At 72.2% G+C, this 57,671-nt stretch carries 51 protein-coding genes (1 of these 51 running past the window's edge); 39 read left to right on the top strand and 12 right to left on the bottom strand.

The genetic code is table 11. The features are described 5' to 3' along the window. The 7 genes from Ato02nite_RS34805 to Ato02nite_RS34775 all read left to right on the top strand — a co-directional run. Window positions 1-41: the final stretch of a lysophospholipid acyltransferase family protein gene (locus tag Ato02nite_RS34805; protein ID WP_213010928.1), read on the top strand. 688 nt of this gene lie to the left of the window's left edge; 41 of the gene's 729 nt are visible here — the last part of the coding sequence; its start codon lies beyond the left edge, outside the window; the stop codon is at window positions 39-41. Next, entirely contained in the window at window positions 38-1,036 is a 999-nt protein-coding gene (locus tag Ato02nite_RS34800) for an NAD(P)H-dependent glycerol-3-phosphate dehydrogenase (RefSeq protein WP_438873093.1), read from the top strand. The genes Ato02nite_RS34805 and Ato02nite_RS34800 overlap by 4 nt, the downstream gene beginning before the upstream one ends. Next, window positions 1,033-2,133, top strand: a complete 1,101-nt coding sequence (locus Ato02nite_RS34795) for a cystathionine gamma-lyase (protein WP_213010926.1) — start codon at window positions 1,033-1,035, stop codon at window positions 2,131-2,133. Before Ato02nite_RS34800 ends, Ato02nite_RS34795 begins: the two co-directional genes overlap by 4 nt. Window positions 2,134-2,142: 9 nt before the next feature. Next, window positions 2,143-2,499, top strand: a complete 357-nt coding sequence (locus Ato02nite_RS34790) for a hypothetical protein (RefSeq protein ID WP_213010925.1) — start codon at window positions 2,143-2,145, stop codon at window positions 2,497-2,499. Window positions 2,500-2,583: 84 nt separating this feature from the next. Continuing rightward, window positions 2,584-2,937 carry a GntR family transcriptional regulator gene (locus tag Ato02nite_RS34785; RefSeq protein ID WP_213010924.1) on the top strand — a complete coding sequence of 118 codons (354 nt, stop codon included), beginning with the start codon at window positions 2,584-2,586 and terminating at the stop codon, window positions 2,935-2,937. Next, entirely contained in the window at window positions 2,934-3,815 is an 882-nt protein-coding gene (locus tag Ato02nite_RS34780; protein WP_213010923.1) for an ABC transporter ATP-binding protein, read from the top strand. Before Ato02nite_RS34785 ends, Ato02nite_RS34780 begins: the two co-directional genes overlap by 4 nt. Beyond that, complete coding sequence (locus Ato02nite_RS34775; RefSeq protein WP_213010922.1) at window positions 3,812-4,495, top strand: hypothetical protein; 684 nt, start codon at window positions 3,812-3,814, stop codon at window positions 4,493-4,495. The genes Ato02nite_RS34780 and Ato02nite_RS34775 overlap by 4 nt, the downstream gene beginning before the upstream one ends. Window positions 4,496-4,498: 3 nt before the next feature. Here the strand turns inward: Ato02nite_RS34775 and Ato02nite_RS34770 are convergent, their stop codons facing one another. After that, on the bottom strand, window positions 4,499-4,990 hold the full coding sequence (locus Ato02nite_RS34770; protein ID WP_213010921.1) for a protein-tyrosine phosphatase family protein: 492 nt from the start codon (window positions 4,988-4,990) through the stop codon (window positions 4,499-4,501). Between the two features lie 108 nt (window positions 4,991-5,098). Here Ato02nite_RS34770 and Ato02nite_RS34765 point away from each other — a divergent pair, with 108 nt between their 5' ends. Beyond that, on the top strand, window positions 5,099-6,193 hold the full coding sequence (locus Ato02nite_RS34765; RefSeq protein ID WP_213010920.1) for a D-alanine--D-alanine ligase family protein: 1,095 nt from the start codon (window positions 5,099-5,101) through the stop codon (window positions 6,191-6,193). Here the strand turns inward: Ato02nite_RS34765 and Ato02nite_RS34760 are convergent. Beyond that, a complete protein-coding gene (locus Ato02nite_RS34760) occupies window positions 6,187-6,831 on the bottom strand; it encodes a DUF3515 family protein (protein WP_213010919.1) in 645 nt (214 codons plus the stop codon). The two genes, Ato02nite_RS34765 and Ato02nite_RS34760, sit on opposite strands and share 7 nt — an antisense overlap. Window positions 6,832-6,833: 2 nt before the next feature. Continuing rightward, the gene (locus tag Ato02nite_RS34755) at window positions 6,834-7,067 is read right to left on the bottom strand and encodes an Lrp/AsnC ligand binding domain-containing protein (RefSeq protein WP_213010918.1); all 234 of its coding nucleotides are present in this window, start codon (window positions 7,065-7,067) and stop codon (window positions 6,834-6,836) included. 99 nt (window positions 7,068-7,166) lie between these two features. Between Ato02nite_RS34755 and Ato02nite_RS34750 the strand changes: the two genes are divergently transcribed. Both Ato02nite_RS34750 and Ato02nite_RS34745 read left to right on the top strand, forming a co-directional pair. Next, a complete protein-coding gene (locus tag Ato02nite_RS34750) occupies window positions 7,167-8,105 on the top strand; it encodes a thiamine-phosphate kinase (protein WP_213010917.1) in 939 nt (312 codons plus the stop codon). A 14-nt stretch (window positions 8,106-8,119) separates the two neighbouring features. Then, complete coding sequence (locus Ato02nite_RS34745) at window positions 8,120-8,578, top strand: GNAT family N-acetyltransferase (protein ID WP_213010916.1); 459 nt, start codon at window positions 8,120-8,122, stop codon at window positions 8,576-8,578. Window positions 8,579-8,636: 58 nt separating this feature from the next. On the opposite strand, the gene rpmB is transcribed toward Ato02nite_RS34745, so the two are convergent. Continuing rightward, window positions 8,637-8,828 (bottom strand): 50S ribosomal protein L28, encoded by a 192-nt coding sequence (gene rpmB / locus Ato02nite_RS34740; protein WP_111654257.1) that lies wholly within the window; start codon window positions 8,826-8,828, stop codon window positions 8,637-8,639. Between the two features lie 156 nt (window positions 8,829-8,984). Between rpmB and Ato02nite_RS34730 the strand changes: the two genes are divergently transcribed. From Ato02nite_RS34730 to Ato02nite_RS34720, 3 genes are read left to right on the top strand one after another with little or no spacing between them, the layout of a single operon-like run. Further along, entirely contained in the window at window positions 8,985-11,054 is a 2,070-nt protein-coding gene (locus Ato02nite_RS34730) for a DAK2 domain-containing protein (RefSeq protein WP_246607825.1), read from the top strand. An 8-nt stretch (window positions 11,055-11,062) separates the two neighbouring features. After that, the gene (gene recG / locus Ato02nite_RS34725) at window positions 11,063-13,276 is read left to right on the top strand and encodes an ATP-dependent DNA helicase RecG (protein WP_213010915.1); all 2,214 of its coding nucleotides are present in this window, start codon (window positions 11,063-11,065) and stop codon (window positions 13,274-13,276) included. Then, entirely contained in the window at window positions 13,273-13,617 is a 345-nt protein-coding gene (locus Ato02nite_RS34720) for a DUF952 domain-containing protein (RefSeq protein WP_213010914.1), read from the top strand. The genes recG and Ato02nite_RS34720 overlap by 4 nt, the downstream gene beginning before the upstream one ends. 69 nt (window positions 13,618-13,686) lie before the next feature. Here Ato02nite_RS34720 and Ato02nite_RS34715 read toward each other — a convergent pair whose 3' ends face one another. Beyond that, entirely contained in the window at window positions 13,687-14,715 is a 1,029-nt protein-coding gene (locus tag Ato02nite_RS34715; protein WP_213010913.1) for a hypothetical protein, read from the bottom strand. A 336-nt stretch (window positions 14,716-15,051) separates the two neighbouring features. Here Ato02nite_RS34715 and rsmD point away from each other — a divergent pair, with 336 nt between their 5' ends. From rsmD to mutM, 9 genes are all read left to right on the top strand, one after another. Further along, window positions 15,052-15,615 carry a 16S rRNA (guanine(966)-N(2))-methyltransferase RsmD gene (rsmD, locus tag Ato02nite_RS34710; RefSeq protein ID WP_213010912.1) on the top strand — a complete coding sequence of 188 codons (564 nt, stop codon included), beginning with the start codon at window positions 15,052-15,054 and terminating at the stop codon, window positions 15,613-15,615. Beyond that, window positions 15,612-16,091 (top strand): pantetheine-phosphate adenylyltransferase, encoded by a 480-nt coding sequence (gene coaD, locus Ato02nite_RS34705; RefSeq protein WP_203800580.1) that lies wholly within the window; start codon window positions 15,612-15,614, stop codon window positions 16,089-16,091. Before rsmD ends, coaD begins: the two co-directional genes overlap by 4 nt. A 94-nt stretch (window positions 16,092-16,185) precedes the next feature. Beyond that, window positions 16,186-16,683: an ATP synthase subunit B family protein gene (locus tag Ato02nite_RS34700; protein ID WP_203800578.1), complete on the top strand. Its 498-nt coding sequence runs from the start codon at window positions 16,186-16,188 to the stop codon at window positions 16,681-16,683. A 74-nt stretch (window positions 16,684-16,757) separates the two neighbouring features. After that, entirely contained in the window at window positions 16,758-17,321 is a 564-nt protein-coding gene (locus Ato02nite_RS34695) for a YceD family protein (RefSeq protein WP_213010911.1), read from the top strand. A gap of 5 nt (window positions 17,322-17,326) precedes the next feature. Further along, window positions 17,327-17,500, top strand: a complete 174-nt coding sequence (rpmF, locus tag Ato02nite_RS34690) for a 50S ribosomal protein L32 (protein WP_203724382.1) — start codon at window positions 17,327-17,329, stop codon at window positions 17,498-17,500. A 27-nt stretch (window positions 17,501-17,527) separates the two neighbouring features. Beyond that, window positions 17,528-18,529, top strand: a complete 1,002-nt coding sequence (locus Ato02nite_RS34685; RefSeq protein ID WP_438873094.1) for a phosphate acyltransferase PlsX — start codon at window positions 17,528-17,530, stop codon at window positions 18,527-18,529. Further along, entirely contained in the window at window positions 18,519-19,274 is a 756-nt protein-coding gene (gene rnc / locus Ato02nite_RS34680; protein WP_213010909.1) for a ribonuclease III, read from the top strand. Before Ato02nite_RS34685 ends, rnc begins: the two co-directional genes overlap by 11 nt. Then, complete coding sequence (locus tag Ato02nite_RS34675) at window positions 19,271-20,455, top strand: mannosyltransferase family protein (RefSeq protein ID WP_213010908.1); 1,185 nt, start codon at window positions 19,271-19,273, stop codon at window positions 20,453-20,455. Before rnc ends, Ato02nite_RS34675 begins: the two co-directional genes overlap by 4 nt. Window positions 20,456-20,464: 9 nt before the next feature. After that, window positions 20,465-21,313 (top strand): bifunctional DNA-formamidopyrimidine glycosylase/DNA-(apurinic or apyrimidinic site) lyase, encoded by an 849-nt coding sequence (gene mutM, locus Ato02nite_RS34670; protein WP_213010907.1) that lies wholly within the window; start codon window positions 20,465-20,467, stop codon window positions 21,311-21,313. Here the strand turns inward: mutM and Ato02nite_RS34665 are convergent. The 3 genes from Ato02nite_RS34665 to Ato02nite_RS34655 are packed head-to-tail and all read right to left on the bottom strand — an operon-like array spanning window position 21,273 to window position 24,615. Further along, window positions 21,273-21,836, bottom strand: coding sequence for a spherulation-specific family 4 protein (locus Ato02nite_RS34665; RefSeq protein ID WP_213010906.1), 564 nt, complete (start codon window positions 21,834-21,836; stop codon window positions 21,273-21,275). The genes mutM and Ato02nite_RS34665 overlap by 41 nt on opposite strands. Beyond that, the gene (locus tag Ato02nite_RS34660) at window positions 21,833-23,113 is read right to left on the bottom strand and encodes a hypothetical protein (RefSeq protein ID WP_246607822.1); all 1,281 of its coding nucleotides are present in this window, start codon (window positions 23,111-23,113) and stop codon (window positions 21,833-21,835) included. Before Ato02nite_RS34660 ends, Ato02nite_RS34665 begins: the two co-directional genes overlap by 4 nt. Beyond that, window positions 23,110-24,615: a DUF3492 domain-containing protein gene (locus tag Ato02nite_RS34655; protein WP_213010905.1), complete on the bottom strand. Its 1,506-nt coding sequence runs from the start codon at window positions 24,613-24,615 to the stop codon at window positions 23,110-23,112. Before Ato02nite_RS34655 ends, Ato02nite_RS34660 begins: the two co-directional genes overlap by 4 nt. Window positions 24,616-25,233: 618 nt before the next feature. On the opposite strand from Ato02nite_RS34655, the gene Ato02nite_RS34650 reads away from it, so the two are divergent. From Ato02nite_RS34650 to Ato02nite_RS34635, 4 genes are all read left to right on the top strand, one after another. Then, entirely contained in the window at window positions 25,234-25,428 is a 195-nt protein-coding gene (locus tag Ato02nite_RS34650; RefSeq protein ID WP_213010904.1) for a hypothetical protein, read from the top strand. A gap of 220 nt (window positions 25,429-25,648) precedes the next feature. Then, a complete protein-coding gene (gene smc / locus Ato02nite_RS34645) occupies window positions 25,649-29,227 on the top strand; it encodes a chromosome segregation protein SMC (RefSeq protein ID WP_213010903.1) in 3,579 nt (1,192 codons plus the stop codon). 5 nt (window positions 29,228-29,232) lie between these two features. Next, entirely contained in the window at window positions 29,233-29,847 is a 615-nt protein-coding gene (locus Ato02nite_RS34640; protein WP_213010902.1) for an HAD family hydrolase, read from the top strand. Between the two features lie 7 nt (window positions 29,848-29,854). Then, entirely contained in the window at window positions 29,855-33,826 is a 3,972-nt protein-coding gene (locus Ato02nite_RS34635; RefSeq protein WP_213010901.1) for an NACHT and WD40 repeat domain-containing protein, read from the top strand. A 1-nt stretch (window position 33,827) separates the two neighbouring features. Here Ato02nite_RS34635 and Ato02nite_RS34630 read toward each other — a convergent pair whose 3' ends face one another. After that, window positions 33,828-34,352: a DinB family protein gene (locus tag Ato02nite_RS34630; protein ID WP_213010900.1), complete on the bottom strand. Its 525-nt coding sequence runs from the start codon at window positions 34,350-34,352 to the stop codon at window positions 33,828-33,830. 40 nt (window positions 34,353-34,392) lie between these two features. Next, window positions 34,393-36,069 carry an alkaline phosphatase D family protein gene (locus Ato02nite_RS34625; protein ID WP_213010899.1) on the bottom strand — a complete coding sequence of 559 codons (1,677 nt, stop codon included), beginning with the start codon at window positions 36,067-36,069 and terminating at the stop codon, window positions 34,393-34,395. A gap of 123 nt (window positions 36,070-36,192) precedes the next feature. On the opposite strand from Ato02nite_RS34625, the gene ftsY reads away from it, so the two are divergent. From ftsY to Ato02nite_RS34590, 7 genes are all read left to right on the top strand, one after another. Next, window positions 36,193-37,380, top strand: a complete 1,188-nt coding sequence (gene ftsY / locus Ato02nite_RS34620) for a signal recognition particle-docking protein FtsY (RefSeq protein ID WP_213010898.1) — start codon at window positions 36,193-36,195, stop codon at window positions 37,378-37,380. Between the two features lie 14 nt (window positions 37,381-37,394). Continuing rightward, on the top strand, window positions 37,395-38,216 hold the full coding sequence (locus Ato02nite_RS34615; RefSeq protein ID WP_246607820.1) for a phosphotransferase: 822 nt from the start codon (window positions 37,395-37,397) through the stop codon (window positions 38,214-38,216). A gap of 249 nt (window positions 38,217-38,465) precedes the next feature. Continuing rightward, the gene (locus Ato02nite_RS34610; RefSeq protein ID WP_281419872.1) at window positions 38,466-39,830 is read left to right on the top strand and encodes an ammonium transporter; all 1,365 of its coding nucleotides are present in this window, start codon (window positions 38,466-38,468) and stop codon (window positions 39,828-39,830) included. Between the two features lie 35 nt (window positions 39,831-39,865). Next, window positions 39,866-40,204: a P-II family nitrogen regulator gene (locus tag Ato02nite_RS34605; RefSeq protein ID WP_213010896.1), complete on the top strand. Its 339-nt coding sequence runs from the start codon at window positions 39,866-39,868 to the stop codon at window positions 40,202-40,204. Window positions 40,205-40,225: 21 nt separating this feature from the next. Next, a complete protein-coding gene (locus Ato02nite_RS34600; protein ID WP_213010895.1) occupies window positions 40,226-42,490 on the top strand; it encodes a [protein-PII] uridylyltransferase in 2,265 nt (754 codons plus the stop codon). Window positions 42,491-42,533: 43 nt separating this feature from the next. Beyond that, complete coding sequence (locus tag Ato02nite_RS34595; RefSeq protein ID WP_213010894.1) at window positions 42,534-45,011, top strand: glycosyltransferase; 2,478 nt, start codon at window positions 42,534-42,536, stop codon at window positions 45,009-45,011. Further along, window positions 45,008-46,006, top strand: a complete 999-nt coding sequence (locus Ato02nite_RS34590; protein ID WP_213010893.1) for a class I SAM-dependent methyltransferase — start codon at window positions 45,008-45,010, stop codon at window positions 46,004-46,006. The genes Ato02nite_RS34595 and Ato02nite_RS34590 overlap by 4 nt, the downstream gene beginning before the upstream one ends. A gap of 132 nt (window positions 46,007-46,138) precedes the next feature. Here Ato02nite_RS34590 and Ato02nite_RS34585 read toward each other — a convergent pair whose 3' ends face one another. Then, window positions 46,139-48,475, bottom strand: coding sequence for a glycosyltransferase family A protein (locus Ato02nite_RS34585; RefSeq protein ID WP_213010892.1), 2,337 nt, complete (start codon window positions 48,473-48,475; stop codon window positions 46,139-46,141). Between the two features lie 92 nt (window positions 48,476-48,567). On the opposite strand from Ato02nite_RS34585, the gene Ato02nite_RS34580 reads away from it, so the two are divergent. The 4 genes from Ato02nite_RS34580 to Ato02nite_RS34565 are packed head-to-tail and all read left to right on the top strand — an operon-like array spanning window position 48,568 to window position 53,850. Then, window positions 48,568-50,577: a glycosyltransferase gene (locus Ato02nite_RS34580; protein WP_213010891.1), complete on the top strand. Its 2,010-nt coding sequence runs from the start codon at window positions 48,568-48,570 to the stop codon at window positions 50,575-50,577. Beyond that, window positions 50,564-51,163 (top strand): hypothetical protein, encoded by a 600-nt coding sequence (locus Ato02nite_RS34575; RefSeq protein WP_213010890.1) that lies wholly within the window; start codon window positions 50,564-50,566, stop codon window positions 51,161-51,163. Before Ato02nite_RS34580 ends, Ato02nite_RS34575 begins: the two co-directional genes overlap by 14 nt. A gap of 36 nt (window positions 51,164-51,199) precedes the next feature. Next, window positions 51,200-52,795: a hypothetical protein gene (locus tag Ato02nite_RS34570; RefSeq protein WP_213010889.1), complete on the top strand. Its 1,596-nt coding sequence runs from the start codon at window positions 51,200-51,202 to the stop codon at window positions 52,793-52,795. Further along, the gene (locus tag Ato02nite_RS34565) at window positions 52,795-53,850 is read left to right on the top strand and encodes a class I SAM-dependent methyltransferase (RefSeq protein ID WP_213010888.1); all 1,056 of its coding nucleotides are present in this window, start codon (window positions 52,795-52,797) and stop codon (window positions 53,848-53,850) included. The genes Ato02nite_RS34570 and Ato02nite_RS34565 overlap by 1 nt, the downstream gene beginning before the upstream one ends. Before the next feature lies 1 nt (window position 53,851). On the opposite strand, the gene Ato02nite_RS34560 is transcribed toward Ato02nite_RS34565, so the two are convergent. Further along, the gene (locus tag Ato02nite_RS34560; RefSeq protein ID WP_213010887.1) at window positions 53,852-54,337 is read right to left on the bottom strand and encodes a CAP domain-containing protein; all 486 of its coding nucleotides are present in this window, start codon (window positions 54,335-54,337) and stop codon (window positions 53,852-53,854) included. Between the two features lie 209 nt (window positions 54,338-54,546). Between Ato02nite_RS34560 and Ato02nite_RS52665 the strand changes: the two genes are divergently transcribed. Further along, window positions 54,547-56,727, top strand: a complete 2,181-nt coding sequence (locus Ato02nite_RS52665; protein WP_213010886.1) for a glycosyltransferase — start codon at window positions 54,547-54,549, stop codon at window positions 56,725-56,727. Next, window positions 56,724-57,371, top strand: a complete 648-nt coding sequence (locus Ato02nite_RS34550) for a hypothetical protein (RefSeq protein WP_246607818.1) — start codon at window positions 56,724-56,726, stop codon at window positions 57,369-57,371. The genes Ato02nite_RS52665 and Ato02nite_RS34550 overlap by 4 nt, the downstream gene beginning before the upstream one ends. Window positions 57,372-57,671: the final 300 nt, after the last annotated feature.

Below are 57,671 nucleotides of genomic sequence, written 5' to 3'. Positions count from 1 at the left end.
AACGGCCGGGCCGCCGGGCCGGCACCGCCGGGGAGGCGTGATGAGCCGCGCCACCGTTCTCGGATCCGGAGCCTGGGGCACCGCGTTCGCCAAGATGCTGGCCGAGGCCGGCAGCGACGTGACCATCTGGGCCCGGCGCGAGGTCGTCGCCGCCGAGATCCGGGACCGGCACGTCAACGAGGGCGCGCTGCCGTCGGTGAAGCTGCCCAAGGAGATCACCGCCACCAGCGACCTCGCCGCCGCGCTGGACGGCTCGTCGCTGATCGCCATCGCCGTGCCGTCCCAGACGCTGCGCGGCAACCTTGCCGAGTGGGCCGGGCACTTCGCGCCCGGCTCGACCCTGATCTCGCTGATGAAGGGCATCGAGCTCGGCACCACCAAGCGGATGAGCCAGGTCATCGTGGAGACCGCCCGGGTCGACGCCGACCGGGTGGTGGTCGTCTCCGGCCCCAACCTGGCCCCGGAGATCGCCGCCGAGCAGCCGGCCGCGACCGTGGTGGCCGGCACCGACCCCGACCGGTGCCGGGCCGTCCAGCAGGCCATCGCGCTGCCCTACATCCGGCCCTACACGAGCGAGGACGTGATCGGCTGCGAGATGGGCGGCGCCGTCAAGAACGTCATCGCCCTCGCCTACGGGATGACCATCGCGATGGGCATGGGCGACAACACCCGGGCCTCGCTGATCACCCGCGGCCTCGCCGAGACCGCCCGGCTGGGCGTCGCGCTCGGCGCCGACCCGCTCACCTTCGCCGGCCTGGCCGGCCTCGGCGACCTGGTCGCCACCTGCTCGTCGCCGCTGTCTCGCAACCGCACGTTCGGCGAGCAGCTGGGCCGCGGCCGGAGCCTGGAGGAGGCCCAGGTGGCCGCGCGGCAGACGGCCGAGGGTGTGAAGAGCTGCCTGGCGATCCGCGACCTGGCCCGGACGGTCGGCGTCGAGATGCCGATCACCGAGCAGGTCGAGCGGGTCTGCCACGAGGGCGCCGACCCGCGGGTCGCCGTGAAGATGCTGATGGGACGGGAGATCAAGCCGGAATGACGTATTCGGATGGCACCCGGGCGGTGCACGCCGGGCTGCCGGAGAAGCCCGAGGTCGGCGACCCGTTCCTGCCCGGTCCGGTGTTCGCGGCGCCGTTCCACCTCGACCCGGTCACCGGGCCGGGCCAGAACGACTACGCCCGCACCCAGCACCCCACCCGGCGTGCGCTGGAGGCGGCGATCGGGCAGCTCGAGGGCGGCCCCACGCTGGTCTTCGCGAGCGGGCAGGCGGCGATCACCGCGTTGCTGTTGTCGGTGCTGCGCTCCGGCGACACGGTGGCACTGCCCGCCGACGGTTACTTCACGGTTCGCGCGTTCGCCGAGGGAACCCTTCGCGAGCTGGGCGTTTCCACCATCCTGGTGCCGACTTCCGGGCCATACCCCGACTTCCGGGGCGTACGCCTGGTGCTGCTCGAGACGCCGGCGAATCCCGGTCTCGACGTGTGCGACATCCGGGCCGTCTCGGCGGCCGCGCACGCCGGCGGGGCCATCGTCGCGGTGGACAACACCGCGGCCACGCCGCTCGGGCAGAACCCCCTCGCGCTCGGCGCCGACGTGGTGGTCGCGTCCGGCACCAAGGCGCTGACCGGACACTCCGATGTGCTGCTCGGTTACGTGTCGAGCGGCGACGACGCGCTGCTCGGCAAGGTGGAGACCTGGCGCAAGCAGACCGGGGCGGTGCCCGGAGCGTTCGACTGCTGGCTGGCGCACCGGTCGATCGCGACGCTCGACCTGCGGCTGGCCCGGCAGACGGCCAACGCCGCCGCGGTCGCCGACCTGCTCGCGGCACGTCCCGACGTGACCGGCGTGCGCTGGCCGGGCCTGCCGTCCGACCCGTCGTACGCCGTGGCCAGCACGCAGATGCGGCGGATCCCCGGGATCGTCTCGTTCGACCTGGGCTCGGCCGAGCGGGTGGCGCGGTTCCTCACCGCGGCGTCGCTGGTCTTCGCGGCGACCTCGTTCGGCGGGGTGCACACCACGGCCGACCGGCGAGCGCAGTTCGGCGACGACACGGCACCGGGTTTCGTGCGGCTGTCCTGCGGCATCGAGGACGCGGCGGATCTTCTGGCCGACCTGACGGCGGCCCTCGACGGCTAGGGTTTTCGCATGGGTTGGGACAGTTTCTCCGGCGACCAGGTCGCGGCAATGACGCAGGGTGAGAGCTTCTTCGCCGCGCCCGGGGAGCGGATCTGTCCCGCCTGCGGCAAGCGGCGGCTCCGGGCGTACGTCAATGCGCCGTCGAACGCCCGTCGCCCGACGCTGGTCAGCTATGTCTGGTGTTCGGCGTGCCGCAAGTTCGTCGGCACCCGGGCGGCCCACCCGGCGGGACTGGTGTTCTCCGATCCGCTGGCCCTGCTCACCGTCGCCGAGCGGCGGGAGCTGGAGGGCAGCCTGGTCGGCTTCCTCGCGCATCTCGACGAGCTGTGGGATTCCGGCGTGCTGCCGCAGTCCTTCGCCGCCTGACCGCTTTCTTCCCTTGCCCTTCCCGGCACAGTGGTTCTATGGTTCGTTACATGAGTAATGAACCGCAGAACTAGGGAGGCTCCGGTGTTCGACGACCGCAGCCCGATCTACCTGCAGATCGCCGACGGCATCAAGAACGACGTGCTGAGCGGAGCCCTCAAGGAGGACGAACAGGTCATGTCCACCAACCAATATGCGGCGTTCTACCGGATCAACCCGGCCACCGCGGCCAAGGGCTTCGCCCAGCTGGTCGACGAGGGCGTGCTCTACAAGAAGCGAGGCATCGGCATGTTCGTCAGCCCCGATGCCCGGGAGAAACTGCGGGCGGCGCGGCGCGAGCGGTTCTTCACCGAGGTGGTCGACCCGGTGCTGGTCGAGGCGAAACGCATCGGCATCGGCGTCGACGAGATCGTCCGGCACCTCGGCGGTGCCCGATGATCGAGCTGCGCGATCTCACGGTGCGATACGGGTCGACCGTCGCGGTCGACGACGTGAGCCTCGACCTGCCCACCGGCAAGATCTACGGCCTGCTGGGCCGCAACGGCTCCGGCAAGACCAGCCTGCTCAGCGCGCTCGCGTCCTACCGTCGGCCGACCCGCGGCTCGGTCCGGTTCGACGGCGCCGACGCGTTCGAAGATCCGGCCGTCATGCGGCAGACCTGCTTCGTTCGCGACACCCTCGACGTCAATGACGCCGAGCGGGTGCGCGGGGTGCTCGCCGTGGCCGGGTGGCTGCGCCCGGGCTGGGATCAGGACTACGCCGACCGGCTGCTCGACCTGTTCGAGCTCGAGCCGCGCAAACGGATCTCGGCGCTGTCCCGGGGGCAGCGGTCGGCGGTCGGCGCGGTGCTCGGCCTGGCGTCCCGGGCCCCGCTGACCATCCTCGACGAGACCTATCTGGGGATGGACGCGGTCGCCCGCAGCAACTTCTACCGCGAGCTGCTCGCCGACTACCTCGCCCACCCGCGCACGATCATCCTCTCCACCCACCTCATCGAGGAGGTCGCCGACCTCTTCGAGCGGGTGATCATCCTCGATCACGGGCGGTTGCTGCTGCACGAGGAGACCGACGAGCTGCGCGGCCGGGGCATCACCGTGACCGGTCCGGCCGACGCGGTCGAGGCCTTCGCCGGCGGTCATCCCGTGCTGGGCGAGCAGAGCCTCGGCGGCGTGCGCGCGGTGACGCTCGACTGGCGGCCCGAGCCGGCCGACGTGGCCCGCGGTGAAGCGGCCGGCCTCACCTTCGGCCCGGTCGGCATCCAGGACCTCTTCATCCACCTCACGTCACCGTCGAAGCGGCTGGAGGCCATCCGATGAGCATGCACGGCGCCCTGTTCCGGATCTACCGGCCGATCATCATCCCGTTCGCGGCGATCCTGCTCACCGCCGACCTGTTGGTCACCGGGGTGGTCGTGGGCGGCAACGGCGAGATCGGCTTCAGCATGTGGCTCGTGCTGGCCGGCTCGGCCGCGAAATATTGGCTGCTCGTGGTCGGCATCATGCTCGTCGTCATGCAGCTGCGCGTGTTTCTCGCCAACGGCCGCACCCGCCACGAGTTTCTCGCCGGAGCGGGAGTGTTCGGCCTGATCGCGTCGGCCACCTTCGCGGCGGTCGTGGTGCTCGGCCACGCCCTGGAAGGCGCCGTGCTCGACGCGATCGGTGGTCGCGGCGACGGCTATCCGGTGCTGTCGGTGGGCGGCCTGCTGGGCGAGTTCGGCCAGGTGTTCCCGGAGACGATCGCCTACCTCATCTCGGGGGCGCTCATCTCGGCCGGTTTCTACCGCTGGCGGCCGTGGATCGGCCTGGTCGTGATGATCGGTGGCGCGGTCCCGGCCGGGGTGGCCGACAGCCTGCTCGGCATCGACGAGTTCGGTGTCGTGCCGGCCCACCTGCCCTACGCCGCGGCCCTGGCACTGTCGCTGGCGGCCACGGCCCTCGCGGCGCTGGCGTTCCAGCGGGTCATCGGCGACGTCGCGATCCGGCGCACGGCCGGCTGAGGCTCAGAGGTGGGTGGCCCGGTGCGCCGAGAGCTCGTACAACCAGTCGCGGGTGATCGGCATCTCGGAGCCGCCGGTCACGCGGCGCAGGGCATCGCCCGGGGCGATGCCGAGCAGCACCAGCGTCGTGCAGGCCAGCAGCGTCGAACGGCCGACGCCGCCGAAGCACTGGGTCGCCACGAACCGTCCGGCCCGCACCTGGGCGGCCAGCCGGCCGGCCAGGCTGACCACCCTGGCCGCCTCCTCGCGGGGTATGCCGCCCTCGGCCGCCGGGAACGAGACGAAGTCCACACCGAGGGCCGCGGCGGTGGCCGCGGTTCCGCCGAGCCCGAGTCGCTGCTGCTCGACATTGGTCAGCGCCGATACCAGGACGCTGACACCGGTGTCGGCGAGAGCGCTCAGTTCGTCCGCCTCCCAGCCGTCCCCGCGGGGGTGCGCGATCGTGGCCAGCTGGCCGGAGCCGAGCCCTGCGATCACGTGGAGTGATGCTCTCATGAACCCGTAGTTCCCTTGTCCCGTGGCGGCGGACGGGTGATCCCGTGAGTGGCTTACGCAGAGTAGGGTCACCCCCGGCATGCCCGCTAGCTGGAAGGCGCGAGAAAAGTGACGACTCCTCGGAAGACCCGCGTCGCGATCGTGTTCGGTGGTCGCAGCACCGAGCACGCGATCTCGTGCGTGAGCGCCGGGAGCCTCCTTGGCGCTCTCGACCGCGATCAGTACGAGGTCGTTCCGGTCGGCATCACCCGCGAGGGCGCCTGGGTGCTGGCCGCCGGCGATCCGGCCGATCTGGCCATCACCGACCGGCGGCTGCCCGAGATCACCACGGCCAGCGGCAGCGCGGTGGTGCTCGCCGCCGACCCGACCGCGACCGAGCTGATCGTGCGCGACCCGGTCGCCGGCATCTCCTCGCTGGCCGGCGTCGACGTGGTCTTCCCCGTGCTGCACGGCGCCTACGGCGAGGACGGCACCATCCAGGGCATGCTCGAGATGGCCGGCATCCCCTACGTCGGTGCCAACGTCTTCGCCTCGGCCGCCGCCATGGACAAGGAATTCACCAAGAAGCTGGCGATCGTCGAGGGCATTCCGGTCGGCCCCTACGCGGTGCTCCGGGCCGGCGCCGAGCTGTCCGAGGCCGACAAGGAACGGCTGGGCCTCCCGGTCTTCGTGAAGCCGTCCCGGGCCGGCTCGTCGCACGGCATCACCAAGATCACCGACTGGGCCGACCTCGACGCGGCCGTCGCCACCGCCCGGCAGATCGACCCCAAGGTGCTGGTCGAGGCCGCGATCGTGGGCCGCGAGATCGAGTGCGGGGTCCTCGAGGGCGAGGCCGGCGGAGCGCCCGAGTCGTCGCTGCTCGCCGAGATCCACGTCGACGGCAACGACTGGTACGACTTCGAGACGAAATACATCGAGGGCAGCCGCTACGACATCCCGGCCGACCTGCCCGCCGAGGTGGCCGCACAGGTTCAGGAGTACGCCCGGCGCACCTTCACCGCGCTCGACTGCGCCGGCCTGGCCCGGGTCGACTTCTTCGTCACCGCCGACCACCAGATCTACCTCAACGAGATCAACACGATGCCCGGCATGACGCCGACCTCGATGTTCCCGCTGATGTGGGCGGCCACCGGCCTCGAATACCCGAAGGTCGTCGACCGGCTGATCCGCACCGCGCTACGCCGCGGTACCGGCCTTCACTGAGTGCACCCCGAGGGCACGCCCTTGGTCGTCGACTTGATCGTCTTGACCACGGCGTCGGAGAACTCGTTGGCCCACTGGGCCGTCTGCTGATAACTGCCCGGCACCGTCACCTGCACGGCCACCTCACGGTCCATCGTGGTGAAAACGTCCGCGGCCGGACCGTCGGCGCCCCACCAGCAGACGCCGTTCATCGCGAACATGGTGGCGTCCAGCGGGACGCAGCCGTCGTGCCCGCCGTCCACCCGCTCGCACATCGTGGGCTGGGTGATCCCGCAGGCCACCGTGATCGGGGGCTCGCCGTACGCGGCGTTCTGCTCGGGGCCGGCGCTGACCTTGCGGGCCGGCAGATCGCGGACCCTGGTCGGCAACTGCGACGTCACGGCCAGGCAGACCTGGGTGGTGCGAGCATCCAGCTTCGGCGCGGCCATCTGCACCGCAGTGGACGGAACCACCGCCGGCACGGTCGCCGACGGGGTGGGCCGGGCATCCGCGTCGTCGTGCGGCGCCACCTTCCAGAACGCGAGGAGACCGGCCAGCAGCGCCACCGGAACGGCGATCGCGGTGGCCCAGAGGGCGGCCCCCCGCGTCGTCGTATCCGGCTTCTTCCGCTGCTCCGGCGGAGTCTCCACGTCGACCATGCTCAGAGGTTTACCACGGAGCAGGTGAGCGTCCGCATGATGCCCGTGACGTTCTGGACCTGGCTCACAATCAGCCCACCCAGATCGTCTACGGTGTGTGCCTCGGCCAGCACGACCACGTCGTACGGGCCGGTGACGGCGTCCACCCGGATGACACCGGGTATTTTGCCTATCGCGGCGGCCACGTCATGGGCCCTTCCGACCTCTGTTTGGATCAGGATGTATGCCTGGACCACGATCCGCTCCCATCCTCTGCCAGCCGTAACTCGAACGTGAAACTACCGTAAGAATCGACGCGGCTGCGGGATGCCACCGGTACGGAAAGGCTGCACACAGTGAGCATTGCCGAGATCGGCGAGTTCGGGCTGATTGCCCGGGTCGTCTCGCGGCTCGAAACCGGCCCGACGGTCCTGCTCGGGCCGGGCGACGACAGCGCGGTGGTGGCCGCGCCCGACGGCCGGGTGGTGGCCTCCACCGACGTGCTCGTCGAGGGCCGGCACTTCCGCCGCGACTGGGGCAGCGCCTCCGACATCGGCCACCGGGCCGCCGCCGCCAACCTGGCCGACATCGCGGCCATGGGTGCCACCCCGACCGCGCTGCTGGTGGCGCTGTGCGCGCCCGCCGACCTGGAGGTCGGCTGGGCCGAGGAACTGGCGGTCGGCCTGTCGGCCGAGGCCGCGCTGGTCGGCGCGAGCGTGGTGGGCGGCGACATGTCGTCGAGCCCGACGCTCACCGTCGCGGTCACGGCACTGGGCGACCTGGGCGGGCGGCCTCCGGTGGTGCGCGGCGGGGCACAGCCGGGCGACATTCTCGCCCTTGCCGGGCGTACGGGACACGCGGCGGCCGGCTACACGATTCTTTCCCGCGGATTCCGTACGCCGAAAGCGCTGGTCGAGGCGTACCGGCGGCCCGAGGTTCCGTATTCGGCCGGGCCGCTGGCCGCCCGGCACGGCGCCACCTCGATGATCGACATCTCGGACGGCCTGCTCCAGGACCTCGGGCAGATCGCCACGGCCTCGCTGGTGGCCCTGGATGTGCACACCGACGCCTTCACGGTTCCGCCGCAGATGCGGGACGCGGCCACCGCCCTCGGTGTCGACCCGCTCCAGTGGCTGCTCGGCGGCGGCGACGACCACGCGCTCGCCGCGACCTTCCCGCCCGGCACGACACTGCCCGAGGGCTGGCGCGAGATCGGCCGGGTCTACGACGGCTCCGGCGTCACCGTCGACCGCAAACACTGGTCCGGGCCCCGAGGCTGGGACCACTTCAGCTGATTACTCTTTTTGGCGTGCCCGACATCAAGATCAGAATGGTGGACTTCGGCGAGCCGGCGGTCCGCGCCCTGCTCGTCGACGTCCTCGACGAACTCTCCGAACGGTACGGCGGCAGCGGCGACGACACGCCCATCGCCGACAGCGACTTCAGCCCGCCGGACGGCGCGTTCTTCGTGGCCGACGACGGCGAGAAACTGGTCGGCTGCGCCGGCTGGCGCCGGCACGGCGACGACGCCGAGCTGAAACGCATGTTCACCGCGAAATCGGCCCGCGGCCGCGGCCTCGGCCGCCGCATGCTCACCACGATCGAGGACTCGGCCCGCGAGGCCGGCTGCACCCGGCTGATCCTGGAGACCGGCGACCGGCAGCCCGAGGCGATCAACCTGTACGAGTCGGCCGGTTACGTCCGCATCGCGGACTTCGGCTTCTACGCCGGGGAGGACGGCGTCCTGTCCTTCGCCAAGGCGCTCTAGGCACACAAATAGCCGCCGGGCCACTGGCCCGGCGGCTGATGTGTCTGATGCGCCTGAGTCAGGCGCGCACGACCTTGCCGGCCTTGATGCACGAGGTGCAGGCCTTGACCTTCTTGGTCGTGCCACCACCGGCCGGGGTGCGCACCGACTGGATGTTCGGGTTCCAGCGGCGGTTGGTCCGCCGGTGCGAGTGGGACACGTTGTGGCCGAAGCCCGGTCCCTTGCCACAGACGTCGCACACGCTAGCCACGGGGTACTCCTGAGTTCTCAGCGAAACTTGAAGGCGCCCAGCAAAGACCGTCCGGGCAACCCGGCAAGGTTACCCGATGCCCCACCGCGACAGCCAATCGCCCCGGTCAGGGGGCGGTCACGGGAGAATGTCAGGGGCGGTTAGTACGATTTTCGCGTGCTGAAGACCCTCGACGCCGCCGCGGTCCACCGCTGGTGCGGTGGTGGGCTGAAAGCACTACGCGCCCACCAACACGAAATCGACGAGCTGAACGTCTACCCGGTGCCCGACGGCGACACCGGCACCAACCTCGTGCTGACCCTCACATCGGCCCAGCAGGCCCTCGACGAGCCCAACTCGGCCGACGAGCTCCATCCCGCCCTCCGTTCCGGCGGAGACGCATCGGTCCGCTCCGGCAGCGAGGCCGAGGCCCGCCCCGGCGACGCAGCCGCACACCATCGCGACGATGAGGCCGGGGGCCGTCCTGGCGACGGGGCCCGCTCCGGCGGTGAGACGTGGGCACGTCCCGGCGCGGAGAACGACGGCTTCGGCGGCGAGGCGGAGGGCCGATTCGCCCAGGGCGGGGTCGGTGAGCGGTCGCATGCGCTCACCGGCGAGGTGTTCGAGTCGGCGGCGGGGGACAAGGAGCCGGGCCGAACGCTGCGGCGGATGGCTCGCGGAGCGCTGCTCGGTGCCCGGGGCAACTCCGGCGTGATCGTCTCGCAGATTCTCCGCGGCATGGCCGACAGCATGGCCACCTCGGTCGCCGTGCGTGGCGGCGAGCTGGCCCGGGCGCTGCGTTCGGCCACCGAGGCCGCCTATGCGGCGGTGGCCCGCCCGGTCGAGGGCACCGTTCTGTCGGTGGTGGCGGCCGCCGCCGAGGGCGCCGGCCGCATCAAGTCCGACGACCTGGTCGCCGTGGCCCGCGCGGCGGCGGTCGCCGCCTCCGAGGCCCTGGCCCGCACCCCGCAGCAGCTCCCGATCCTGGCCCGAGCCGGCGTGGTCGACGCCGGCGGCCGCGGCCTGTGCCTGCTCCTGGACGCGCTGGTCGAAGCCCTGACGCCGGCCGACCCGCCCCACCTGGGCGACGCCGAGACGAGCCCGGCCGACCTAGCCGAATCGGACCGAGGCGGCGCAGTACCGCTTGCTCTCGGCGACCTCAGCGCGACCGTGGGCGGCGGGGATTCCGACGGCCTGGGCGCCGCCGACGACCGACCGAGCGCTGCGGCCGGTGCGGGCGGCTCGGCCGAAAGCTCGGGCGGGGAGCTGCTGGGGGCGGCCGAGGGCGGCTCGGGCGGGGAGCTGCTGGGGGCAGCCGAGGGCGGTGGTGGGTTCGGGTTCGAGGTGCAATACCTGCTGGAAGCTCCGGACTCGGCCGTCGGGGAGTTGCGGCGGGTGCTGGACGGGCTGGGGGATTCGCTCGTCGTGGTCGGGACGGGGGACGGCACCTGGAACGTGCACGTTCATGTGGGGGCCGAGGACATCGGGGCGGCTGTCGAGGCCGGGGTCGTCGCCGGGCGGCCGCGGCGGATCAGTGTTACGCCGCTGGAGCAGGCGCGCGGGCACGGGGCGGTGGTCGCCGAGGAACGGCCGGCGCTGCGGCGTGGAGCCGTGGTGGTCGCGGCGGGGGACGGGCTGGCGGCTCTGTTCGAGCATGAGGGTGCCACCGTGGTCGACCGGAACCCGTCGATCCGGGAGATGCTCAAGGCGATCGCGGCGACCCGGGCGGGGTGCGTGGTGCTGCTGCCGAACGACGCCAACACCCACGCGGTGGCCACCGCCGCGGCGCGGGAGGCGGAGGGCTCGGGCGTACGGGTGAGTGTGGTGCCGACCCGGTCGCCGGTGCAGGCGCTCGCGGCGCTGGCCGTGCGGGATGCCGGGCGGCCGTTCAGCGATGACGTGATCGCGATGGCCGAGGCAGCCGGTGCCTGCCGGTACGGCGAGGTCTGCACGGCCCAGCGGGACTCGCTCACGGTGGCCGGTCCGTGCCGGGCCGGTGACCTGCTCGGTCTGGTCGACGGCGAGGTGCACGTGATCGGCGCCGATCTGGAGGACGTGAGCCGCCGCCTGCTCGACCGGATGCTCGGCGGTGGCGGCGAGCTGGCCACCCTGGTGCTGGGGGCCGACGCCCCGATCTCCCTGGAGGAGACGCTGCGCGGTCACGTCACGCAGACCTGGCCGTTCGTCGAGTTGCAGTGTTATGCGGGCGGCCAGCCCCGATACCACCTGCTGGTGGGCGTGGAATGAGGAGCGGAATGAGCGAGCCGACCGACGGCGCGGAGACCACCGCCACGACGACCACGACGCCGTTGCGCAAGGTGCTCGGCGAGAAGACCGCGAAGGCCCTCGCCACCCACCTCGACCTGCACACCGCCGGCGACCTGATCTATCACTTCCCGCGGCGTTACGACGAGCGCGGCGAGCACACCGACATGCGCGACCTGCAGATCGGTGAGCAGGTGACGCTGCTGGCCCAGGTGCAGTCGATCAGCGTGAAGCCGATGCGCGCCCGCCGGGGCAACATGCTCGAGATCACCGTCGGGGACGGCTCGGGCGCGACGCTGACCTGCACCTTCTTCAACCAGGCGTGGCGCGAGCGGGAGTTGACGCGGGGGCGGTGGGGCCTGTTCGCCGGCAAGATCACCGATTTCCGGGGGAAGCGGCAGCTGAACGGTCCGGCCTATCAACTGCTGAGTGCCGACGCGACGCAGGACGAGGCGGCCGAGGAGATCGAGGAGTTCGCGGGCGCGCTGATCCCGGTCTACCCGGCCGCGCAGGCCGTGCCGACGTGGGTGATCGCCAAGTGCGTCCGCACGGTCCTGGACACGTTCCAGCCGCCCGACGACCCGCTCCCGGCCGCCGTGCGGGCCAACCGCAACCTGGTGGGCATCGGCACCGCGCTGCGGGAGATCCACCGTCCCACCTCGAAGGAGGCGCTGTTCTCCGCGAAGTACCGGCTGAAGTGGGACGAGGCGTTCGCCGTCCAGCTCACCCTGGTGCAGCGCCGGGCCCGCGCGGCCGGCACGCCGGGCCACGCCCGGCCGCGCATCGAGGGCGGCATCCTGGCGAAATTCGACGCCGGACTGCCGTACGAGTTGACCGAGGGCCAGCAGTCGGTCGGCGAGGAGATCGCGGCCGACCTGGCGAAACCGCACCCGATGCACCGGCTGCTGCAGGGCGAGGTGGGCTCGGGCAAGACGCTGGTCTCGGTGCGGGCCATGCTGCAAGTGGTCGACTCGGGCGGTCAGGCCGCCCTGCTCGCACCCACCGAGGTGCTCGCCACCCAGCACTTCCGCGGGATCAGCGAGCAACTGGGCGCGCTCGGCCGGGCCGGCGAGATCGACGGCGATCCGAGCGGCACCCAGCTCACCCTGGTCACCGGTTCGCTCGGCGCGGCGGCCCGGCGGGCCGCGCTGGCCAAGGTCGCGGACGGCACGGCCGGCATCGTGGTGGGCACGCACGCTTTGCTGTACGAGGGGGTCGACTTCCACGATCTCGGCCTGGTGGTGGTCGACGAGCAGCACCGGTTCGGGGTGGAGCAGCGGGACGCGTTGCGGGCGAAGGCGGCGGTTCCGCCGCACGTCCTGGTGATGACGGCGACGCCGATCCCGCGGACGGTCGCGATGACCGTCTACGGCGACCTCGAGACGTCCACGCTGTCGCAGTTGCCGCGGGGGCGGTCGCCGATCGCGTCGCACGTGGTGCCGCCGGAGCGCCCGGCCTTCCTCGACCGGGCCTGGCAGCGGTTGCGCGAGGAGGTGAAGGCCGGCCACCAGGCGTACGTGGTCTGCCCGCGGATCGGCGCCGCCGAGGGTGAGGAGGAGGAGCCGCCCGGCGACAACGAGCCGGCCCGCCGCCCGCCGCTGGCCGTGACCGAGGTGGCGCCGCTGCTGGCCGAGGGGCCGCTGCGGGGTCTGCGGATCGCGGTACTGCACGGCAAGCTGCCGGCCGACGAGAAGGACGCGGTGATGCGCTCCTTCGCGAAGGGCGACGTGGACGTGCTGGTCGCCACCACGGTGATCGAGGTGGGCGTCGACGTGCCCAACTCCACCGTCATGATCATCATGGATGCCGACCGGTTCGGCGTCTCCCAGCTGCACCAGCTGCGCGGCCGGGTGGGCCGGGGCTCGGCGCCGGGCATCTGTCTGCTGGTCACCGAGTCGGTGGAGGGGACGGCGGCCCGCGAACGGCTGGACGCGGTGGCCGCCACCACGGACGGTTTCCGGCTCTCCGAGATCGACCTGGAGCAGCGTCGCGAGGGCGACGTGCTGGGGGCGTCCCAGTCCGGCCGGCACTCGCATCTGCGGTTGCTGTCGCTTCTTCAGGACAGCAAGCTGATCACCGCGGCCCGGGCCGAAGCCACCGAGCTGATCGGCGACGACCCCGACCTGACGAAATATCCGGCGTTGGCCGCCTCGGTGGCCGCGCTGGTCGACGAGGAACGCGCTGAGTATTTGGAGAAGGGTTGATCCTGCACATCTGTCCGCGCGACACGTGGGAGCAAGCGGTCGCGGCGGGCGTCTACGAGGGCGACACGCTCGCCACCCAGGGCTACATTCACTGCTCCACCGAGAAGCAGGTGCACCGCCCGGCGACGTTCCTCTTCCGCGGCCGCACCGATCTGCTGTTGCTCCAGATCGACGAGTCCCGCCTGCCGACGCCGTTGACCTGGGAGGAGGGCGACCCGGCGCATCCCGACGGTGATCTCTTCCCGCACCTGTACGCCGCCCTGCCGATCGAGGCCGTAGTGGCGGTGACCGACTACCAGCCGGACGCCGACGGCTCGTTCTCGCCGCCGCAGGGGCTGTAGCGGGCGGGGACGCCCGGAAACGACGAGAGGCGCGCCGACCGGGTCGGCGCGCCTCTCTCAGTCAGTGCGTCAGGCGGTGAAGCGCACCTTGCGGCGGCGGGCCATGACGAACAGCACGGCACCGATGGCCAGCAGGCCGGCAGCGCCACCGGCGATGCCACCAGCGGCGGCACCGGTGACGGGCAGACCGCCACCCTCGCCCTCGCAGTCGGCCGGCTTCTCGTAGTTGATGTCGGTGAAGTCCGAGTAGGTCTCGCCGTCGATCGTGACCTCGACGGTCACTCGGAGCGAGAAGCCCTCGGTGGCGCTGAAGGTCTCGGTCTTCTTCTCACCGGGCTTGATGACGGTGGTGCGCTCTTCGCCCTTGGAGGTCTTGAACTTCAGGGTGAAGGTGGTGCCGCCGACCGGGTTGTCCAGGCCGATGACCAGCGTGTCGCAGTTGAACTCGAGGATCTCCTTGGGCTCGACCGGCTCGTCCGTGGTGGACGGGGTCGGGATCGGGATCTCCGGGGTGGTCTCGCTCGGGGTCGGGCTCGACGGGGTGGTCGTCGCCGGGCTCGACGGACCGGACGAGGACGGCGTCGGGTTCTCCGGCGTCGACGGGTTGTCGGTCGGGCACTTCTCCGGCTTGTGGACCGTCTTGGTCTGCGGGTCGCCGTTCCGGTCGTGGCCGTCGTTGGTGTAGCCGTCGGTCCAGATCAGGACGACCGAGAGCCGCACCTCGGTGACGCTTTCGGTGCTGACCGTGGTCGCGCCGTGCACCTGCTCGTCCGGCTTGCGGTCGGTATTGGGCTTGACGACCGTGGCGGCGTCGGCCAGCGCGCCGGTCAGGCCGTTGTCGACCTTCTTCCACTGACCGTTGCCGCTCTTGACCTCGATCTTGGTCTTGGTCAGGTCGACCTTGGCGTCGAGCTGGTAGTCGTTGCCGACCGACCAGTCGACGGTCCAGCTCTTGTCGCGGATGCAGTCGGTCGAACCGTCGACGGATGGTGCGTGGGCGCTGGCGGGCGCGGCGATGGCCACGACGCCGCCCAGGCCGAGCAGCGCGCCACCGAGGACGGCGGCAGTGCGCTGGAGCTTGGTCTTAAGCAGGTTCACGCCTACTCCTGGGTTGGGGTCAGGGGTGCGTCGAGGAAGCGGCGGGCCGACGCCAGAACGGGGGCGAGGCGGTCGACGAGGCCTCCCCACGTCGTCGTCGACACGGGGCCGTAACCACGTGCAACGAGCCATGACGATAGCCACTAAGGCGAAGCTGGGAAATGCCTCAGCGGGCGTTAAGTTTGTTGATACAAATCCGTGATCTTCCATGCACTGAGCGGATTCTCTCCACTCCCGAGCGTGTGCGGTGAAGGGGATTTGTTCACTCCAGGATTGCCCTGCGTGAGTAGTGAAGTAGCGTCGAGTGGTGCTATCCAACGACCCCGGAGAGGTCGCATGACCAGGATCATTGCGGGCGCCCACGGAGGCCGCCGGCTGTCCGCTCCGGCCGGTGCGGGCACCCGGCCCACTTCGGACCGTGTTCGGGAAGCCCTGTTCAGCGCGCTGCACTCGATGATCGACCTGGACGGCGTGCGTTTCGCGGATCTTTATGCCGGTTCGGGGGCGGTCGGACTCGAGGCCCTGTCCAGGGGAGCTACCCATGCACTTCTGGTCGAATCGGACGCTCGCGCGGCCCGCACGATTCGCGACAACATCGTGGCGCTGCGTGTCGGTGCTTCGGCCCGGCTCGTCACCGGCAAGGTCGCCCAGGTGCTCGGGGCTCCGCCCGACGGTGGCCCGTACGACGTGATCTTCGTCGATCCGCCGTACGCCGTGAGCGACCACGAGATCGTGGAACTGCAGCAGGATCTGCTGGCCAACGAGTGGCTCGCCAAGGACGCCGTGCTGGCGATCGAGCGAGCGAGCCGGGGCGATCCGATGAGCTGGGTGGAGGGCGTCACCGCCGACCGCCACCGACGTTACGGCGAGACTACTCTTTGGTACGGTCGCCGATCATGAGACGAGCTGTCTGTCCCGGCTCCTTCGACCCGGTCACCAACGGCCACCTCGACATCGTCGGGCGGGCCAGCCGGTTGTTCGACGAGGTGATCATCGGTGTTCTGATCAACCAGTCCAAGACCGGCCTGTTCACCATCGAGGAACGCATCGAGATGCTGGGCGAGGCAACCGCGCAGTACGAGAACGTCCGGGTCGCCTCGTTCCACGGCCTGCTCGTGGACTTCTGCAAGGCGCAGGGCGCGGCCGTGGTGATCAAGGGTCTGCGGGCGGTCAGCGACTTCGACTACGAGTTGCAGATGGCGCAGATGAACATCGGGTTGTCCGGCGTGGAGACGCTGTTCATGCCGACCAATCCGCTTTACTCCTTCCTGTCTTCCAGTCTTGTCAAAGACGTGGTCAAGTGGGGTGGCGACGCGTCGGCGTACGTCCCGGACTTCGTCGGTGAGCGGTTGGTCGCGCGTCTCAAGCAGAACTGACCGCTACCGGCGCGCCGGAAACGGCTGCGACGGTCGCGCAGTAACGTGATCGCACCACGCTCCGTGGGTGTGAGATGACGGGAGTGAGAGACCGGTGGATCCGCTCGACAGCATCGACGAGATCATCGAACGCGTCCAGGATGCGCGATCCGTCCCGATGTCGCGGACGAACTTCATGTACGACCGGGCCGAGATGATCGATCTTCTCGACGCTCTCCGGTCGGCCCTGCCGTCCGAGATCCGCAAGGCCGCCGCCGTGCTCGACGAGCGTGACCGGATCATCGAGGCCGGCCGCCGGGAGGCCGACCGGATCATCAGTGAGGGTGAGACGGAACACGCTCGGCTGGTCTCGGTCAACGAGATCACGGTGTCCGCCGAGCACGAGGGTGCGCGGATCATCGCGGAGGCCCGCGGCGAGGCTCAGCGCCTGCGTGAGGAGGTCGACGACTACGTCGACACCGCGCTGGCCAACTTCGAGCAGTTCCTGACCAGGGCGCTCGCGTCGATAGAGCGCGGCCGGGATAAAATGCATGCGCTGCGCGAGATCGGGACTTTCCAGGGCGAGGACAGCGAGCGCCCGCTCCCGTTCTAGAGGGCCGATTCGACGTTACGCCCGCTGCTCAGGTAGCCTTTTTCGTCGGCCTACCTACAGGCTGAGAGTTCACCATGCCAAAGTCTCCGAAGAGTCACCTCAACCCCAGGCAGCCGCTTGTCGTCGACACGACCAAGCTTCCGCGGCAGCCTGGCGCGACGCGTGCCCTCAAACGGGTGATCCCGGCGCCGGCGGACCTCGGCCTGGAGATGATCTCGGTCCTCGAGGGGTCGGACGTCGAGCTCGATCTCGTGCTCACGTCGGTCTCCGAGGGGGTCTACATCAGTGGCAGGGTCCGTGGCTCGCTCTCCGGCGAGTGCGGTCGCTGCCTCAACGAGATCAACCAGTCCTTCGACGTCGCGGTCGCGGAGCTGTTCGCCTACGAGGACAGCACCACCGAGGAGACGACGGACGAGGACGAGGTCGGCCGGATGCAGGGCGACCTGATCGACCTGGAGCCGGCGGTACGGGACGCGGTGGTGCTAGCACTGCCGACCACTCCGCTCTGCCGGCCGGACTGCCCAGGCTTGTGCCCCGAGTGCGGGGTGCATTTCGACGACCTTCCGGCTGATCACAGCCACGAGGAAGTCGATCCCCGCTGGGCCGCTTTGCGTAACCTTCAAGGATCTGAGGAGTAGGAACCGTGGCCGTCCCGAAGCGCAAGATGTCGCGCAGCAACACCCGGTCCCGCCGGGCGAACTGGAAGGCGACCGCGGTTGCGACCGTGGCCTGCCCCCAGTGCAAGTCGCCGAAGCTGCCGCACACCGCCTGCTCGGTCTGCGGCACCTACAACGGCCGCCAGGTCCTCGAGGTCTGAGACCTTCGCGGAGTGACGCGCCCGATCATCGGGCGGGTCGCACCTGGGCCACGGCGAACCACCGGCTCCCCGGCTCCCGATCAGGAGCCGGCGACCGCGCGGATCGCCGTCGACCTCCTCGGCGGGGACCACGCTCCCGCCGTCGTGGTTGACGGCGCTCTGCGCGCCTTCCAGGACGATCCGTCCCTACACCTGTTGCTGGTCGGCCCGCCGGAGGCAGCCGATCCGATTCTTGCTGCCGTCGATCCGGTCGAGCGCGCCCGGCTCGGCATGCTGTCCGTGCCGGCGAGCGTCGAAGATCAAAAACAGGACCAGACCGGAGCAGGCGTACGCGCTGCCGTCCGCGCCGTGGCCACCGGCCAGGCCGACGCCGCCGTTTCGGCCGGTAACACCATCGACATCGTGCTCTCGGCCGCCCGCACCCTGGGCCGGTGGCCCGGGGTCCGCCGGTTCGCGCTGACCGCCGCGCTGCCCACCGCCGCCGGCCGCCTCGTACTGCTCGACGTCGGCTCCTCGGTCGACACCGATCCCGACACCCTTCTCATGCACGCCCGGCTGGGCGCCGCCTACGCGGCCGTGGTGCACGAGGTCGCCGAGCCCCGGGTCGGCCTGCTCACCATCGGCACCGAGAAGGGGAAGGGTGACCGGCTGCGCCGCGCCCTCCCACCGCTGCTGGAGGCCGCCCACCTGCCGGCCGGCGCGCGCTACGTGGGTCTGATCGAGGGCAACGACGTCGTGACCGGCGAGCGGGCCGACGTCGTGGTGACCGACGGTTTCACCGGAAACATCCTGCTCAAGGGCCTGGAGACCGCGTACTCGCGGCTGGGCCCGCCCGGTCGGGGCGCCCTCGAGGTGCCCCGCGCCGCCCTCCTGCTCGGCGTCGGCGGCACCGTCGTCGTCTGCCACGGTGCTGCCTCCGGCCCTGACCTGGCCGCCGGCATCGCCCTCGCCGCCCACCTGCACCGTCGCGCCGCGGTGGCGGCGATGGTCGACCTGATCCCGCACAACGAGGTGTCCCATGATGGATAAGCGCCGCCGGCCGTCCACCCTCCCGCTGGAGGAGGCGTTCGGTGTCCCGTTCGAGCCGCCCCTGCTGGAACGTGCCCTCACCCACCGCTCGTACGCGTACGAGAACGGTGGCCTGCCCACCAACGAGCGGCTGGAGTTCCTGGGCGACTCGGTGCTCGGCGTGGTGATCACGTCCGCGCTCTACCACAACCACCCGGACCTGCCCGAGGGCCAGCTCGCCAAGCTGCGGGCCAGCGTGGTGAACATGCACGCGCTGGCCGACGTGGCTCGCGGCCTGGGCCCGCACGGCCTCGGCCCGCACCTGCTGCTCGGTAAGGGTGAGGAGACCACCGGCGGCCGGGACAAGGCGAGCATCCTGGCCGACACGCTCGAGGCGCTGCTCGGCGCGATCTACCTGGAGCACGGCCTGGACACCGCGGGCGAGGTGATCCACCGGCTGTTCGACCCGCTGATGGCCGAGTCGGCCGGCCGGGGCGCGGCCCTGGACTGGAAGACCAGCCTGCAGGAGCTCACCGCGGCGCTCGGCCTGGGCGTACCGGACTACGTGATCGAGGACTCCGGCCCGGACCACGCCAAGACCTTCACGGCCTGGGTGGTGGTGGCCGGTGAGCGGTACGGCGGCTCCGAGGGGCGCAGCAAGAAGCAGGCCGAGCAGCGGGCGGCCGCGGCGGCCTGGCGCACCCTCAACGACCGCGGCAATGAAGCCGTGGAAGAGGCCGAGAAACCGGACGACGACGAGCAGTGAGCGTCGCGGTGGACGAGCGGCCGGAGGCGGAGCGGGCCGAGGAGAAGGCGGGCCTGTGGGAGGTGGCCGGCGCCTGGCGCGGGGTGCTCATCGCGGTGGGCATCTTCGCGCTGACCCGGGTCGCGCAACTGCTCATGCTGGTCTGGCTGGGCGGTGCGGCCGACGACGGGACGAGTCTGCGCGGCCGGTTGCTGGTCTGGGACGCGGGCTGGTTCCTGCGGGTGGCGGTGGACGGCTACCCACACGCGTACACCTATGACGCCCACCATGTGTTGCAGGGCAATGAGCTGGCCTTCTTCCCGTTGTACCCGATGCTCATCCGCGGCTTCGCCGCGGTGGGCCTCTCCGCGCAGAGCGCGGCGCTGGTGGTCGCCTGGGCCGCGTCGATCGCCGCGGCGGTAGCGCTGCACCTGCTCGGCACCACGCTGTACGGCAAGCGGACCGGCTGGGCGCTGGTCGCGATCTGCTGCAGTGCCCCGGTGTCGGTGGTGCTGTCCATGGCGTACTCCGAAGCGCTCTTCCTGGCCCTGGTGGCCGGCATGTTCACCGCCGCGCACCGGCAGGTGTGGTGGGCGGCCGGCCTGCTCGGTCTCGCCGCCGCGCTGACCCGCCCGACCGGAGCCGCCGCCGCGCTCGGCCTCGCCGTCGCCGCGATCATGGCGGTGCACCGGAACCCGTGGCGGGCCTGGCGGCCACTGCTGGCGGCCGGGGTGGCGCTGGCCGGGGTGCCGTTGTTCCTGGCCTGGGTGGGTCTGCGGGTCGGTGACTGGAGTGCCTGGTTCCGCATCCAGACCGCGGGCTGGGGCACGTCGTTCGACTACGGGAAGAGCACCTGGGACTTCCTCGACGAGACCCTGTCGTCGGGGGACGGCTGGATCCCGATGAGCGTGGCCCTGATCCTGCTGGCGGCGCTGGCCGCGGCCGGGGTCGGGCTGGCCATCCGGCCGTGGCCGCCGCTGGCCGTCTACGGGGTGGTGGCCATGGTGCTGGTGTACGGCCAGGCCGGCTTCTACCACTCGAAGCCGCGGCTGCTGCTGCCCGTACTCTTGACGCTGCTGCCGGCGGCCGTCGCCGCGGCCCGCGCCCGCCCCCGGGTCGCGGTGCTGTCGATCGTGGCGTGGGCGGCGTTCGGCCTGTGGTACGGCGCTTACCTGATCACTATCTGGCCTTATACGTTGTAAGGAGCCGCGGTGCCCGAGTTGCCCGAGGTCGAGACCGTTCGGCAGGGCCTGGCCAAGTGGGTGGCCGGCCGCACGATCGCGACCGTCGAGGTGCACCACCCGCGTTCGATCCGGCGCCACCTGCCCGGCGACGCCCACTTCATCGCGATGCTGACCGGCCGCACGGTCCTCGACGTGTCCCGCCGCGGAAAATACCTGTGGCTGCCGCTCGACTCCGGCGACGCGATCGTCGGCCACCTCGGGATGAGCGGCCAGTTGCTGATGCAGCCGGCCGACGCCGAGGACGAGAAGCACCTGCGGATCCGGTTCACGTTCACCGACGGCGGGCCGCAGCTCCGGTTCGTCGACCAGCGCACGTTCGGCGGCCTCGCGGTCAGCGAGGGCGGCGCCGAGTTGCCCGACGAGATCGCGCACATCGCCCGCGACCCGATGGACACGCTCTTCGACGACGAGGCGTTCGTGGCCCGGCTGCGCGGCAAGCACACCGAGGTCAAGCGGGCCCTGCTCGACCAGACGCTGATCAGCGGGGTGGGCAACATCTACGCCGACGAGGCGCTGTGGCGGGCGCGGCTGCACGGCGCCCGCCCCACCGACGCGCTGACCCGGCCGGTCGCGCGGCGGCTGCTCGCCCACGTCCGGGACGTGCTGGGCGAGGCCATCGTGGCCGGCGGCACCAGCTTCGACGAGCTCTACGTGAACGTGAACGGGGAGAGCGGCTACTTCGACCGGTCGCTCAACGCGTACGGCCGGGAGGGCGAACCGTGCCACCGCTGCGGCACCCCGATCCGCCGCGAGCAGTTCATGAACCGCTCCTCGTTCAGCTGTCCCCGCTGCCAGCCCCGCCCGCGTACGCGTTGACGTGCGGGCTGGCGTCGGTGGCCAGCCCGAAGCCGGCACCGCGCCGGCCCATCAGCCGCCGTGCCGCGGTGAGCAGCGCCGGCGGCACCCCGTGCACGATGTGCCCGTCGCCGGACCGCACCCCGTCCCCGTCCCAGCTCTGATAGGCCGACCACGGCCCTTCGAACGTGCAGATCCGGGTGCCCAGATCCCGGTAGAGCGGGTGGGTCGGCACGCCCGGGTTGAGCACGACCCGGTGCAGCCCGCGCCGTGCGGCCAGCCGGACGGTCAGCGCCACCGGTCCGACCCCACCCGACCCGGCCGGCGCCCGGTCCAGGAACAGCCCTTCCACGCCGTCCTCGCGCCAGGCGTCCACATCGGCCAGCACGTCGGCCAGCGACCGGCTGCCCCAGTCCAGGTCGATCCGGCCCAGCGACTGGTGCATGGTGCGACGCTCCCCGGGCAGGTCCCGGATGATCCAGGTCTCGGCGTCCAGGGTCAGCTCGGGCGACGGATGGGCGTACGGGGGGAACAGGGTCTTCACGGGGTCCTCCGGTGATCGGCGGCGGTCAGGGCGACGACGAGCAGGCCGGCCGCGTGGGTCACGGCGAGCGCGCCGACGGCGTTCGGCAGGGGGCCGGCGGCCGGTAGCGGTAGGAGCTTGAGGACGGCGACGGCGACCGGGGGAGCGGCCGCGAGGATGGCGGCGATCCCGGTGCGGCCGCGGGCGCCGAGCAGGAACGTGATGGCGAAGACGCCGCTGAGCAGGGTGCCGCCGGCCAGGGCCAGCACGCCGGTGGGCGCACCGGTGAAACCGGCCACCGCGAGCCCGCAGCCCAGCACCAGCGGCGGCAGCAGCCCGGTCAGTGTGACCAGGGTGACGCCCCGCGGCCGGGCGCCGAACTGGCCGATGTTCCAGGCGATCAGCGCCTCCAGGATCGGCACGGCGAGCAGCAGCGGCAGCCAGAACGGCAGGGTCGAACCGGACGGCCCGCCCCGCCAGAGCAGCGCCACGCAGACCGCCTGGGACGCGCCGATCACCAGGTAGCGGAAGGCGCGCTGACGCTCGGGCCGGGTCAGCCCGAACTTCCGGCGCGGATGGCCGGGCAGCATCGCCGGGCGGAACGCTCGCACCAGCGGCAGCACGATCGCCGCCGGCAGCAGCGTGCCCACCGGCAGCCACGGCACCGGGTTCCCGGCCAGCTCGGCCACCGTCGCCGCGCCCAGCACCCAGCTCGGCACGCTCCACCGCACCGCGGCGGCCTCGGCCCGGGTGACCAGCGCCGAGGTGATCGTGGCCAGGGTGGCGAGCCCGCTCAGGCCGACGACGAGGGCCAGTCCGCGGTGCGGGCCGACCATCGCGTCCGGCGCGACCCAGACCAGCGCGGACCAGAGTCCGGCCACCGCCCCGAACCCCGCTCCGACCAGGCGGCAGGCGGCGGCCGGTCCGGCTCGGCGAGCGACCGTGGCCCCGGTACAGGTCAGGGCCTGCGCGGCGGTCCAGCCGAGCAGCAGCGTGACCAGCGGGACCGGCCAGGCCACGTGCCGCAGGGTCCCGCTGCCGGCCACCCCGACGCTGATCGGGGCGAGGTAGAGGGCACACCGCAGCAGGGCGGCGCTCAGGCAGGCGCGGAGGGCGCCGGGCCGCCGGTGGTTGCGCGGCAGCGCGGGCAGGGTCGTCGGTCGCGGCGGTGCCGCGACCGCCGACTCCGCCGCATGTTTTGCGCGTACGCCGTCGTGCGGATGCCCGACCGCGCGGCGACGGGTGCGGCTCTTCGGCGTACGGGTCGAGGTGGCCGCCCGCCGGGGTGCGATCGTCATTGGTCCTCCCGGATCAGCCAGCGCAGCGTCGCGGGCGGCGAGGTCCGCGGGGCCGGAATGGTGAGCGCCAGTTCGAAGGCGGACACGGGCGCCGGCAGCGGCCCGGTCAGATCGGCGTAGAGGGCGCCGTAGACCCGGACCACCCGGTCGTTGGTGAAGTGGGTGAGCGCCCGTCGCCGGGCCGCGTCCCCGAGCTGCCGGCGCCGGTTCGGGCCGCGCAGCAGGCCGACGATGGCGATGGCCAGCTCGGCCGGGTCGTCCGGCTGCACCAGCACGCCCGCGTCGCCCAGCGTCTCGGCGGCCGGCCCGACATCCACCCCGACCACCGCCCGCCCCGACATCATCGCCTCGATCAGCCGGTACGGCGGGTCGGCCGGCCCCGGCACGTGCGCGACGACGTGCCCGGCCGTGTACCGGTCGCGCGGGTCCGCGGGCAGCGGATGCATGCGTACGGCCCGGCCCAGCCCGGTGCGCTCGATCTGCTCGGCGCAGTGGTCCTCGTGCGCCGGGGTGACCCCCACCAGGTGCAGCACGGTCCCCGGCATGGACGCCTTGACCTGCTCGAACGCGGCCAGCAGCGGGGTGAGGCCGCTGTCCGGCCCGCCGCTGCCGGCCCAGACCACGGCCGGATGCTCGGTGTTCGGCTCGGCGGTCACCGGGTACTCCGACGGGTCCACCCCGGCGGGCACCTGGACGAGCCGGTTCGCCTCGGCGCCGTGCCGCAGCGCCCAGCCGTGGTGATAGGCGCTGAGCGGGGCGATCAGGCCGGCCTCGGCGTACCCGGTGCGGGCCACCGCGGCCCGGAACCGGCGCAGCACCGCCCGCACCGCCGGCGACAGCCGTTCCTCGGCCGGCCGCTGCCGGGCCACCGGGGCCCGCGCCTCGGTGAGCAGCAGCGGGACCCCGGTCCGCCATCGACCGGCCAGCGCGGTCAGCAGCGGGGTGGTGCCGCCGACGCAGTGCACCAGGTCGGTCTCGGGCAGCGGCACGGCCAGCGCGCCGAGGGCGTGTTTGAGCAGGGTGGCCGCGGTCCGGGCGTCGCGGGTGCCGAGGCGGGGCAGGGTCGGCTCGTCGCTCGCCGCGCCGCCGCCGCGCCAGGCGTCCATCAGCAGGTCGGCGAGGGGCACGTGGGCGAGCGGGTCGGGGCGTTCGGCGGCGATCTCGGCGAGGCCACGCAGCCCGGCCGCGAAGCGGCTCTCCTCGAGCAGCCCCCGGCAGAGCAGGTGGGCGGCGCCTCGGCCGGCTTCGTTGGAGTCGCCACGGCGGCGCTCCCGGCCGGGGTCCCGGCAGACCTGGAGGGCCTCGGCCGAGGCGACGTTGAAGGGAAGCGGGTACGCGGGGACGGACGGCGGCTCGCGGTCCGTGACGGTCCGCAGATCGAAACGGAATCGGCGCAGCCCCTCGACGAGGGTGCGGCACCACCCGCTCAGCGCGTCCCGCCGGAACGGGTACCCGCCGCCGGTGAGCAAGCAGACGCGCTCCTGCGACGGGGTCGATTTCACGAAGGAGGCAACGAGACAGCCCGGGAAAGTTACGAGATCCTGTCGGGTAGGCGACACAATTCTGCGACTTTTATCCGATTTGCCGCCCGACTTGTCCCAAAAATCACGAAATTTAGCGGGAGTTCAGGGTATGGCGGACGGGGTTCGCCGGCGCCGGATACCCCGCCACCAGCACCCGGCGCCGTGCGTACGGTGATCGAGATGCCGAGAGGCTCACCGCCGCACCATCCTTGATCGTCAAGCTGATCAAGGCGGGCTCGACCGCGGCCGACCGTAAGCAGTCGGACCAGGCGAGTGCAAACCGGCAAAGGAAAACATAAGCCCAGGTAAAGAGCGGGAACGTGGCATGATTCACTGACCTTGGGGCCCGGTCCGCGGTCGCACCGCTTGACGGAGCGTGGGTATCGGCGGACTATGGAGGTGTCGCCAGTCGCGCCCACTCATGCCCGGTTTCACTTCAGGACATGAGACATCTGCACCTAAGACTACGTTCCGCGGGTGCATGAGTCTGTGCTCACGCGTGCCCGTGTGCATAGACATTTGGGTGCAAACTCGGCGCGCGCCGCGTGCGCGAAGTTCTCTAACCCAAGAAGAAGCAGTGCTTCTCAAGGAGTCACCATGGCGAAGGCCCTCTTCGGCCACGTAGGTGCGGCGCCCGATCGGCGCCTGCTCGACGAGGTCACCCGACTGCGTACCAGGGTGCAGTCCCTGGAGTTCGAGGTCACCCGCCTCCGGGCGGAGAATGACCGTCTGGCGGCAGCGGCCGCTGAAGCGGACGACATCCTGCGACTGACCGAGCCGGCGCTGACCTGAGCACCACCGGCCACCGCGAACCGGTGGCCGATCCCCCCAGTTCCATTGGGGCCAGCACCGCTCGACGCACCCCGAACAGCGCGCCTCCACATAGTGGCGGCGCGCATCTTTTTGTCCCCTTTGTCGGGTTTGGCGGCCATCGAGCGCGGCGTGCCAACCCCCCGGACCTGGGTACGGGTAGCCTCCTTGCCAACATCTCGACGCTGACCCTCGGAGATCCGTGCACCTCAAGAGCCTGACGGTCAAGGGCTTCAAGTCCTTCGCCTCCGCCACGACGCTGCGCCTGGAGCCGGGCATCACCTGTGTGGTGGGCCCCAACGGCTCGGGTAAGTCCAACGTCGTCGACGCCATCGCCTGGGTGCTCGGTGAGCAGGGCGCCAAGGCGTTGCGCGGTGGCAAGATGGAGGACGTCATCTTCGCCGGTACGTCCGGCCGGGCGCCGCTGGGCCGCGCCGAGGTGACGCTGACGATCGACAACAACGACGGCGCCCTCCCGATCGAGTACACCGAGGTCTCGATCACCCGTCGGATGTTCCGCGACGGTGCCAGCGAGTACGAGATCAACGGCAACGCCTGCCGGCTGCTCGACATCCAGGAACTGCTCAGCGACTCCGGCATCGGCCGGGAGATGCACATCATCGTCGGCCAGGGCCGGCTCGACGCGATGCTGCACGCGAAGCCCGAGGACCGCCGCTCCTTCATCGAGGAGGCGGCCGGTGTCCTGAAGCACCGCAAGCGCAAAGAGAAGGCGATCCGCAAGCTCGACGCGATGCAGGTCAACCTCAACCGGCTGACCGACCTCACCGCCGAGCTCCGCCGCCAGCTCAAGCCGCTCGGCAAGCAGGCCGAGGTGGCCCGCCGCGCCGCCGGCATCCAGGCCGACCTGCGCGACGCCCGGCTCCGGCTGCTCGCCGATGACCTGCACACGCTGCGCACCACTCTGGACAAGGAGATCGCCGACGAGTCGGCGATGCGCGACCGCCGGCACGAGGTCGAGGAGGAGAACCGCGAGATCCAGCGGCTGCTCGCCGACCTCGAGCACGCGCACGCCGAGGACGCTCCGCTGCTGCAGGCCGCCCAGGACACCTGGTACAAACTGGCCGCGCTGCAGGAACGCTTCCGCTCCACCGAGCAGCTCGCCACCGAGCGGCTGCGCCACCTCGCCGCCACGCCCGACGAGGAGCGGCCCGGTCGCGACCCCGAGCAGCTGGTCGCCGAGGCCGAGCGGGTGCGCGAGCAGGAAGAGGAACTGCGCGAGGCGCTCACCGACGACCAGATGCGGCTGGCCGAGGCGGTCGAGCGGCGACAGGAACTGGAACGGCAACTGGCCGCGGCCGAGGGCGCCCTGCGCACCGCGGCCAAGGCGATCGCCGACCGCCGCGAGGGCCTGGCCAAGCTGACCGGCAACGTGAACGCGGCACGCGCCCGCACCGGGAGCGCGGCCGAGGAGATCGAGCGGCTCGCCACCGCGCACACCGACGCGCTCACCCGGGCCGAGGCGGCCCAGTCCGAGGTGGACGCGGTGGCCGCCGAATCCACCGAGGCCGACCGGGACAACGTCGAGCTGGACGAGCGGCACGCCGAGGCGCAGGCCGCCCTCGACCGGGCCGCCGCCGTGGTGCGGGAACTCTCCGACGCCGAGCGGACCGCGGAGAAGGACGCGGCCAGCTGGAAGGCGCGCGAGGAGGCCCTCGCGCTCGGCCTGCAGCGCAAGGACGGCGCCGGTGCCCTGCTGGCCAAGCGGGACCAGGTGCCCGGCCTGCTCGGCAGCCTGGCCTCGATGCTCACCGTCCGGGCCGGCCACGAGGCCGCCATCGCCGCCGCGCTGGGTACGTTCGCGGACGCCGTCGCACTCTCCGGGGTGGACGAGGCGATCGAGGCGATGCGTACCCTCAAGATCGCGGACGCCGGCCGGGCCGCGCTGGTCGTGGCCTCGCCCGCCGGTCCCGGCATGCGCGGCTCGCTGGAGTCGCTGCGCCCGGCGATGCCGGAGGGTGCCGTGTGGGCGCCCGAGGCCGTCGAGTGCTCGGAGCAGATCCGGCCCGCCGTCAACCGCGCCCTCCGCGACGTCGTCCTCGTCCCCGACCTCGGCGTGGCCGCCCAGCTGGTGGCGAGCAACGCCGAGCTGCGGGCGGTCACCCCGGACGGCGACGTGCTCGGCGCGTTCGCCGCGGCCGGCGGTTCCGGCAAGGCCACCAGCTACATCGAGGTGCAGGCCGCGGTCGACGAGGCCAAGGCCCAGCGGGCCACCGCCGAGGAGACGATCCGCGAGGTCAAGGCCCAGCTGGTGGACGCCCGCGCCGAGGTCGCCGAGCGCAAGGAAACGGTGAACGTGGCCGCGGCGGCCAAGCGGGCGGCCGAGGGCGAGCGCAACGCCGCCGCCCGCCGCCTCGCCGAGCTGGGTGCCGCCGCCCGGTCGGCCAAGGCCGAGAGCGAGCGCCTCGGCGCCGCCCGGCAGAAGGCCGAGAGCGCGCGGGAACAGGACCTGATGCGCCTGGCCGAGCTCGAGGAGCGGCTCAGCCTGGCCGAGTCCACCCCGATCGACGAGGAACCCTCCACCGAGGAACGGGACACGCTCGCCGCGCTGGTACCGCAGGCCCGGCAGAACGAGATGGAAGTACGCCTCGCCGTCCGTACGGCGGAGGAGAGGGTCTCGTCCATCTCCGGCCGGGCCGATTCCCTGATGCGTCAGGCCAACGCGGAGCGGCAGGCCCGGGAGCGGGCCGCGGCCCGCCGGGCCGCACGGGCCCGCGGCGCGGAGATCGCCAAGGCGGTCGCGCTCGGCGCGGCCACCGCCCTCGCCCGGGTTCAGGTGTCGCTGGCCGGGGCCGTCGAGGTGCGCGACGACCTGGCGCAGGCCCGCACCGCCCGCGAGGCCGAGCTGCAGGAAGTCCGGGCGACCGCGAAGCGGCTGCTGGCCGAGCTGGAGCGGCTCACCAGCGAGGTGCACCGGGACGAGATGGCCCGGGCCGAGCAGCGGATGCGGATCGAGCAGCTCGAGGCCAAGGCGGCCGAGGACTTCTCGCTCGACGTGGACACCCTGATCACCGAGTACGGCCCGGATCAGCTCGTGCCGCCGAGCGCGGCCGAGACGGCGCAGGCCGAGAAGGACAACAAGCCGGTGCCCGAGCCGGCGCCGTTCCACCGGCCCACCCAGGAGAAGCGGGCCAACAAGGCCGAGCGTGACCTGCAGCTGCTCGGCAAGGTCAACCCGCTGGCGCTGGAGGAGTTCGCGGCGCTCGAGGAGCGCTTCAAGTTCCTCTCCGACCAGCTGGAAGACCTCAAGGCCACCCGCAAGGACCTGCTCACCGTGGTCAAGGACGTCGACGACCGCATCCTCGAGGTGTTCACGTCGGCGTTCGAGGACACCGCGCGCGAGTTCCAGACCGTCTTCCAGGTGCTGTTCCCGGGCGGCGAGGGCCGGCTCGTGCTGACCGACCCGGAAGACCTGCTCAACACCGGCGTCGAGGTCGAGGCCCGGCCGCCGGGCAAAAAGATCAAGCGGCTGTCGCTGCTGTCCGGTGGCGAGCGCTCGCTGACCGCGGTGGCGATGCTCTGCGCCATCTTCCGGGCCCGCCCCTCGCCCTTCTACATCATGGACGAGGTCGAGGCCGCCCTCGATGACGTCAACCTGGGCCGGCTGATTACCCTCTTCGAACAGTTGCGGGAGAAGAGCCAGCTGCTGATCATCACGCACCAGAAGCGCACCATGGAGGTCGCCGACGCCCTGTACGGCGTGACCATGCGGGCCGGTGTCACCCAGGTGATCAGTCAGCGATTGAAGAAGGAAGAGGAATAGCCGGCATGCGCGAACGCGCCCAGGCCCTGCTCATCGACCTGGACGGCGTTCTGCGCCGCTGGGACCCGGCCCCGATGATCGCCGTCGAGCTGGAGTACGGCCTCAAACCGGCCGCCCTGCTCGAGACGTCGATGTCGTGGGACATCTACCGCCCCGCGGTGGCCGGCGAGATCACCGACGCCGAGTGGATGCGCCTGGTCGCCGAGCGCCTGCCGATCGAACCCGACCGCGCGGCCGAGGCGGTGGCACAGTGGCAGTCCTACCGCGGCGAGCCCGACCCGGACGCGCTGGCCTTCATCCGCGAGGTGCGGGCCGGCGGCCGCCCGGTCGGCCTGGCCACCAACGCCACCGACCGCCTGCGCCCCGACCTGGAGGCGCTGGGCCTGGCCGGCGAGGTCGACGTGGTGATCAGCTCGTGGGAGCAGAAGCTGCACAAACCGTCCCCCGAGTTCTACCACCGGGCCTGCGAGCTGATCGGCTTCGCACCGAAGCACGTGCTCTTCGTGGACGACGACGACCGCGCGGTGAGCGGCGCCCGCGCCGCAGGGCTGCCCGCCTACCGCTGGGCCGGCCCGGAGCACGTCACCTATCTACGCAAGGCCCTCGATCTGCCCGAGTGAACCTTGGGTGGCGGCTCCCGTCCGGCTCTGGAAGAGTCGCGGCCAGGTCGAGGGGAGCGGGATGCCGGGCTGGTGGCGGTGGCTGGTCAGGGTGCTGTTCGGGGTACTGGCCGCCGGGTCGGCGGTCTGGCTCGTCCGGTCCGGTCTGCACGGCGAGCTCGAACCGGTCGGGTTGGTCGGTCTCCTGGTGGCGGTGCTGGCCCTGGCCGGTGACGAACGGACGCGGCGGCTGGACCGCGACCGGCCCGCGCCCACCCCGGCCGCCCACGCCGAGGCTCTCGCCGGGATCCTCACCGAGCAGTGGCCCGCCGACGTGGCGGCCCGGCACCTGCACGACCCGGGCCTGTTGCCGCTTGCCTGGATCGAGGTGGAGGCCGCGACGCCGGCCGTCCCGGTCGACTCCGGCCGTCCCGAGCAGCGCCTGCGTCGCGACTTCGACGAGATGGCCCGTCGTCTCGCCGAGCTTTACCTGAGCGGGCCGAAGCGGCTGGTGGTGCTCGGGCAGCCCGGTGCGGGCAAGTCGGTGGCCGCCCTGATGTTGCAGGTGGGCCTGCTGAAGGCCTGGTCCGCGGGCGCGGATCAACCGGTGCCGGTGCTGCTGCCGGTGGCCTCCTGGAACCCGGTGACCGAGAAACTCGACGACTTCGTGGTCGCGCGACTGGCCCGCGACTACTACGGCGGCCGGGAGGAGGTGCCGCGCCGACTACTGCGGGCCGGTCTTCTGCTGCCCATCCTGGACGGTCTCGACGAGATCCCCGAGCTCGCCCGGGGCGCCGCGGTCCTCGGGATCAACGAGGCGGTCGCCGAGCACGACCGGCCGGTCGTGGTGACCTGCCGGCTCGTTGAGTATGAGGACCTGATCCAGGCCGGGTCGCCGGTGCTGCGCCGGGCGGCGGTCGTCCGGGTGTCGCCGGTTCGGCCCCGCGACGCGATCGATTACCTGAAGCGGGCGCAATGGGCCGACCCGGCCGCGTGGGACGGTGTCTTCGCCGAGATGGAGAAGGCCGGCTCGCCGGTGGCCGAGGCGTACTCGACGCCGCTGATGGTGTCGGTGGCCCGGACCGTCTACGAGAAGTTGGGCGGTGACCCGGGCGAGCAGCTCGACCGGGAGCGGTACGACTCCCGCCTCGCCGTCGAGAACGGCGTGATCGACCGGCTGGTCGATGCGGCGTACTCCGCTCCCTCCTCGCGCTGGTCGGCCGCCCAGGCGCGGCGCTATCTGACCGTGCTGGCCCGGCTGCTGTACCGGGACGGCGAACGCGACCTGGTGTGGTGGGAACTGCCCGGCCGGATGCTGTCGGTCTGGACACCGACGTTCGTCGGGCTGTTCGTCGGCCTGCTGGCGCTGATCGGCACCGCCGTGTGGACCACGGCGACGCTGGGGTCCGGCTCCACCGTGCAGGGCGTCTACATCGGTGGCCTGATCGGTTTCGGCTTTCTCGTGCTGGTGATGATCGCCTGGTTCGCCTCGGGGGAACGCCCCGGCCGGCTCCCGCTCGACGGCTCCTCGCTCGCCTCGGTCCGGCGCCTGGTCAACTTCGAGGTGTGGCTCGGCATGGTGGTCTGGATCGTGCTGGCCGCGATCGTCGTCGTCGCGGTGACCGTGCTCTCCGGCTGGACCGTGCTGAACACCGAGCAGTTCCTCAAGTACGCCGGGCGGACGCTGGGCGTCAGCCTGGCCGGGCTGCTCGCCCTGGTCGTGAACGCCTGGTCGGTGGGTGCGGCGTCGCAGGCCCAGCTCACCTCGCCGGTTGCCGCGCTGCGCCACGATCGCCTGTCCTCGCTGACCGGAGCGATCGGGTCCGGGCTGGTGTTCGCCTGGTTGCTGGGGTGGTTCCTGATCGGCGGCGGAGCGATCGCCGGCCTGGCCGCCGCCCTGGTCACCGGCGGGGCCGGCTGGTCGGTCCCGGGCGATTTCCGCAACCTTGTCGCGGCCGGGCAGTTCGACATCGTGACCGGCACCTTCGGTCGCCCGAGCCTCGCCTTCGGCGCACTCGCGGTGCTGCCCGGTCTGGCCGTCGCGCTCGTCGTGCTGTTCGGCCGGGCCTGGTTCCGTTTCCAGATTCTGCGGCTGGTCCTGGCGCCCCGCGGTGACCTGCCGTGGCGCGTGTTCGGCTTCCTGGAGGACGCCCGCTCCCGGGACCTGCTGCGTCAGTCCGCCGGCGCGTACCAGTTCCGGCACGTACGGCTGCAGGAGAGGCTGGCCGACGAGAACGCGCCGACCGTGTCCGCCGCCGAGGAGGTGGCCCGGGCCCGGTCGCGCCGCCGCCGGCTCCTCGTCGCCGGCTCGTTGGTGGTGTTCGTGGTGACGCTGGCGGTGCCGCTGCTGGCGGTGCCGCACGACCGGGCCGACGCGGTGCTGCACCTGCCCTACCGGTCGTCGGCGAAGAGAATGGACGTCAGCCCGGACGGCCGGACCCTGGCTGTCACCTCCGACGACGGGGTACGCCTGTGGCGGCTGCCGACCGGCCGGCCGATCATCGGTATCCCGGTGGCGAACGACTATGGCGTGCAGATCGACTTCAGCGCGACCGGCCGGCTCGTGGTGGTGCGCGACGGCCCCGACTTCGCGCAGGTGTGGCGGACCGACGGTGGCAGCCCGGAGCCGGTCGGCGTGGCGCCGCCCGGTGGGGGCGTGGTGCTGCTGGCCGGCGGCACGAGGTTCGGCGTGCTGTCGAGCCGGGACGGCGGCCCGGGAACGGTGCTGACCGTCCGGTCCGAGACGGGCGCGGTGCTCGCCGAGATCCGGGGAAGTCTTCCATCCGCCATCACCCGCCAGGACTCCAGCCGGGACGACAGCCAGCGGCCGATCGACCCGCAGGGGCCCCGGCATGTTCTGGTCGGCGCCGACGACGGCTCGCTGGACGTCTGGGACCTCCAGGGTGAACCGCGGCGCGTGTCGGTGCTGCGCCAGGCCGGTGGGGGACCGGAGGACGCGGTGATCGACTCCCGGGATACCCGGGTGCTGGTGCGGGCCTCCGGCTCGGCCCAACTGTTCGACCTGGCGACCGGCGCTCTGCTCCGTCGGCTGGCGTTCCGCGAGGCGAGGTCCACACTCGAGTTCAGCCCGGGCGGGCGGTGGATCGTCGGCGCGTCCGGCGGGCGGGACAACAGCGTCGATGACGACGACACCCTGACCGTCTGGGACGCGGCGACCGGTGCGCCGCGCAGCACCATGCGAGTCTCCGACGACCTGGATTCGCCGGTATTCGGCCGGAACGAGAAGTCGATCGTGCTCACGGTGCCCGACCGCGCCACGGCCGACGCGACGCTGCTGGTCTGGCCGATCGGCGCGGCCGGCGCGGCCAGCACCTTCACCGGGATCGAAACCTTCCAGATATACCGGCGAAGGGCCGGGTCGGTCCTGCTGGTCGTGCACCAGGACAGCGAGTGGCAGGGCCGGGTCGACATCGTCGACGTCGACTCCGGCACCCTGACCCGTACGGTGCGGGTTCCCGGCCGGGTGATGTCACCGGCCGGCGGCGACAAGGGGCCGGTGGAGGACATCGAGACCGACTTCGTGGAGCCGATCCTCGGTGAGACCGCCGACGGGCACACGATGGCCTGGAACGGCCTGACCGGCGAGCCACTCGGTCCGAGTGCCCCGAGCTGGGACGCCCTGGTGGACAGCCCGACCGGCGGTGTGTTCGTCGGACGGGACAGCGATCGTCTGGCGCTCTACCGTTCGGACGGCTCTCTGATCGGGCCGCTGCCGGGGTCTCGTTACCGGGAGGAGCCCGCCTCGAACTGGAGGTGGATCCAGTTCAGTCCCGACGGACTCCTCCTGGCCGCGGCCGACGGTGACACCATCCGGGTCTGGGACACGGCCGACGGTCACCTGGTGGACACCCTGCGCGGCCACAGCGGCCCGGTGCTGGAATACCAGTGGGGCGCCGGTCAGCCGACCGGTCATACCGTCATCACGGCCGGTCAGCAGGATTCCACCGTGCGGCTGTGGCACATCCCGGACGGTCGCTGAGTCAGTCGCCGGTGGCGCCGTCGATGCGCTCGCGGATCAGGTCGGCGTGGCCGTTGTGCCGGGCGTACTCCTCGATCATGTGGATGTAGACCCACCGGAGGCTCAGGGTGCTGCCTCGGGAGGTGGTGAACTCGTGCTCCAGCGGGAGGTCGGCCACCGCCTTGTCGGCGGCCGGCAGCTCGGCTCGGAACGCCGCGAGGTCGGCCTCGGCGTCGGCGTCGGCCACGAAATCGAAGTCGCCGTCGGTGTTGTCGGCGGTGACGTAGAGGTCGCCGGCCGGGGTCTGGCCGGCCGCCCGCACGATGAACCAGATGCGCTCGACCTCGGTCATGTGCCGGACCAGGCCGAGCAGGGTCAGGTTGGACGGCTGCACGGCGGCCGTCTTCAGCTGCTCGGCGGTGAGGCCGGCGCACTTGGTCAGCAGGGTCTGGCGGTGCCAGTCCAGCCAGCCCTGCAGCATCGCCCGCTCGGGGCCGGTAAAGGGTTCGCTCTCACGCTGCGCCTCGGGCGCGGTCCAGGTAGTCATCGGCGGCTATCCTTCCCGCTGCGCGGCAGTGGCCGCAGCCCTATTTTTCGGGGCCGTAAACGACCTCGGCGACGGTGAACAACGTGCCACCCTTCTCGGTACCCTCGACTCGGACCGTGGCGGTGGGGCCGGTCAGCCGCAGGCTGCTGACCGCGTTGCCGAAATAGGGGCCGGCCTCGCGTTTCCAGGTCCACTTCGGGCGGGGCACACCGGCCGAGTGGGCCAGGCCGCGCACACCCTTGGCGGCGGCGCGGGACCAGCTGAAGCGCATCAGCGGGCGCATGAAGGCGGGCACCTGGTTGTGCACCGGCGAGCAGGTCAGCTGCATGACCGGGGTCTGCATGGCCTCGCCGAAGTCGGCCCGGGCCACGTAGGAGTGGTGCACGTCGCCGGAGAGCACCGAGATCGTCGCCGGAGCGGCGTACGCCCCGCCTGCGCCCACCCGGTGGCCCGGTGAGCCGGCACCGCCCTCACCCAGCCGGCGGAAAAGCTCGCCGAGGGCGGCGAAGGAGCGGCCGAAGGCCGCCCAATGTTCCAGGTCGAAGGCTCGGCGGATCTTCTCGGCGTAGGCGGCCACGCGCTCGTTGCCCGAGTCGGCGGTCCTCTCGTTCCACGCCTCCAGGTGATGGATGGCGGGCGGCATGAGCCACGGCAGGGAGCTGCCGATCACCAGGTGGTCGTAGTTGCCGTGGGCCTGGTCGACGAACCAGGACCACTCGCGGGGCGGCAGCATCTCGCGGGCGCCCGGGGTCAGCACCCGGTTGCAGCGGTTGTCGAGCATCACCAGGCGGGTGCGGCCCAGGTCGAGGGCGAACGACCACTGGTAGTGGCCGGACTCGCCGTCGACCGAGCGGCCGAAGTCGTGCAGCAGGACGGTGGCCTCGCCGGCCGCGGTCACCTTGGCGAACAGCGGATCGGCGTCGAGCTCGTCCGGGCTGAGGTTGCCCAGGTGCTGGTAGACCCAGTAGGAGGCGAGGCCGCCGGCGATCCGCTCGATCCACCAGGACTGGGCGGCCATGTCGCGACGCCAGCTCGCCGAGGTGTTCCAGTCGTCGATCAACTCGTGGTCGTCGAAGATCATCACGCTCGGGACGGTGGAGAGCAGCCAGCGGATCTCCGGGTCGCGCCACGACTCCAGATAGAGCTTCGTGTACTCGTCGAACGTCACCACCTGGTCGTCCGGGCCCTGGTGGCCGGCCGCGCGGCGGCGGCGCAGGAAGCGTTTGACCTTGTCCGACGTGTTGTCCGCGTAGACCTGGTCGCCGAGCAGGACGATCAGGTCGGGGCGGAGATCTTGGTTCTGCGGGTCGCCCATCAGGCGGCGGGAGTAGGCGTCCAGCGCGTCCGGCGGCAGATGGCGGGCGGTGGAGTGCGGCGTCGCCTCGCGACAGGACCCGAAGATCAGCCGGACCGGTGCGTCGGCGTCCTGCGCCGGACGGGTGCGGATCACCGACGGGGGGTACGTCGAATCGGCCGACGGCCAGACCGGGCGCTCATCCAGGAATACGCGGTAGGAGCTGGCCGCGTCCGGGGTGAGGCCCTCGACGACGACCAGGGCGTAATGATGCCCGTACGCCGAAAAGGTGGTCGCCGAGCCGGTGCCGCCGCCTTCCGCCTCGACCCGGACGGTGGCCGGCTCGGTGGTCTCCACCCAGATGGTCGCGCGGTCGCCGACCACCCGCCGCAGCAGGGGGCCGATGAGGAGGTGAGCAGCCATCAGGCGGTTGAGCCTTCCACGCAAAGGGTTCCGAGGGCGTCCCATCCTCCGTCAGAGGAGTGGGATGCCGCCACTGGGCGGCCGACGCCACGCGCCGGCGGCTCATCTGTCAGGATTTCAGCCATGGAATACGTGGTCGCCGCAGTCATCCTGCTCGTCGTCCTGGTCGCCGGTGCCGTCGGCCTGATGGTGCCGCGGATGCGCCGCCGTGAACTGCCGCCGCAGGCCGGCGGGGGGACCACGACCCTCGAGCGCCCGACCGAGGAGGAGCCTCCGCCGCTGGTCGTGCCGGCCGAGGCCGACGAGGGCCTGCCGCCGCTCATCGAGGCGCCGGTCGAGTCGCCGGTCGTCGTCGAGGAGAAACCCGAGCTCGAGAAGCCGGAGCCGACCGCCGGCCGGCTCGTCCGACTGCGCGCCCGGCTGGCCCGCTCGCAGAGCTCGCTCGGCCGGGGCCTGCTCAGCGTCCTGTCCCGGGACCACCTCGACGAGGACGCCTGGGAGGAGATCGAAGACAGCCTGATCAGCGCGGACGTCGGCGTCGAAGCCACCCAGGTGATCGTCGAGCGGCTGCGGGAGCGGGTCCGGGTGCTCGGCACCCGCACGGTGGCCGAGGTGCGCGCGCAGCTGGCCGAGGAGCTGACCTCGGCGCTCGAGCCCGGCATGGACCGCACGCTGCGGACGACGCCGCACGACGGCCGCCCGGCGGTGCTGCTGGTGGTCGGCGTCAACGGCGCCGGCAAGACCACCACCTGCGGAAAGATCGGCCGGGTGCTGATCGCCGACGGGCGCACCGTGCTGTTCGGCGCGGCCGACACGTTCCGGGCCGCGGCCGCCGAGCAGCTGGCCACCTGGGGCGAGCGGGTCGGCGCCGAGACCGTGCGTGGCCCGGAGGGCGGCGACCCGGCCAGCGTGGCGTTCGACGCCGTGAAGCGGGGCATCGACACCGGCATCGACACCGTGCTGATCGACACGGCCGGCCGGCTGCAGAACAAGGTCGGGCTCATGGACGAGCTGGGCAAGGTCAAGCGGGTCGTGGAGAAGCACGGGCCGGTCGACGAGACCCTGCTGATCCTGGACGCCACCACCGGGCAGAACGGTCTGGAACAGGCGCGCGTGTTCACTGAAGTGGTGGATGTGACGGGCGTCGTGCTCACCAAGCTGGACGGCACCGCGAAGGGCGGAATCGTCATCGCCGTGCAGCGCAAGCTGGGGATTCCCGTAAAGCTGGTGGGTCTGGGCGAGGGTCCGGACGATCTTGCACCGTTCGAGCCGGCGGCCTTCGTCGAGGCACTGCTTGGCTCCGACGGTTAGTCTCGGAGTCTCAGGTGAGCAATTCGGGGAGGCCGTGGGTGACGCAGGAGCCGGTGCGGGAGATTCCGCTCCACGGCGGCAACGTCAGCACGGTCTCGCGCATCGGCGACACCGTGCGGCGCAACACCGGCCCGTGGACGCCCTCCGTGCACGCCCTGCTCAACCACCTCGAGCGGGTCGGGTTCACCGGGTCGCCGCACGCCCTCGGGATCGACGAAAAGGGCCGCGAGGTCCTGTCGTACCTCGATGGCGAGTGCGGTGAATACCCGCTGGCCGCCCACTGGGTGACCGAGGAAGCGCTGGTCACGGTCGCGACCATGCTGCGGATGTTCCACGACGCGCAGTACGGTTTCGTGCCGCCGCCGGGTGCGGTGTGGCGCTCGTTCGGGCCGCCTCCGCCGGACACCGAGGTGATCTGCCACCACGACGCGGCCCCGCACAACGTGGTCTGGCGGCCGGACGGCACGCTCGCCCTGATCGACTTCGACCTGGCCTCGCCGGGTGCCCGCATCTACGACGTGGCCTACGCGGCGTGGACCTGGGTGCCGCTGTTCAGCGATCGGGATTCGTACACCCTGGGTTGGAAGCGGCCGAACCGGCCGCGCCGCCTGCGGCTCTTCGCGGACGCCTACGGGTTGATCCCGCGCGATCGGCACCGCCTCGTGCGCACCATCCGCAAGCGGATCGTGGACCATGTCGAGGGCATCCGGCGGATGGCGGCGGCCGGCGATCCGGCCTTCGTACGCATCGTGCACAAGGGGCATCTCCGGCGTCCGATGCGCGATTTACGACTGCTCGATTACGAGCGCCACACCCTCGAATACGCTCTTCGTTGATCGCCCGTTGACAATGTCCGGGCGAGGGCGCTGACAAAATTGCGCGGCTATTGCACCAGTTCAGGGCGTTTCGCCGCCGCGCCTGTGAGAGTTTCTTCACACGTACGAAACAACCCGTCACGTGCCGGAAATCGCGCGTAGACCGTGCGTGAAACAGCAGACCGGAACGCTTTGCCGCGAACCGGCCGACTGGCGACGCTGCCCCGTGGGTCGTGTGGGAGGACACCTAAAATTCCGAGAGGAGGCAGCGTGGAGATCGACACTGGCAATACCGCCTGGTTGCTCCTGTCGTCTGCGCTCGTTTTGCTCATGACCCCGGGTCTGGCGCTGTTCTACGGTGGCCTCAACCGGTCCAAGGGCACCCTGAACATGATGATGATGAGCTTCTCCAGCATCGGGATCATCTCGATTCTGTGGTCGCTCTACGGCTTCACCCTCGCGTTCGGCGCCAACGACAGCGAGGGCACCAACAAGTTCCTCGGTAGCTTCACCCAGTACTTCGGCACCGGCACCAGCTGGCTGCCGGACATGTGGGGCGAGACCGGGATCCCCACGTACGTCTTCATGGTCTTCCAGATGATGTTCGCCGTCATCACGGTTGCCCTGATCAGTGGTGCTCTCTCCGACCGCCTCAAGTTCGGCGGCTGGGTGCTCTTCGCGATCGGCTGGTTCACCCTCGTCTACGTCCCGGTCGCGCACTGGGTCTGGGGCGGCGGCTGGATCGGCGCCAACCTGCACGCGCTGGACTTCGCGGGTGGTACCGCGGTCCACATCAACGCCGGCGCGGCCGCACTCGGTGTGATCCTGGTGCTCGGTAAGCGGATCGGCTGGCCGCGGGAGAACATGCGCCCGCACAGCGTGCCGTTCGTCGCCCTCGGCGCCGGCCTCCTGTGGTTCGGCTGGTTCGGCTTCAACGCCGGTTCCGAGCTGACCGTCGACAGCACCACCGCGGTGGCGTTCGTCAACACCCAGCTCGCCACCGCCGCCGCTCTCGTCGGCTGGGCCGTCGTCGAGTGGCTGCGGGACGGCAAGCCGACCCTGGTCGGTGCCTCGTCCGGTGCGGTTGCCGGCCTGGTCGCCATCACCCCGGCCTGTGGTTTCGTGGCTCCGCTGCCCGCCGCCCTGATCGGCATCATCGCCGGTGCGGTCTGCGCCCTGGCGGTCGGCCTGAAGTACAAGCTGGGCTACGACGACTCGCTCGACGTCGTCGGCGTGCACTTCGTCGGTGGATGGATCGGCTCGCTGTCGATCGGCTTCTTCGCCACCACGCAGGTCAACGGTGCGATCACCGACGTCCTGGGTGCCAAGGAGGGTCTGTTCTACGGGGGCGGTGGCGAGCAGTTGTGGCGCCAGTTCGCCGGTAGCGCGGCTGTCACCGTCTACTCGTTCGCGATCGCCGCTATCCTCGCGTTCATCCTCAAGGCCGTTAAGGCTCTGCGGGTCAGCGAGGAGGCCGAGATCGAGGGCATCGACATCGCCGACCACGGCGAGACCGCGTACGACTTCACCCCGTCCGGTGGTTCGGGTGGCGGCAGTGCGTTCGCGATGGCGGGGATCAAGCCCGGCATCGATGCGGACGGCAAGGCTGATGTCAGCCAGAAGGTCGCCGGTTAGATTCCCGTATGACTGCTCCGAGAGAGGGACTGAGCATGAAGCTGGTGACCGCGGTCATCAAGCCGTACCAGCTCGACGCGGTGAAGGAAGCTCTGCACGCGCTCGGCGTGACCGGCTTGACCGTGAGCGAGGTACAGGGGTACGGACGGCAGAAGGGCCACACCGAGGTGTACCGGGGTGCCGAGTACACGGTGGAGTTCCTGCCGAAGATCAAGGTTGAGGTGGTGACCGACGAGATCGACGTCGAGAAGATCGTCGACGCCGTCGTCACCTCGGCCCGGACCGGCAAGATCGGTGACGGGAAGGTCTGGGTGACCGGTGTGGAAGAGGTCGTCCGGGTCCGTACCGGCGAGCGCGGTCTCGACGCGCTCTGACAATGAACAACACGATTTAAGATGAGCAACCTCAGCGAACCGCCGGCCGCGCCGGTTGTGCCGACCGGCGGTTCGCTGGAGAAATTGCGTGAACACATCGGCGCCGCCGCCCGGATCGATCGGGCCGCGGCGCTCGATGCTTGGTTGACCGCGATCTTCCCGAGTCACCTGCCCGGCGTCAGCCTGCTGGCGGTCGGCGGGCTCGGCCGGCGGGACTGCGCTCCCTACAGCGACCTCGACCTGGTGCTGCTGCACAGCGGCACGGCCGGCATCGACCGGATCGCCTCGGCCCTGTGGTACCCGATCTGGGACGCGCGGCTCGGCCTCGACCACTCCGTGCGCACGCTGCCGGAGGCGCTGTCGGTCGCGCACGACGACGTCAAGGTCGCCCTCGGTCTGCTCGACGCCCGGCACGTGGCCGGCGACCCGGCCCTCTCCGGCGAGCTCATCGCGGCCTCCTCGGACCAGTGGCGGCGCACCGCCGTACGCCTCATGCCGCAGCTCAAAGAGATCACCACCAGCCGCTGGGCCAGCCATGGCGAGCTCGCCTTCCTGCTCGAGGGCGATCTCAAGGAGGCGGCCGGCGGCCTGCGCGACGTGACCATCCTGCGCGGCATCGGCCGGGCCGGGGTGGCCGACACCATGCGCCCCGCGGTCCGCGCTGCCGGCCTGCGCCTGCTCGACACCCGCGACGCCCTGCACCTCGCCGTCGGCCGCCGGGTCGACCGGCTGGTCGCCCAGGAACGCGGTGCGGTGGCCGAACTGCTCGAACTCGACGACGGCGACGCCCTGCTGCGCCGGGTGGCCGGGGACGCCCGCACCGTCGCGCACGCCGTCGACGACGCCTGGCGGGCCGCCGACCGGCTGCGGGCCGGCCGTCGGCGCGGTCAGATGCCCGGCTCACCCACCCGCCGTCCGGTCGCCCGGGACGTGGTCGAGCAGGACGGTGAGTTGGTGCTCGCCCGTACCGCCATCGGGCCGGTCCCGGACCCGGCCCTCTCGCTGCGGGTGGCGGCCGCGGCCGCCACCGTGCGGCTGCCGATCGCCCGCGCCACCAGCGAGTGGCTCGCCGCCTTCAGCCCGCCGCTGCCCAACCCCTGGCCGGCGGCCGCCCGCGCCGCCCTGGTCTCGCTGCTCGGCTCCGGTCCGGGCCTGCTGCCCACCTGGGAGACCTGCGACCGGTACGGGCTGATCGACGCCTGGCTGCCCGAGTGGGCTCGGATGCGCAGCCTCCCGCAGCACCACCCCGTGCACCGATTCACCCTCGACCGGCACCTGGTGCAGGCCGCCTACGAAGCCACCGCGTACGCCCGCGAGGTGGACCGCCCCGACCTGCTGCTGATCGGCGCGTTCGTGCACGACGTCGGCAAGGGGCTGGAGGGTGACCACAGCATCGTCGGCGCCCCGATCGCCGCCGAGATCGCCACCCGGATCGGCCTGCCGCCGGCCGACGTGGCCACCATCGAGAAGCTGGTGCGCCTGCACCTGCTGCTGCCGGACGTGGCCACCCGCCGCGATCTGAGCGACCCGGTGACGATCTCCAGTGTGGCCGAGAAGGTCGGCGACTCCGCCACTCTCGACCTGCTGCACGCGCTGGCCCGGGCCGACTCGCACGCCACCGGCCCGGCCGCCTGGTCGGACTGGAAGGGCCGGCTGATGGCCGAGCTGGTCAGCCGGGTGCACACCGCCCTGGACACCGGCGAACTGCCCGAACCGCCCGCCCCCGACCCGGAGCTGCTGGAGGGCGACCTGCCCGCCGTGCACCTGGACGGCGACCGGGTCGCGGTGGCCGCCGCCGACCGGCGTGGCCTGCTCGGCGCGGTCGCCGCCTGCCTGGCCATGCACCGGCTCGACGTGGTCGGTGCGAACGCGTCCACGGTCGACGGCCGGGCGATCGTCGAGTTCTTCACCCAGCCACGCTACGGCTCGCCGTACGACCCGGTGGCGCTCGCCGCCGACCTGCGCCGGGTCGCGGCCGGCGACGTGTCGGTCACCCAGCGGCTGCGGGCCCGGGCGATGAGTGCCCGCGGCGGCACCGCCGAACCGCGGGTGGTGTGGCAGCGGGACGTGGCCACCGACGCGGCCGTGCTGGAACTGCGCGCGGCCGACTCGGCCGGGCTGCTCTATCGGGTGGCAACCGCCCTCGACGAGGCCGGCGCCGAGGTTCGCGCGGCCCGCATCTCCACCCTCGGAGGTGACGTGGTGGACGCGTTCTACCTGGTCGGGCCGTGGAGTGAGCAGGCCGAGCGGGACCGGGTCACGGCGGCGGTGCTGGCCGCGGTCTGAGCCGCCGCGTCACTTCGATGGCCGTACCGACGTTTGGTGGGGCATGCGGGAGCCACATCCATCCGGTCTGCTCGATGATCACATCCGGGCGATCGGTCCTCGGCTACGGCTGGCGCTGACCGCCACCGCGTCGCGTAACCGGACCGTGGACTCCCGGCTGCTGATGGCGCGGGCCGCGCTCGGCGACTCGGGCACGCTGGACGACCTGCTCGCGGCGGCCCGCCGGGGCGACAAGCGCTGGCTGCGCCGCCGCCGGCGGAAGGCCGACCCGGGACTGGTGGCCGCGGTCGCCCAGATCATCGCGCTGCAGGAGCTGCTGCCGGGGGACCGGGAGGACGCGCTCGCGCTGTACGACCTGGTCCGGCGGGCGTACGGGGCGCGGTCGCTGTCTCCGGCCAACCAGGCGCTGCATGCCCAGCTGGCGCTCACCTACCAGGGCCCGGAGAAGGCACGCCGGCTGCTCGGCGGCTACCGGCGGATGAACCCGGCCACCCGGGACTCGCTGCGCCTGGACCTGATCAATCCGTACGTGTCGAACCGGCCGGTCGAGCCGTGGCTGCGCGGCTTCCAGGCGCAACTGCCCGCCCCGGGGCCGGTGGTCGGCGACGGCGAGGGCGTGCCGTTCGACCGGCTGGCGTCGGCGGCCGCCGAGCGGGTCGAGGCCGCGCATCGGGTGTCGGTGGTGGTGACCGCGTTCCGGCCCGATCGGGGGCTGCTCACCGCGGTCCGCTCGATCCTCGCGCAGAGCTGGGCCAACGTCGAGATCATCATCGTCGACGACGCGTCCCCGCCGGAGTACGACGAGGTGCTGCGGGCCGCGACCGCGCTCGGCGACCGGATCCGGCTGATCAAGCTGGCCGTCAACGCCGGCACCTACGCCGCCCGCAACGCCGGGCTGGACGCGGCCGGTGGCGAGTTCGCCGCGTTCCAGGACTCCGACGACTGGTCCCACCCGCGCCGGCTGGAACTGCAGGTCGCCCCGATGCTGGCGGACCGGCGGCTGGTCGCCACCACCTCGGACGGGCTGGCCGTCACCGACCAGCTGATGCTCACCCGGCCCGGGGTGCGCAGCGGCCGGTTCAACCCGTCGTCGCTGCTGATCCGCCGCACCGCGGTGCTCGCCCGGGTCGGCTACTTCGACCGGGTGCGCAAGGCCGCGGACAGCGAATACATCGGCCGGATCCAGGCCGCGTTCGGGCAGCGCCGGGTGCGGCACCTCGACTCGCTGCCGCTGGCACTGATCCGGCTGTCGGCCGGGTCACTGTCCCGTTCGGAGATCAAGCCGCACTGGATGCATCCGGCCCGGACCGCGTACAGCTCGGCCTACCTGCGCTATCACCAGCTGATCCTGGCCGGCGTGGCCTCGCCGATGCGGCCCGCGGACGGGTCCGGCCGGCTGCACGCGGCGCCCGCGCACCTGCTCGGTGCCGACCCCGAGCGGATTGCCGCGTACGACGTGCTGATGGTGGCCGACTGGCGGTTCCTGGAGAGCGCGCAGCGGACCGCGGTGGACGAGCTCGCCGCGCTGCGGGCGGCCGGTCTGCGGGTGGCGGTGCTGCACCTCGAGCAGGCCCGGGCGGTGCACCTCAAGCGGCAGCCGCTGTGCGCACCGATCCAGGACCTGATCAACGCCGGGGTGGTGGACCGGGTCGCGCTCGGCGACCGGGTCGAGGCGTCGCTGGTGCTGGTCCGGCAGGCCGCGGTGCTGCAGTTCGCCCCGGCGGAGAGCCGGATCGGCGGGGAACGGGTGGTCGTCGTGGCCGACCGTGCACCGCTGCGCGGCGACGGCTCCGATCATCGCTACCAGCCGGGCACCTGCGACGCGGCGGCCAGGCGGCTCTTCGGGGCCGACCCGGTGTGGGTTCCGCAGGATCCGGGGGTCCGGGCCGGCTTGCGTACGCATCACGCCGTGACCGTCGCCGACCGTGACTTCCCCACCGCGCTGGCCGCGCCCGGCTGGGTGGCCGACCGGACCGCCGCGGCCCCCGGCCCGGCGGTGGCCGGCACCGACCTCTGTGATGCGGCCGCCTGGCCGCCCGACCTCGCCGCCACCCTCGCGGTGTGCCGCCGGCTGCCGGACGCCGACGTGCGGGTCCGGCTGCCCGACCGGCCCCGCACCGAGCCGGAGATCCCGTTGCCGCGCACCTGGCTCGGTTACGAGGCCGCCGACCTCGGTCCCCGGCCGTTCCTCCACCAACTCGACTTCTACCTGCACTTCCCGCCGGCCGAGAGCGCCGAGTGGTACTCCCGCCCGGCCCTGGAGGCGGCGGCGATGGGCTGCGTCGTGGTGATGCCGGAGCGCTACGCGGGTCTGTACGGCGACGCCGCCGTGTACTGCGGCCGGTCCGAGGTAGGCCCGCTGATCGACCGCTACCGGGCCGACCCGGCGCTGTACGCCGAGCAGAGCCGCCGGGCCCGCGAGGTGGTCGCCCGGGCCCACGACCCGGCCCTGCTCGTCGAACGGATCATGGACCTGCTTCCCGTAACGGCCGCTACGACGGCCGCGTTACCGATGATGTGAAAGCGAAGCTGAAGAGGCTGGTCAAGGCGCTGCTCGGCCTGTCGTCCCGCCAGGTCGCGGGTCTGGTGGTCATCGTGACGGTCGCGGCCGGCGTGGCCGTCGCCTCGGCCGCCGGCCGGGCCGCCCTCGCCACCAGCCTGGTCGCCCTGCTGCTGGTGGCCGTGACGGCCGGGGTGCTGCACCTGTCCCGGCGGATCGGCGGGGTCAACCGCGCCACCCAGGACGCCGTCCGTGACCTGCGGATCGTGGTCGAGCAGTTGCAGCGCCGGGTGATCGCCTCGGTGGAGAAGGAACGTCTCGCGGCCGGCGACCGGCACCAGGAACTGACCGAGGCGCTGGCCCGCAACGAGCGGCTCACCGGGCGCGGCGCCGAACTCCTGCTGCGCGAGCAGAACCAGGAGATCGAGGCGCTGTTCCAACTGTTCCGGCAGGTCACGCCGCGGGCGCCGATGCCCGCCGGTGGTGCGCTCAACCCCACCGACCTGCTCGGCCTGATCACCATCGCGGCCGGCCGGCCACCCGGGCTGACCGTGGTGCTGGGCGGCGGACCGGCGACGATCTGGCTCGGGTACGCGCTGGAGGCCACCGGCGGCCGGCTGGTCGCGGTCGACCACGACCGCAAGCGGGCCGAGGCGACCCGGCAGCTGCTGGCCGAGCACGGTCTCACCGGGGTCGAGGTGCGGCACGCGATGGCGGCCGAGCTGACCGTCGACGGCCGGAACGTGGACTGGTACGACGTCGACGCGCTCGACGGCCTCACCGACATCGACCTGCTGGTGGTGGACGGCACGTCCGCGCCCGGCACCGAGGCGGTCGCGCCGGCCCTGCACGTGCTGGGCCGCCGGTTGGCCGACTCGGGGGCCGTGGTGGTCGACGAGGTGCCCGGCCGGGTCGCGCCGCGGCAGGGCGGGTTCGGGCTGACCGAGCAGCGCCGGCTGTCCGGCCGCTGGACGACGCTGGCCCAGCCGCAGGCTCCGACGCCAGCCGTGAAGTAAACGCGACCCCGCCGCGGGGGACGGCGGGGTCGCGGGTCGCGGGAGACAGGGGAAGCTCCCGCGGCCAGCCGGTCGGGGAACCGGCTGCTCTGTGTCTTACGCCTGGAAGAATCGGTCGCCGGACCGCCCGCTTTACCCGCGCGTCGGGTGCCCTTGGGTTGCCAACAGGGCGGCCCGCTCCGCGTACAGGTCGTGGCCGTGGTGCCGGCGTACGTACTCCGGCCCTCGGGCCGCCTGGGCGACCAGCGCCGGCCGGTTCTCGTGCAGCGCCCGGACCGTCTCCGGCACCTCCTCCGGTTCGCAGTACACGGCCGCGTCGCCGAACGTGGCCGCGTACCGGGAGGGGAGCAGCACCACGCAGCCTGCCGCCAGCGCGGCGAGCAGGTCGGGGTCGGGGTCGGCCGGCGCTTCCGGCCGGGGCAGGTGCAGGTAGAAGTCGACCTGGTAGAGGAAGTTGCGCACGCTGACCTCCTCGCGGTCGTAGACCAGCCAGGCGCGCGGGGTGCCGAACCGGCCGAAGGCCCGTCCGGCCGAACCGTCGTCGTCGAGCAGCCGCACGTCGACCCGGGCCGAGTCGGGCAGCTCGGCGCGCAGCCGCTGCCATTCGGCCCGGCCGCCCCGGCAGCGGCGGCCCACCACCGGCCGGTCGGCGCGCGGCCCGCGGCGGTCCAGCCGCCAGCGGCCGGCGTCCACGGTCCCGGGCAGGTCGACGGTGGTGAGCAGGTCACCGGGTGCGCCCGCGGCCAGCGGATCCTCGGCGAGCGCGGCGGTGAGCAGCCGGCGGCCGTCCGGCCCGGCCGGCGCCCAGAGCGGCCGGCGGCCGAACAGCCGGCGGCCCGCGGCCGCCGCCGAGCGGGAGATGGTGGCCGATTCGATCACCACGCACTGGGCGCGGATGCCGCCGGGCAGGTCGGGGGCGTGCTGCAGGACCCGGGCCGAGCGGGCCACGACGAGCCGGGTGCGGACGTCGTCGGTGAGCTCGACCTGGGTCAGATCACCCGAGTTGATCAGGTCCTGGACCGCCGGGTCGAGGTTGCGCGGCCCGCCGCGCAGGTTGGCCAGTTCGTCCAGGTGCAGCAGGGCGCCGCGCAGACCGCGCTTGGTCAGCGCGCGCAGCTGCCCGATCCCGGCCGTTCCGGCGCCGCCGGCGGTGGTCCAGTCGCCGGCCAGCAGCACGTCGTAGGCGCGGGCGCCGGTCTCGCCGCGGATCCGGCGGGGGGCCGCGAACGCGCGCGGTTCCCGGGGCGCGGCGGTCCCGGCCTTGATCCGCTGATGCCAGGCCTGGAACGCGGAGAGGTAGGAGCGGCGGGCCGGGTGCATCCAGCCGACCCGGTAGTCGGCGCTGGACAGCGAGTCGGTGCTGAGCCGGATCAAGGCCAGCGGCGGACCGCCGAGGTGCTGGGTGGCGGCCCGGCCGAAGACGGCCCGGGCCCGTTCGACGTACTCGGCGTCGGCGCCCTTGCGCACCGGGTCGAGGTAGCCGACCTGATCGACCGCCGCCTGCCGGCGGAACATCAAGGACGAGAGGTTGTACGACCGGGTCGGCTCGACGCCGGGCCGGGTGAGCAGCAGATCCGGGGTGGCCCGCATCCCGGTCGAGGTGGTGGAGAAGACCGCCTCGTCGGCGAGCAGCGGGGCCACCTGTTTCTCCAGGCGCGTCGGGTGCGACCAGTCATCCGAATCCTGAAATGTCACGAAGTCGCCGGTCGCGGCGTCGAGGCCGGCGTTGCGGGCCACGTACGTGCCGCCGTTGCTGACCATCCGGATCACCCGGATCCGCGGGTCGATCGCGCCGGCCGCCCGCAGCACCGGATCGAACTCGTGCGGCGAGCCGTCGTCGATCACCAGGATCTCGTGGTTGGTCCAGGTTTGCGCGACCAGCGAGCGGACCGCGGTGAGCAGCGCCTGGTCGGGCCGCCAGGTGGTGACGATGGTGGTGATCCGCCGGGCGTGACCGGTCCGCTGGGCGGCTCCGGTGACCAGCCGGTCGAAGGCCGCGCCGGGCCCGTCGCCGACCCATACCCGAGGGTGCGGCAGCAGGGCGGCGAAGCCGTCCGCCCAGCCGGAGCCGTTGCCGCCGGTGTGCGGATTGGCGAGGTCGAGGGCGACCGCGGTGCGGATCGGCTCGGCGACGTCCGGGTACTCCGCGAGCAGCGCGGCCACCAGGCTGCGATCGCCGGCCACGCAGGCGAGCTGCACGTGCAGGCCCTGGTGCTCCGGCGCGATGGTGCCGGCCCGGCGCAGCCGGGCCAGGAGGGCGAGGGCTCCGGCCTGGTCATCGGGGCGCAGATCCTGCAGCGCCATCACCCGGGCCAGCTCACCGGCCAGCCATGGATCGACCGGGCTGGTCTCGCCCGTGACCAGCGCCTCGGCCGAGGGCGCACCGGCCGCGCGAGCGAGCGGTCCGCGAGCGGCGACCGAGTGGGCCTGCAGAGCCGCGACGGCGAGCGGATCCGGTCCGGATCTCATCGGCGTTCTCCTTCCATCCGGAGTTCTTAACGAGCCAACGCCTCAGGTGAATTGTCCGTATCGCCCGCTTAGTTCCGGTCGTTTGAACCACCGTGACCTTGTACGACGTCGCCATCCTGTCCGATTTGCGGTACCCGGGCGGCAATTCGGCGAGCATCGTCGCCGAGGTGCGCGCCCAGGCCGCGGCCGGGCTGTCCACGGTGCTCATCCACGTGCCGTCACCGCACCTGCGGCACGCCCGCCCGTTCCAGTCCCGGATCGTCGACTGCCTGCGCGACGGCCTCGCCGACCTGGCGCACGACGACGGCACCGAGGTGACCGCGCGGGTGCTGCTGATCCGCCAGCCCCGGATCTTCACCGCCGAGCCCGCGGTGGTGCCGAAGGTCAAGGCCGGGCACACCATCGTGGTGCTCAACCAGCCACCCGGCGACGAGTCGCACGACCAGCGCTACTACGTCTTCGACGAGGTGCGCGAGCGGGTCACCCGGCTGTTCGGCGACGGCATCGTCTGGGCCCCGATCAGTCCACAGGTGCGCGAGAACGTGCAGCAGGTGGCCCCCCGCGCCGCGCTGCCGGACACGGACTGGCACGAGATCATCGACATCGACGACTGGGTCGCCGCCGACCGCACGCCGGGCGGCGTCCCGGTCATCGGCCGGCACGGCCGGCCGGACGCGGTGAAATGGCCGCGCGAGGCGGGTGAGCTGCTGCAGGCTTACCCGGACTCGGCGGAGGTCAAGGTCCGGATCCTCGGCGGCGGCGAGATCGGCGTACGCCGTCTCGGCCGCCGACCGGACAACTGGGACGTCGTGGAATTCGGCGCCGAGTCGCCGCAGGACTTCCTGGCCGGCCTCGACTTCTTCGTCTACTTCCACGACCCGGACTGGAAAGAGGCGTTCGGCCGCACCATCCTCGAAGCCATGGCCAGCGGGGTGCCGGTCATCGTCGGCCCGCACTTCCGGGCCATCTTCGGCGACGCCGCCCTCTACACCGACCCGGCCGGGGTCCGCGACCTGGTGCGCCGGTTGCACGCCGACCGGGCCGCCTACCAGGCCCAGGTGGAGCGGGCCCGGCGCTACGTCACCGAGCAGTTCGGCAGCGCCTCGCACATCGCCCGGCTCGCCTCGCTCGGCGTGATGCCCCGGGCCGGACGCCGCCGCCCCCGCCCGCCGGTGCGGCCAACCCGGCCGAACCGCCGGGTGCTGCTGGTCGGCGACGACGTGGCCCGCTTCCGCGCCATCGCCCGGCGGATGCCGGCCGGATTCGAGGCGGTCGTGGTGGCCGGCTCGGCCGGCCTGGCCGACGCGCACGCGGCCGGCCTGCTCACCGAGTACCTTCCCGGCGCCGCCGAACTGGGTGCCCCGCCGGCCCGCTGGAACGACTTCGCCCGCGACCGCCTCGGCCACCTCGTCGAGCTCTACCGGCCGCGCGCGGTGCTGGTCGGTGGCCTGCCGCACGACGGGATCGTGGCCGCCGTCGAGGAACATCCGCTGCCGCGCTGGCTGTGGCTGCGCCCGGCGATGTGGCGGCGCGGCACCGGCGGCGAGTGGGCGGCGCGCGGCGCGGCCTTCGCCGGCATCCTCGAGCCGGGCGAGTTCGCGGCGGCCGGCGACGAGGGCTGGACCACCACCGCCCGGGCCGGGGTCTCCACCGTGGACCCGATCACCGGACTGCCCGGCCGGGTGGTCCGCCGGGAGGGCGACCACACCATCCTCTGCCGGGGCGTGGAGGCCGCGCTGCCCGGCTTCCGGGCGGTCGAGGCCGGCCCCGCCGAACTGGGCGAGGTCACGCTGGCCGTGTCCCGGGCCGACTACCTGAACTTCCACGAACTGATCGGCGCCCGGGTGCCGACCGTCTTCGTGCCCGACCCGGACGCCTGCGACGACGAACTGGCCCGAGCCCGGTTCGCGGCGGCGGCCGGGGTCGCCCTGTGCGCCACCGACGACGAGGCGGCCGCGATCGCGCTGGAGAAACTCGCCGACCCCGCGGTGCGGGAGGCGCTCAGCCGCCGCTGCGCCGACCTGGCCTTCGGCAACGGCGCCGGCGACGCCGCCGACTGGCTTGCCGCGCACTGCCGGGAGGTGCACCGTGCCGGACGCTGATGACCTGTCGCTGGCCCGCTGGGAGGTGGCCACGCTGACCGGGCGGCTGCGCTCGGTCGAAGCGGAACGGGACGCCGCGATGCGCGAGCGGGACCGCACCCAGGACCTGGTGGCGGAGCTGCGGCGCAGCCGCTCCTACCGGATCGGCCGGGTGCTCGGCGACCTGGCCGACGATCCGATGCGTACGGCCCGTCGCCTCCTGCGGCGCCGGCCCGCCCACCCGCCTCGCCGCAAGCCCGCCCCCGGCCCGGTGCCGGCCCGCGTCTACGTGGCCGTCGGGCTGGACCGGGACGCCTCGCACGCCCTGGTCCGGGCACTGCGGCAGCGAATCCTGGTGGACGGCGACCACCGCCCGGTGGTGGTCACCGACCAGCCGGCGCTGCGCGGACTCGGAGTGCCCGGCGTGATCGTGGAATACCTGCCCGACCCGGCCACCTGGTCGCGACACGAGACCGGCGACTGGGAGAGCCTGCTGGCCGGCCGCGTCGCCCAGCTCTGCCGAGACCACCGAGCCGCCCGAACCGTCGTCGTCGACCCCCGCGACCCACCCACCCTGGCCCGTCTCCTCGAGCCATCGCGTTACTGAGCCGATCGTGGGCTCGTTGGCACCTTCGTGACGTCCGTGCTGGAAGCTGAGGCCCCCCGGGTCGCGATGCGTTTTGTCGTTGAAGGGCCGCCGGTCGGTGCTCTCTGGCGGCGGGCGATGCTGCGGGCGGCCCTCGCCCCGCTGGTGGTGCTGGCGCCGCTGGTGGCGATGGCACCCACCGCCGATCACCGGTTCAACATCTACTGGCATGGTGCTCTGTTCCGGGACCACCCGCTGCGGATCGTGCCGCACACGCTCGACTCGATGCCGAGCTATCTGCGTATGGGTAACTTCCGGCCGCTCGGGCGGATGGTGGAGAAAACCCTCGACCTGATCGCGTACGTCCTCGGTGATGTTCTCGGGGTACCCGGCAACATCGCGTTCCGGCTGGTGTCGTTCGTGGCCGCGGCCCTGCTCGGGGTGGTGGCGATGCTGCTGGCGGAGAGCGTCGTGGCGCGCGGCCGGATGTTTCGGCGGCCGCCGTCCACGCTGGCCGCCGTGGTGCCGTTCGCGGTGGCCGGCGGCCTGGTCGCGGCCGGGCGGGCCAGCCCGGTGATTCTGTTCGCCGGGCTCTATCTCACCTCGGCCGCGCTGGTGCTGGCGGTGCCGGCGATGCTGTGCCGGATCCACCCGCAGCGGCCGATCCGGCTCTGGTGGATTCTTCCGCTGATCGTCGCGGGCGCCGCCCTGGCCTCCTTCAACGAGGTCGCCTACCTGGCGTTGCCGCTGGCCACCGTCGCGCTGCTCGCGCGCGGCCGGTGGGTGCTCGAACTGACCGGCCGCAAGTTCTGGTTTGCGGCGCCGATGCGCGTACTCGGGCTGCTCTGGCTGGGTTTTCTGCCGGTGTTCCTGGCCGTCCGGGGGATCATCAACCACTACTGCTCGATCCGGGACTGCTACACGGGCTCGGACGTGTCGGCCGGGCCCGAGGTGTTCGCGGCCCTGCCGAGCCGGGCGCTGGGCTGGTTCCCGCCGCTGATGTGGCCGGACGCCACCGCCGGTGGCGGTCATCGGCCCTGGCTGGCCGGGGTGGTGCTGGTCGCCGCCGGGCTCGCGCTCGGGCTGCTGGCGTTCTCCGCGATCCGCGACCTGGGCCGGCTGTCCGTCGTGGACCGGCCGGCCGGCGCGGTGCTGCTGCTGGTCGCGGGCACCGCCGTGCTGCTCGGCGCCACCATGGGCGCGCTGAACGGGGAGATCCAGCGGGTGGCTGCGAAGGGCGACTGGGGGATGGGCTGGCGCGACTCGGCCGTCACCATGCCGGCCGGTGCGGTGCTGCTCGCGGCGCTCGGGCACCTGATCCGGCCCGGCCGCCGGGTGCTGATCGCCGGGCTGATCCTGCTGTTCGCGGCGAGCGCGACCGTGTCGGCCACCGCTAACAAGCGGTTCCGGGACGCCGTGATGGCCAGCCCGGCCGCCCGGCTCGACAATCGGCTGGCCGAGGCCGTGGCCGACTTCGACCCGACGCCCGAGGGGCAGGCCCGGCGCTGTGCCTTGCGCGCCGAGTTCTTCACGATGTTCGCCGACGCACCGTTCTCGCAGTACCGGTTCGACCAGTCGTTCGACGTCGCCGCCGAACAGCGGGCCGGCGTTCCGTTCTGCCCGCATCCCACGTCCACACCCGGAGGAAAATAATGGGTCTTCAGTCCGATCAAGGGCGGCGGCGGGGCGGTCGGACGGGGGAACGGCTCCGGAAGATCACTCGCCGCCAAGCTGCCCTGCTGGCCGTCGCGGGCGTGCTCTGCGCGGCCATCGGCGGCAGTGCGCTCACCGGGCACCTCGAGCTGGCGCTGGCCGTGCTCGGTGTGGTGCTGGCCGGGCTCGCCGCCGGGCTGCTGCTGGTCCTGCACCGGCTGGCCGTGCTCGGCCGCGAGCAGCGCAAGGCCCAGCGGGAGCAGCGGGCCGTGCTCGACCAGACCCAGCGCCGGGTGCTCGGGGCGGTCGAGCAGATGCTGCTCACCGCCGGCGACCGGCACCGGGAACTGACCGAGCTGCTCGCCACCCAGCAGAAGGCGGCCGCGAACGGCACCGACCGGCTGCTGCGCGCCCAGACCGGCGAGGTGGAGGCGCTGGTGCAGCTGTTCCAGGGCTTCGCGCCGCGGGCGCCGATGCCGTCCTCGGGCGGGTTCGCGCTCAACCCCACCGACCTGCTCGATCTGCTGCACCTGATCCACACCCGGCAGCCGCGCCTGGTGCTGGAGCTGGGCAGCGGCACCTCGACGGTGTGGATCGCGTACGCGCTGGAGCGGGCCGGCGGCCGGCTCGTCTCGCTCGACCACGACCCGGGTTACGCCGAGAAGACCCGGATCGCGCTGGCCGCGCACGGCCTCACCGAGGTGGCCGAGGTGCGCGACGCCCCGCTGCGCCCGGTCGTCGTCGACGGCCGCACCTTCCCCTGGTACGACACCGAGTCGGTGGCCGATCTACGCGAGGTGGACCTGTTGCTGATCGACGGGCCGCCGGAGAAGACCGGCAAGGACGCCCGTTACCCGGCCATGCGGGTGCTCGAGGACCGGCTGGCCGACACGGCCACCGTGGTCTTCGACGACGCCCACCGCCAGGACGAGGCGGAGGCGCTGCGCAAGTGGGTGGAAACGATCGAGGGCCTCACCGAGGAAGGTGAGGCCCGGGGACGGCACGCCGTGCTGGCGTACCGCCGGATCGTGCGTCAGCTGACGCCGGTGGAGTAGGTCAGTAACCGAAGTCCTGGGTGTAGTACGGGGTGCCGTTGGCCGCGTACACCGCGCCCACGCCGACCCGGGTCGACTTGCAGTTGAGGATGTTGGTGCGGTGGCCCGGGCTGTTCATCCAGCCCGTGACGACCTCGGCGGCGCTGCGGTAGCCGTACGCGATGTTCTCGGCCGACGGCTTCGAGTAACCCGCGGTCTTGATGCGGTAGTCGAAGGTCGAGCTGCCCCGGCCGGTGTGGCTGAACTTGCCGGTCTGGGCCATGTAGGCGCTGTGCGCCCGGGCCGCGGTGAGCAGGTGGCCGTCGACCGTGAGGGCCTTGCAGCCGTGCGCGGCGCGCTGCTGGTTGATCAGGGTGTTGATGCCGTTCTGGAGGTTCACCACGCTGGTCGGCGCGGCTTCGGCCGGTGCGGCGGCGAGCAGGACCATGCCGAGCAGGGTGGCGGGGATCATCGCGATCAGGGCCAGACGCTTGGTGATGGAGCGCATCGAGTGGAACTGCCTTTCGCCGTGTGGGCCCGGTTGCCTACCGCCGGGTTCACCGACATAGTTCGGCGCTGTTCCAGGGCCGATGAAGCCTCGGCGGTTGCCTTGCCGGGGCGCCTGGGTTGCCGCCCGGTTGACGGTTGCCGTCACGGTGCGTACCGGTCTCTCGTTGGGTTTCCGGGACACTGCGCCGACCTGAGGGAGACCAGAAAGTGCCCGAGACCGTCTACGACGTGGCGATCCTGTCGGACTTTCGTTATCCCGGCGGCACCTCGGCCAGCATCGCCGCGGAGGTGCACGCGCAGGCCGAGGCCGCGCTCTCCACCGTTCTCGTGCACGTGCCGTCCCCGCATCAGCCGCGCGCGCTGCCGTTCAGCCCGCGGATCAGCGAGCTGCTCCGCGACGGCGTGGCCACTCTGGCCCGGGCCGACGAGCCGGTGCGCTGCAAGCTCCTGCTGGTGCGCCAGCCGCGGATCTTCACCGAGGACCTGGCCGCCGTGCCGCGGGTCGAGGCGGACCGCACGGTCATGGTGATCAACCAGGCGCCCGGCGACGTCGGCAACCCCTTCCGCTACTACGACTTCGCCGCGGTCCGCGACCGGGTGCACCGTTACTTCGGCGACCACGTGGAGTGGGCGCCGATCAGTTCGCAGGTTCGCGACCAGGTGCGCCAGGTCGTCCCGGACGCCCGGCTCGCACCGGCCGACTGGCACGAGATCATCGACGTGGCGCACTGGTGGCGGGACCGGGACGGGTTCGTCGGCGACGTGCCGGTGATCGGCCGGCACGGCCGCGGTGACCCGGTGAAGTGGCCGCTCGACCCGGAGGAGATCCGGCAGGCCTACCCGGAGGGCGACGACGTCCGGGTGCGGATCCTCGGCGGCGGGGAGATCGCCGTGCAGCGACTCGGGGCCAAGCCGGAGAACTGGGACGTGGTCCGGTTCGGGGCCGAGGAGCCCGAGGAGTTCCTGCGCACCATCGACTTCTTCGTCTACTTCCACGACCCCGACCTGGTCGAGGCGTTCGGCCGGACCATCCTCGAGGCGATGGCCAGCGGCGTCCCGGTGATCATCGGCGAGCATTTCCGGCCGACGTTCGACGACGCCGCGCTCTACGGCACGCCGGCCGACGTGCGGCGGCTGGTCGCCGAGCTCTACTCGAATCCGGCCCGGTACCGCGCGGTGGTGAGCCGGGCCCGCGAGTTCGCCGAGCACCGGTACGGCCACCAGTCGCACCTGGCGAGGCTGGCCGACTTCGGCATCCGGTCCCGGCTGGCGCCGGCGAAACCGGTCACGACCGGACCCAAGGCCGAGACCAAGCGCGTCCTCATGGTCAGCGACAACGGCGCCGGAATGGGACATCTCTCCCGGCTGATGGCGATCGCCCGCCGGTTGCCGGCCGAGGTGGAAACGGTCATCGCCACCCAGTCGTACGCCGCCTCGGTCGCCCACCAGGAGGGCTTCCTCACCGAGTACATCCCGTCCCGCAAGGTGCTCGACGCGGCCAAGCCGCGCTGGACCGCGATCCTGCGCGCCCGCCTCGACCACCTGATCGAGCTGCACGAGCCGTCCGTGGTGGCGGTCGACTGCCTGCCGCACCCCGGCATCGTCGAGGCGGTCCGCGAACACCCCGAGCTCACCTGGGTGTGGGTGCGCCGGGCCATGTGGCAGCGCGGGGTCGGCGCCGACTGGATCACCGAGGGCAAGGTCTTCGACCACGTGCTGGAGCCGGGCGAGTTCGCCGCGGTGGCCGACGAGGGGCCGACGGTCGCCGACCGGGCCCGCGCGTTCCAGGTCGAGCCGATCAGCTTCCTCGACGAGAGCGAACTGCTCGACCGGGACACCGCGAGGAACGAGCTGGACCTCGACGACCGGCCGGCCGTGCTGCTGCAGCTCGGCGCCGGGAACATCAACGACATCTCGTCGCCGATCGCCCGAATCTGCCAGCACCTGACCGGCCACGGCTTCCAGCTGGTGCTGGCCGAGTCGACGATCGCGACCCGGCCGATGCCCAAGGTGCCGGGGGCCAAGGTCGTCCGGATCTACCCCGTGAGTCGCTACCTGCGGGCGTTCGACCTCGCGATCAGCGCGACCGGCTACAACTCGTTCCACGAGCAGATCGCCTTCGCCGTCCCCACGGTGTTCCTGCCGAACACCTCGACCCGGCTCGACGACCAGGTCGGGCGGGCCCGGTTCGCGGCCGCCACCGGGGTCGCGCTGGTGGTCGAGGACCCGGCGTCGGGCGAGTTGGAACAGGTATTGGACCAGGCCGTGCGGCCGGAGGTGCGGGCCGGGCTGGCGAACCGCTGCCGCGAACTGAGCTTCGGAAACGGCGGTGCCGCGGCGGCGAAGTGGCTGAGCGAGCTGCCGTCGAACACGTGGAGGATGGCGTGAAGGTGACCCTGGACGCTCCGGAGCGGGCCCGCTGGGAGCTGGCCGCGATGGCCGGCCGCTTGCGCTCGCTCGAGGTGCGGCTGGCCGAGGAGCAGGCGAACGGCGAGGAGATGCGGCGCGAGCGCGACCGCGAGCGCCGCCGCCTGGAACGGTTGCGGCGCAGCGAGTCCTATCGGCTCGGATTCGGGCTGGTCTCGCTGGTCAAGGACCCGGTGCACACGGTGCCCCGGATCGGCCGGGCGGTGCTGCGCCGGTTGCGCGGCCGCCGGCCGGCCGGGGACGCCGAGGTCCGCCGGGCGCCGACCGCCGCCCAGCGCCCGCCCGTCCACCTGTACGTGGCGATCGGGCTGGACATCGCGGCGGTGCGCGAGTTCGTGCTGACCCTGCAGCAGCGGTTGCTGGTCAGCCCGGACCACCGGCCGGTGGTGGTGACCGACTGCCCGTCCTTCGCGCTGCTGCGCGACCTGGGCGTGCTGCTGGAGTACCTGCCGGACCGGGCCACCTGGGAGAAGCACCGCCCGGACCGGCCGTGGGACGACGTGCTGGCCCAGCGCCTGTCCCGCCTCTACCGCGACCACGACACGGCCCGGACCATCATCGTGGACCGGGCCGCGCCGCCGACCCTGGCCGACCTGCTCCGCTAGAGATCTTTTCGGGGTCTCACCAATCCCGAAGGAACGGGACCCCGGCCCAGGCTGCCTCGAAACGGAGGGCGGGACGCTTTCGCGGCGAAAGATCAAACCTTTGCCGTACGCGCCGACTCACTCCCGTGGCACGCGGTCCCGGCAGGTGCAACTCACCCTCCGCGCGCCCGCTGCGGGCGGGCCCGGCCCAAGCTCGCAACCCCGACCCGCCCACCGGCCCGCCGGCGCGAACAGTCCCGGGCGGCAGCCGGAGGCTCCCGCGGCCGGACGCGATCTCGAGGACTTAGCGTGCGGACAGAG

Source organism: Paractinoplanes toevensis, from assembly GCF_018332695.1.
Lineage (GTDB): Bacteria > Actinomycetota > Actinomycetes > Mycobacteriales > Micromonosporaceae > Actinoplanes > Actinoplanes toevensis.
Note: the sequence above shows the minus strand (reverse complement) of the source record. Positions and strands in the feature narration are given on the sequence as shown.

Bases quoted from the DNA above. Each gene is read 5' to 3' on its own strand.
- Ato02nite_RS34630 (WP_213010900.1), bottom strand. From the start codon at position 34,352: ATGACTACCTGGACCGCGCCCGAGGCGCAGCGTGAGAGCGAACCCTTT.
- rsmD (WP_213010912.1), top strand. From the start codon at position 15,052: ATGACCAGGATCATTGCGGGCGCCCACGGAGGCCGCCGGCTGTCCGCT.
- Ato02nite_RS34780 (WP_213010923.1), top strand. From the start codon at position 2,934: ATGATCGAGCTGCGCGATCTCACGGTGCGATACGGGTCGACCGTCGCG.
- Ato02nite_RS34565 (WP_213010888.1), top strand. From the start codon at position 52,795: ATGGGTCTTCAGTCCGATCAAGGGCGGCGGCGGGGCGGTCGGACGGGG.
- Ato02nite_RS34625 (WP_213010899.1), bottom strand. From the start codon at position 36,069: ATGGCTGCTCACCTCCTCATCGGCCCCCTGCTGCGGCGGGTGGTCGGC.
- Ato02nite_RS34795 (WP_213010926.1), top strand. From the start codon at position 1,033: ATGACGTATTCGGATGGCACCCGGGCGGTGCACGCCGGGCTGCCGGAG.
- Ato02nite_RS34650 (WP_213010904.1), top strand. From the start codon at position 25,234: ATGGCGAAGGCCCTCTTCGGCCACGTAGGTGCGGCGCCCGATCGGCGC.
- Ato02nite_RS34770 (WP_213010921.1), bottom strand. From the start codon at position 4,990: ATGAGAGCATCACTCCACGTGATCGCAGGGCTCGGCTCCGGCCAGCTG.
- Ato02nite_RS34775 (WP_213010922.1), top strand. From the start codon at position 3,812: ATGAGCATGCACGGCGCCCTGTTCCGGATCTACCGGCCGATCATCATC.
- rnc (WP_213010909.1), top strand. From the start codon at position 18,519: ATGATGGATAAGCGCCGCCGGCCGTCCACCCTCCCGCTGGAGGAGGCG.
- Ato02nite_RS34790 (WP_213010925.1), top strand. From the start codon at position 2,143: ATGGGTTGGGACAGTTTCTCCGGCGACCAGGTCGCGGCAATGACGCAG.
- Ato02nite_RS34560 (WP_213010887.1), bottom strand. From the start codon at position 54,337: ATGCGCTCCATCACCAAGCGTCTGGCCCTGATCGCGATGATCCCCGCC.
- Ato02nite_RS34640 (WP_213010902.1), top strand. From the start codon at position 29,233: ATGCGCGAACGCGCCCAGGCCCTGCTCATCGACCTGGACGGCGTTCTG.
- recG (WP_213010915.1), top strand. From the start codon at position 11,063: ATGAGCGAGCCGACCGACGGCGCGGAGACCACCGCCACGACGACCACG.
- ftsY (WP_213010898.1), top strand. From the start codon at position 36,193: ATGGAATACGTGGTCGCCGCAGTCATCCTGCTCGTCGTCCTGGTCGCC.
- coaD (WP_203800580.1), top strand. From the start codon at position 15,612: ATGAGACGAGCTGTCTGTCCCGGCTCCTTCGACCCGGTCACCAACGGC.
- Ato02nite_RS34600 (WP_213010895.1), top strand. From the start codon at position 40,226: ATGAGCAACCTCAGCGAACCGCCGGCCGCGCCGGTTGTGCCGACCGGC.
- Ato02nite_RS34605 (WP_213010896.1), top strand. From the start codon at position 39,866: ATGAAGCTGGTGACCGCGGTCATCAAGCCGTACCAGCTCGACGCGGTG.
- Ato02nite_RS34660 (WP_246607822.1), bottom strand. From the start codon at position 23,113: ATGACGATCGCACCCCGGCGGGCGGCCACCTCGACCCGTACGCCGAAG.
- Ato02nite_RS34585 (WP_213010892.1), bottom strand. From the start codon at position 48,475: ATGAGATCCGGACCGGATCCGCTCGCCGTCGCGGCTCTGCAGGCCCAC.
- Ato02nite_RS34595 (WP_213010894.1), top strand. From the start codon at position 42,534: ATGCGGGAGCCACATCCATCCGGTCTGCTCGATGATCACATCCGGGCG.
- Ato02nite_RS34760 (WP_213010919.1), bottom strand. From the start codon at position 6,831: ATGGTCGACGTGGAGACTCCGCCGGAGCAGCGGAAGAAGCCGGATACG.
- Ato02nite_RS34695 (WP_213010911.1), top strand. From the start codon at position 16,758: ATGCCAAAGTCTCCGAAGAGTCACCTCAACCCCAGGCAGCCGCTTGTC.